The following is a 57671-nucleotide window of genomic DNA, read 5'->3' on the forward strand; positions in this document are numbered from 1 at the left end:
TACGTGGGCAACCGCTTCGCCAACTGGCTCGAGCCCTTCAGCGCCGAGCGCTACGGGGCGGATCCGGGCGGCAGCTACCAGCTCGTGCAGGGCCTCTTCGGCCTCGCGCACGGCGGGCTGCTCGGCACGGGCCTCGGCCAGGGGATGCCGGATCTCACGCCGGTCCCGCAGTCCGACTACATCATCGCCAGCCTCGGCGAGGAGCTGGGCCTCGCCGGGCTCTTCGCGATCTTCGGCCTCTACCTCCTGCTGGTCTCGCGCGGGTTCCGCATCGGCTTCGCCGGGCAGGACGACTTCGGGCGCCTCCTGGGAGTCGGCCTCTCGTTCGTGATCGCCCTGCAGTGCTTCATCGTCATCGGAGGCGTCACCCGCGTCATCCCGCTGACCGGCCTGACCACGCCGTTCCTCGCCGCCGGCGGCTCCTCCCTCGTGGCGAACTGGATGATCGTGGCGGTGCTGCTGCGCCTGTCCGACACAGTCCGCAGTCAGCCTCGTCTGGTGGTGTGATCCGTCGATGAACCGAGAACTCAAACGGGTGAGCCTCGTCGTGCTGACGATGTTCGTGGCCCTCTTCCTCTCCACCACCACCATCCAGGTGATCCAGGCCGACTCCCTCGACGAGGACGGCCGCAACACGCGGACCCTCTACGAGAGCTTCTCGACCGAGCGCGGTGCGATCCTCGCCGGCGGTCAGCCGATCGCCTCATCGACGCCGTCGGACGACCTCTACAAGTTCCAGCGGCAGTACGCGAACGGCCCGCTCTACTCCGCCGTGACCGGCTACTTCACCCTGAACCAGGGCACCACCGGCATCGAGCGCACGCTCAACGACTACCTCTCGGGCACCTCGAACTCGCAGTTCTTCGACGAGATCAACAACCTCGTCACGGGCCAGGACCCGAAGGGCGCGTCGGTCGAGCTCTCGATCGACCCGGTCGCCCAGCAGGCCGCCTTCGACGCGCTCGGCGACTACACGGGGGCCGTCGTCGTGACCGAGCCGGCCACCGGCCGCATCCTCGCGATGGTCTCGAAGCCCACCTTCGACCCCACCGCGCTGGCCTCCCACGACACCGACGACGTCCTCGCCGCCTACCGGGCGCTGAACGACGACTCCTCCGAGCCCCTCGTGAACCGCGCCATCGGCGGCTCGCTCAACCCGCCCGGCTCCGTCTTCAAGCTCGTCGTGGCCTCGGCCGCCCTCGAGTCCGGCCGCTTCACCGCCGACTCGAGCTTCCCCAACGTCGAGTCGTACACGCTGCCCGGCTCCTCGTCGCAGGTGATCAACTCCGGAGGCGGTCTCTGCGGCTCCGGAGAGACGGTCACGCTGGCCACCGCCGTCTCGCTCTCCTGCAACGTCCCGATGGCCGAGATGGGCGTGCAGCTGGGAGCGGACGCGATCCGCTCGCAGGCCGAGAAGTTCGGCTTCGACACCGAGCTCGAGATCCCGATGTCGGTCGAGGCGAGCATCTACCCGACGAAGACGGACGACGCCCAGACGGCCCTCACCGCCTTCGGGCAGTGGGAGGTGCGCGCGACGCCGCTGCAGATCGCCATGGTCTCCGCGGCGATCGCGAACGGCGGCGAGGTGATGCAGCCGAACCTGGTCGACTCGATCCGCTCGCAGGACCTCAGCGTGCTGCAGCAGTTCCAGGAGAAGTCGCTCGGCCGGGCGGTGAGCACGCAGACCGCGGACGCCGTCAAGGCGATGATGGTCGCCAGCGTCCAGGGCGGCGCGGCGACGAATGCAACAATAGGGGGCGTCACTGTGGCCGGTAAGACCGGCACCGCCGAGAACGGCGGGGACGACCCGTACACCCTCTGGTTCACCGGCTTCGCGCCTGCGGACGACCCGCAGTACGCCATCACCGTGCTCGTGGAGAACGGTGGAGGGCTCGGCCAGACCGGGTACGGCAACCTGATCGCCGCACCCATCGGACAACAGGTACTAGAGGCGGTGCTGAACAAATGAGACCCACGACAGGCCTCACCTTCGGAGGACGCTACGAGCTGCAGTCCCGGATCGCCATCGGCGGCATGGGAGAGGTGTGGCAGGCGACCGATCTGGTCATCGGCCGCACCATCGCGATCAAGATCCTGAAGGACGAGTACCTCGGCGACCCCGGCTTCCTCGAGCGCTTCCGCGCCGAGGCCCGCCACGCGGCGCTGGTCAACCACGAGGGCATCGCCAACGTCTACGACTACGGCGAGGAGGACGGCTCGGCCTACCTGGTCATGGAGCTCGTCCCCGGCGAGGCGCTCTCGACCGTCCTCGAGCGCGAGCGCGTCCTCTCGACCGACAAGGTCCTCGACATCGTCGCGCAGACCGCGCTCGCCCTGCACGCCGCGCACGCCGCGGGCCTCGTGCACCGCGATGTGAAGCCGGGCAACCTGCTCATCACGCCGGACGGCCGCGTCAAGATCACCGACTTCGGCATCGCGCGCATCGCCGACCAGGTCCCGCTGACGGCGACCGGGCAGGTCATGGGCACGGTCCAGTACCTGTCCCCGGAGCAGGCGAGCGGCCAGCCCGCCTCCCCCGCCACCGACATCTACTCGCTGGGCATCGTCGCGTACGAGTGCCTGGCCGGGCGCCGCCCCTTCACGGGCGAGTCGCAGGTCGCCATCGCGATGGCGCAGATCAACGACACCCCGCCGGAGCTGCCGGTCACGGTCGCGGAGCCGGTGCGCAACCTCGTCTACTCCTGCATCGCCAAGAAGCCGGCCGACCGCCCCGCCACCGCCGCGCACCTCGCGCGGGCGGCCCAGGCGCTGCGCTCGGGCGACGTGCGCGGAGCGGCGCTGGCCGTCCCCGCGGTCCTCAGCGACCTGCCCGCGACGCAGGCGACCACGGTCCTCCCCTCCAACCAGGGCGCGACGCAGGCGACCACGGTGCTCCCCTCCGGCGCGCCCGCGGCCGCGGCCGCCGCTCCGTTCGTGCCGATCGAGGAGCCGCTCGAGCCGGCCGAGGAGCCGCGTCGCCGCAGCCCCTGGACCTGGCCGCTGATCGCCCTCATCGTGATCCTCGCCGTCGTCATCGCGGGCACGATCTTCGCCCTGACGACCGGCGGGAGCAGCGACCCGGCCGCCTCCCCCACCGCGACGACCAGCACGGCCCCGTCGCCGACGCCGTCCGAGACTCCGAGTCCCACGCCGACGCCGACCTCGAACACGGTTGTCATCGACAAGGCCGACTACGTCGGGCGCTCCTTCGACGACGTCGAGACCGAGCTCGAGGCCCTGGGCATGGGCGTCCGCCGCGCGGACGGCCCGAGCGCCCCCACCGCCGAGCAGGTCGGACTCGTCGAGGACGTGAACCCCACCGCGAACGTGGTGAAGGGCACGACCATCGAGGTCTCCGTCTTCACCGAGGTCGCGACCCCGGACGCACCGACCGCCGTGCCGACCGTCACCCCCGCCGCCTCCAGCGTCGAGGCGGGCGCGACGTTCAACGTCACCTGGAGCAACTACAACCAGTGCCCGAGCGGAACCTCCGTGAGCGGTTACCGGGTGACCGCGACCGGTGAGGGCGCGAGCGTGACGAGCACCAACCCGTCGAACTCGACGACCGCGACGATCCAGGCCGGCACCATGGCGGGCACGATCGACGTCACGTACACCGTGCTCTGCGGCGAGTCGGAGTCGGCGGCCTCGCCCACCCTCTCCGTCACCGTCGAGGAACCGGCTCCGACCCCGGCGCCGACCCCCACCTCGAAGGCCACCTCGACGCCCACCCCCTCCGAGTAGCGGTGGCGCGCCGGGCCGGGGCACCGCTCCGGCCCGGCGCCTCGCGGCCGTCGCGTCGCGCCCCGCCCGGAACACCAGGGGCCCATAGGTACACTTGCCGTGGCTCCTCGGGGCCGCACCACACGGAAGTACAGGGCGGGAGCGTGCGCGTGACGGATGAGGGTCGCCTGATCGCGGGACGGTACCAGGTCGGGCCCCGGCTCGGCCGCGGCGGGATGTCCGAGGTGTACCTCGGCACCGACACCCGGCTCGGCCGCACCGTCGCCATCAAGGAGCTGAAGCTCTCCCTCTCCTCCGACTCCGCCTTCCGCCTGCGGTTCCGCCAGGAGGCGCAGTCCGCGTCGCGCATGTCGCACCCCACGATCGTCCGGGTCTTCGACGCGGGCGAGGAGGTCTCGCTCGACGACAACGGCGCCGAGTCGCGTCGGCCCTTCATCGTCATGGAGCACATCGAGGGCCGCCTCCTCAAGGACCTGATCGCCGAGGGCCCCCTCGACGTGGACGAGGCCGTCCGCATCACGGAGGGCATCCTCACCGCCCTCGAGTACTCGCACCGCGCAGGCGTCGTCCACCGCGACATCAAGCCCGGCAACATCATGCTGACCCCGTCGGGCCAGGTGAAGGTGATGGACTTCGGGATCGCCCGCGCCGTCTCCGACTCCGCCGCCACGGTCGCTCAGACCACGGCGATCCTCGGCACCGCGGCCTACTTCTCCCCCGAGCAGGCGAAGGGCGAGCAGGTCGACGCCCGCAGCGACCTCTACTCCGCCGGCATCGTGCTCTTCGAGCTCCTCACCGGCCGTGCGCCCTTCCGCGGCGACACCCCGGTGGCCGTCGCCTACCAGCACGTCAGCGAGACGCCGCCGGCGCCGAGCTCCATCAACCCGGCCGTCACGCCGGCGCTCGACGCGGTCGTCGCCCGAGCACTCTCCAAGGACCGCTACGAGCGCTTCCAGGGAGCTGCGGAGTTCCGCGACGACCTGCGCGACGCCGCCGCCGGACGCCTCCCCGACCACCGCCCGATCGACGAGCTGACCACCTCGCTCTTCGCGGCCCGCAGCCAGGGCGGAGTCAACGACTCCGAGCTCGCCCTCCGCCAGCTGGCCGAGGACAACTCGATCGTCCGCACCCAGCGCCGCCCGCCGGTCCTCTGGATCTGGTCCTCGATCGTCGTGCTGGCCGTGATCGTCGCCGCACTCGTGATCTGGGTGCTGACGCTCCAGCCCGCGTCGACCCTCCCGTCGCAGTCGCGCGAGGTCCCCACCCTCACCGAGACCACCTACGACAGCGCCCAGTCGACCCTGACCGAGCTCGACCTCGTGCCGAGCCAGGTCGCGGAGTACAGCTCGACCGTCCCCGAGGGCGAGGTGATCCGCACGGATCCGGGCTCGGGCACGATCGTCGCGCCCGAGACGGTCATCCGCATCGTCGTGTCCCAGGGTCCGCAGCCCGTCGCCGTGCCGGACACCGTCGGGCAGAGCCTCGCCGAGGCCATCGACGCGCTCACCGCCGTCGGCTTCGTCGAGGGCTCCCAGACCCGCGAGAACTCGCCGACCGTCCCGGGCGACGTCGTACTCGCCGCCTCTCCCGGAGCGGGCCAGCAGGTCGCCCCGGGCACGCCGGTCGACCTCACGGTCTCCTCCGGCCAGGTCACGCTCCCCGACCTCGTCGGGACATCCCTCAGCAGCGCGCTGGCCACCCTCGCCTCCGAGAAGCTGCAGCTCGTGGGGGTCGAGGTCCCGGACGAGACCTGCGACGCGACCCGGGCGAACCCGCCCATCACGACCCAGTCCCTGGCTCCGGGTGACGTCCCGCAGGGATCGACCGTCCAGCTCGGATACTGCGCGGGCTGACCCGGCCTGCAGCCCGCGGCGGCTGCGGCGTCGGCCGACGCTGCCCGGTGGAGGCCGGGCCGCTGCTCTGCGCGTCGAGAAGGGCTCGTCCGGACGTTGCTCGTCGGGTTCGATGCTCCACGGCGCCGACGGCCCCGAGGTGAACCGCTACGCCCGGCGCGCGTCGGCGAGCGGGGGCTGGAGCCGCACGACCTCGCCGGCTGCCGATCCGTCCGCGGGGCGTGCGATTCTGCCGCGGATGTCGCTCGGGGTGAGCCCCTCGCGGCGCTTGAGCGCACGGCGGAGGTGGTCCGCCGAGGAGAATCCGGACGCGGCGGCGATCGCCTCGAGCGGGACCTCCCGCGGGCGGCGGCGCAGGAGCTCCACGGCGCTGGCGACCCGGGAACGCTCGATCTCGCTCGCGACCGTGGTGCCCGCGTCCTCGAAGAGCCGCTGGAGGGAGCGGGTGGACACGTTGACCGCGTCGGCCACCGCCTCCGGGGTGCAGCGCGGCGTTCGGTGCGTTCGGTCGATGACCGTGCGCGCGCGCCCGAGCGTGGCGGCGCGCACGCTCGTGGTGCCGGGCTGCGAGCTCGCCGCCGCGAGGAACGCGCTGGTGAGGAGCTGCTTGACCACGTGGGCGAAGCCGGTGACCTCGCCCTCGCCGGGCAGCCCCGTCCCGGACTCCGCCGCGAGGGCGAAGGCGGTCGTGAAGGCGTATGCGGCGCGGGTGGACCGGGCGTCGGGATCGAGCGCGTAGACCGGGGCCGACGTGTCGAAGCCGTAGCGGCGCATCTCGTCGGCGCGCAGTGAGAGGTGGAGGATCGTGGCCGGAGTCGTCGACTCGGTCGTGAACGTCGTCGTCCCCTGCTGGTACGAGATCGAGCCCGGACGCAGCAGCACCGTTCGGTCCGGGGCGACCATGCGCACGAAGCCGTCGATGAGGAAGCTGAAGGTGAGGAAGGATGTGTCGTCGGCCGGCCACGTCCCGCGGAGGACGCGCAACGGCGAGACCGTCATCAGCACGACGCTCAGATCGGCGGTGCCGAATCCCGAACCGGTGATGCTCGGAACGGTGCCGGGTTTGACGACGATGCGCGGACCGAGATTCTCGAGTTCTCGGATTCCCGAGAAAGCCCAGGAGATCGATGCGACCATCTGGTCCCCCCGGACTTCTCTTGTGGCGCCGACCCCCTGTCGACGCCCTCTGATTATGCAGGGAAAAGGGGCCGCATCCTCCGCCGGGAGCCCGTCAAATCCCGCCACCTGATCGGGGGGTGCGCAAGGGGGTGGACAAGGTCGCGCTCATACCCTGTCCGGGCGGACTCCTCGGCGCACGACCAGTTAGCCGTCACATGGCGGTTTTCTGCGTGAGAACGCGCTCAGGGCTTCATCCCCGTTCGGGGGACGACCGACACTGATCATTCTCAGCGCTCTCGATTCGATAAGCAGCCCGATAAGCCCGGCGAAATCCGCCTCATCGAGCCGAGATCGAGAGTCCGGGCGTGTCGTCTGCCGATACGGACGACCCGATCGACGTCACCTCGCGCAGCCAGTTCTCGAGAAGGCGCCGCCCGCCCTCGGTGAGGACCGACTCCGGATGGAACTGCACGCCCACGAGCGGAGCACTCCGGTGCCGGACGGCCATGACCACTCCCTCCGGTGTCCGCGCCGTCACCCGCAGCTCCTCGGGAAGGCTCTCGGCGTCGACCGCGAGCGAGTGGTACCGCATCGCGGCGAATCCGGAGGGCAGGCCGTCGAAGAGCGGATCTCCGTCGTGGAGGACCGCGGACGTCCGGCCGTGCAGCAGCTCCGGCGCCTCCGCGACGCGGGCGCCGAGAGCATGGGCGAGCACCTGGTGGCCGAGGCAGACTCCGAGCAGCGGCCGCCCGGTCGCCTCCGCCCGCTGCACGAGCGCCGTCGACGCGGGGACGTCCTCAGGACGGCCCGGCCCGGGAGAGACCAGGACCCCGTCCGCCTCCTCCGCGCGAGCCAGGAGCGCCGTGGTCCCGAGGTCGTCGCCCTCGACCACGTCGACCTCGGCACCGAGCTCGCGGAGATACGAGACGAGCGTGAAGACGAAGCTGTCGTGGTGGTCGACGACCAGGATCCGCGGGGCCGCGCCGCCGGTCACGAGCCGACGGTCACGTTCCGGTCGAGCACGAGCGACTGCACCCAGGGGAACACCCACTCGTCGAGCGCGGCGAGGACCGCCGCGACGAGGACGAGGACGATCAGGAGCCGGACCCACCACGGCCCGGGCAGAAGCCGCCACAGCGCTGCGTACACGGTCAGCCCTCCTGAGCCAGCGAGGCGGCGATCTCGGCGGGGGCGCCCGCGGACCGCGGCTGGAACGAGTCGAAGACGCCGTACGCGATGATCCGCTCGGCCGTCGAGTAGAGCGGGTTGCAGCTCGTCAGCGTGATCAGGCGATCGGTCGGAGCCGCGTCCGGAGTCCACGGAACCGGGTCGATCACCTGGACGTCGGAGGGCTGGACGTACTCGAGATTGCGGAAGCGGTAGGTGTACCAGCCGTCCGCCGTCTCGATGTAGATCGGGTCGCCGAGCTGGAGCTCGTCGATCAGGTGCATGCCTCCGCCGTACGCGCTGCGGTGCGCGGCGAGCGCGAAGTTGCCGGCCTGGCCGGGCATCTGCGTCCCGGGGTAGTGGCCGATGCTCCCCTCGTCGAGCACGTTCTCGGCGTCGATGCCCTCGGCGATCGTGCGCACCCACCCCTCGCCGTAGCGGGGGATGTAGAGGTTGCCGAAGGAGGTGTCGAGGGCGGCGACCGACGCGACGACCGGCTCCGCCGGGGCGGCCTCGGTCGGCTGCGGGGCCGGAGAGGAGTCGCCCCAGGTCTCGCGGAGCTCCGCCGCCTGCGTCGTCTGCCGGCCCGCGATCACCGCGTCGTTCCACCAGAGCTGCCAGGCCAGGAAGAGCAGGACCAGGACGCCGGCGGTCATCAGGAGCTCGCCGACGACTCCGAAGAACGAGAGTCGTCGGACCGGGCGGGCCCTCCGTCGCTTCGCTCGCGGCCGCAGAGCCGCCCCGTCGGGGTTCTGGGCGGTCATGCGACGAGTCTAGGCGCGAGCCGTGACCGGCTGTGGCGCATGATCCGGACCTGTGGAGAGCCCTCCCGAGTCGCCGCCTGAGGAGGGCCGAGGGGACCACTCGAGCGCCTGCACCGGCCGCTCCGCGAGTCCGCACAGCACCCGCGCAGCCCCGGTGCTCCCGGCCCGGAGCCTCCGCCAGGTACAGTGGTCGGCATGGCACGAGCGACGAAGAGCCCGAAGCCCGAGCGCGACGAGGCCCGGACCGGCGAGAACGCACCGAATCCGGTCTGGTTCAAGCCGGTGATGTTCGGCTTCATGCTGCTCGGACTCGCCTGGATCATCGTCTTCTACGTGAGCCAGGGCACCCTGCCGATCCCCGATCTCGGCAACCTCAACATCCTGATCGGCTTCGGCATCGCGTTCATCGGCTTCCTGATGACGACGCGCTGGCGCTGAGCCTCCCCCAGTCGTGAACGACGCCCCGTCCGGTCCGCCGACGGGGCGTTCGTCGTCGGTGGAGCGTCTGCGCACCGCCGGCTGCGTCTTCGCCGAGGAGGAGGCGGGCCTGCTTGAGGAGGCCGCCGACTCCTCCTCCGACCTCGAGCTGCTGCTCCGCCGCCGCGAGACGGGCGAGCCCCTCGAGCAGATCCTCGGCTGGGTCGCCTTCCGCGGCCTGCGCGTCCCCGTCGCACCCGGCGTCTTCGTGCCCCGCGTGCGCACCGAGTGGCTGGTCGACTGCGCCCTGGAGGTCCTCCCGGGCGGCGCCGTGGTGCTCGACCTCTGCTGCGGATCCGGCGCCCTCGCCCGGTCGATCGCGGAGGAGCGGCCGGACGTCCGCCTACTCGCGGCCGACCTCTCTCCCGCCGCCGTCGCCTGCGCGCGCCGCACGCTCGCAGGCCGCGCCGACGTCCACGAGGGCGACCTCTTCGACGCGCTCCCCCGGAGTGAGCGCGGGCGGATCGACGTCGTCGTCGTCAACGCCCCCTACGTCCCCACCGCGGCGATCGCGCTCATGCCGCCGGAGGCCCGGGTGCACGAGCCGATGCTCACGCTCGACGGCGGGTCGGACGGGCTCACCCTCCACCGCCGCATCGCTCAGGAGGCGGGAGCGTGGCTCGCACCCCACGGCGTCGTCGTGATCGAGGTCGGCGCGGATCAGGCGGCGGCGAGTGCCTCCGCGTTCCAGGCGGCCGGGTTCGCCACCTCGCTGCACCGCGACGACGACCGTGAGGCGACGGCCCTGGTGGCCGTCCGCCGGAGAACTACACCGCTGTAATTATCCCCAGCTGTGGAATCTCCTGTGGAGAACTCCGCGGTCCCCGCCGCGCTGGCCTGCTCGAGGCGAGCAGGGCCCGGATCCGCACCAGTCCGCCGGTCCTCGGACGCGCCGCCATCCCCGGATCGTCCTCCCGAGGAGGACACCCGGGACGTTCTCCCCAGTGTTAACAACTCTGTGGATAACTTCCTCCCCACCTGTTGAGAGCACCTGTGGACAGCGGTGGAGACGGTCGCCGCGGGAACGACGAAGCGGCGGGCCCGGGAGTGCGCGAGGCACTGCCGGACCCGCCGCTGCGGGAGGGGGATCAGCCGAGGACGTAGGCGCCCGCGGTGATCGCCACCAGTCCGACTCCGATGAGCCCGACGAGGAGGTTCTGCGTGCGCCGCTGGGCGCGCTGCCGCGTCTTCGTGAAGACCAGCCCGATGAGCGCGCCGGCTACCAGACCGCCGACGTGCGCCTGCCACGCCACGTTCATCCCGGGCAGGAAGCCGATGACGAGGTTCAGTCCGACAAGCACCAGCAGCTGCGACGCCTGACCGCCCAGGTGCCGGAGGATCACCAGGTACGCGCCCATCAGCCCGAAGATCGCACCGGAGGCGCCGATCACCGGGGTCAGCGGGTTCGCGAGGAGCAGGACGCCCACCGACCCGGCGAAACCGCTCAGGAGGAAGAGGGTGAGGTAGCGCCCGCGGCCCAGCATCCGCTCGAGCACCATGCCGAACACCCACAGCGTGTACATGTTCAGCACCAGGTGGAACGGGATGACGATGAAGAGCGACGTGCTGTGGAGGAACACCGAAGTGAGCATCCGCCACGGCTCGAAGCCGGCGCCGAAGCCGGGGAGCGTGTAGGCGGGGGCGTACAGGAGCGCGTTGACCGCCGGCCCGCCGACGAAGGGGAGGATCTCGACGATCCACAGCACGATGCAGAGCGCGATGATCGCGTAGGTCACCGTCGGCTGGTCGGCACGGGTCATGGCCCGCACGCGGGAGAGGAGGGGACCGCGGGTGCGCGGCGCGGTGGCGCGCTGCTGCGCCATGTCGTCCGGGCAGATCACGCCGACCGGAGCCGGCGTCTGGCACTCGCCGCAGATGGTGCGGCCGCACCGCTGGCAGCGCACGAAGCTCTGCCGGTCGGGGTGTCGGTAGCAGGAATAGGTGCTGCTCGGCGGGACCTGGGTCACGGACGTGCCTCCGGGGAGAACGAGGGCCGGGCCCTGACGGACCCGGCCCTCGAATGAGTGGTGGATGAGGCGATCAGACCTCGGTGATCTCGACGCTCTCGATCACGACGTCCTCGAGCGGCTTGTCACGGCCGTCGGTGGGAACAGCCGAGAGCGACTGCACGAGCTTCTTCGACTCCTCGTCGGCGACGGCGCCGAAGATGGTGTGCTTGCCCTGGAGCCAGGTGGTCGGCGCCACGGTGATGAAGAACTGCGAGCCGTTGGTGCCGCGGCCCGCCTGCTTGCCGGCGTTCGCCATCGCGAGGATGTAGGGCTGGGTGAAGTCGAGCTCCGAGTTGATCTCGTCGTCGAACTGGTAGCCCGGGCCGCCGATGCCCTGACCGAGCGGGTCGCCGCCCTGGAGCATGAAGTCGGGGATGATGCGGTGGAAGACGGTGCCGTTGTAGAGCGGCTCCTTCGTCTTCGCACCCGTGGCGGGGTGGGTCCACTCGATGTCGCCGGTCGCGAGACCGACGAAGTTGCGGACCGTCTTGGGAGCGTGGTTCCCGTAGAGGTTGACGACGATGTCGCCCTTGTTGGTGTGGAACGTCGCGACTGCGGTGTGCAAAGGCATGCTCGGATTGTCGCACAGCGCGTCTGTAGGCCCCTGCAACGCCCGGTGTCAATGCGCTGGGTGCGCGATGCGGACGCCGATCGATGAGTGGCAGTATTGAGGCGTTCGCTGCTCGTAGCCGATGGAGGACCAACATGGGTCTGTCACGTAAGCACAAGAAGGACCTCAAGCGTCTTCGCAAGAACGCCGAGGCGGTCTGGGGCGAGCAGCAGGAGGTGCTGGCGCACGCGGCCTCCGTGCTCGAGAAGAGCCGCCGCCACGCGTCGAAGTACGCCAAGAAGGAGCTCGTCCCCTTCGTCAAGGACACGTACGACTCGCGAGTCAAGCCGGTCTACGACAACGGCGTCTCGGCCGTCGAGGGCACGTACTCCTCGGCCCGCCACGCCTACAAGCACAAGGTCGTCCCGACCTTCGCCGCTGTCGGTGGCACGGCCGCCGCCGCCTTCGAGGCCGCCAAGGACTCGAAGAACCGCGCGAAGCTCGCCGAGATCTCGAAGGCGCGCTGGGAGGAGCTCACCACTCCCCCGAAGAAGAAGAGCAAGGTCGGGACGGTCTTCGCGATCGGCGCCGCGCTGGTCGCCGTCGGCGGCATCGGCTACGCCGTCTGGCAGACGTTCCGCGCCGACGACGAGCTGTGGGTCGCCGAGGACGAGCCGCAGAGCGCCGCGCAGAACGCGGCCTCGACCGCTTCCTGACGTTCTCGTCGCTGGAGCCGGGCCCCTCAGAGGGTCCGGCTCCTTCGCATGCCCGGGTTAGGCTTCTGCGGTGGACATCCGGGTCGCCGCGTACGGCGTGATCATCGACGGTGAGCGGATGCTGCTCGCGCACTGGAGCCAAGGCCCCTGGTCGGCCTGGACGCTTCCGGGCGGCGGGATCGACGAGGGCGAGTCGCCCGCCGACGCCGCGGTCCGCGAGATCTTCGAGGAGACGGGCTACCGTGCCGAGCTCGAGGCCCTCATCGGCGTGGACTCGCACGTGATACCCGCGCACCGGCGCAGCGATCCCGAAGCCGGCCCCCTGCACGCCATCCGCGTCGTCTACCGCGCCCGCATCGTGGGCGGCGAGCTCACGCACGAGGTGGACGGCTCCACGGACGCCGCCGCCTGGTTCCCCCTGAGCGACGTCGAGGAGCTGGAGCGCGTCGAGCTCGTCGACGCGGCCCTGACCATGAACGAGGCCTGGCTCCTCCGCTGACGGTGCCCGGGAATCCCCGGCCGCGCCCCGGCGTTCCCTTCGTCGTGATCGTCGAGCTCTACACCTCCGCCTTCTGCGGCGCCTGCCATGCCGCGCGCTCGGTGCTGGAGCGGGCCGCGGAGCTCGTCCCCGCCGCCGAGATCCGCGAGCGCGACGTGGCCTTCCACCCCGTCGAGGCCGAGGCCGCCGGTGTCCGCTCGACCCCCACCGTCGTCGTGCGCGATACGGCCGGAGAGGTGGTCTTCCGAGCGGAGGGCGCTCCCTCCCTTCCGCAGGCTCTCGCCGCTCTGGCCCTCGCCCTGCCCGCGTAGGGTGGCCGCGGGAGGACCCATGCACCGTCGCGCCGCGCTCGCGAGCACCGTCGTTCTGCTCGGCACCCTCGCGCTCTCGGGGTGCGCCTCCGAGGAGCCGGTGACCACGGCCGCGGTCGGGCTCGGACGGGGCGGCGAGCGAGGGGAGGTCCTCGGGGTCGTCGTCGTGTGCTCGGGGTCCGTCGACGGCCTCGACCTCGCCGCCTCCGACTCCGCCCCCCTGACCATCGGCGACGGGCTGCGGAGGGTCACCCGCTGGGTCTCCCCGTCCCCGGTCACGCAGCTGGGCGCGACCGACCTCTCCGGATCCACGGTCTGGCCGGCCGACACGGTGATCGAGCGGTTCCCGCTCGGCGTCGACCTCGCGCTGGGTGCCTACGCGACCGACCGCTCCGTGCTCGCCCGCCCGGTCGTCTTCACGGCCGAGCAGTTCGACACGCTCTCCGTCGGCGAGATCATCGTCGGCGACATCCGCGACGGCACGTCCGAGACCCTCTCGGTCCAGCAGTTCCTCGGCCTCGCCTGCGTGGACCGCTGAGCGGGCGACTCGGTCATCCGAGTGGCGACCTCGATCGCGGGGACCGCACGGTCGGCGACAGGAGGGGCCGCCGAAGACCTCGACACGGTGACCCCGCGACGGCGGAGGACCCGGAGTGCCGTGCGCCGGTGGACCAGAAGGGCCGGCGAAGGGGAAGCACCCGCGAGAGGGAGGAAGTGTGGAGCCTAGGAGATTCGAACTCCTGACATCCTGCTTGCAAAGCAGGCGCTCTACCAACTGAGCTAAGGCCCCGGGTCGGAGACGGGGCGATCCGTCTCCGAGAGTCGAACGGCCCGCCACCGCGAGGTGACGGGCCGTTCGGACCGGGTGGGGGTACCAGGACTTGAACCTGGGACCTCTTCATTATCAGTGAAGCGCTCTAACCGCCTGAGCTATACCCCCGGAATGGCCAGAGGAGACTCTACCCGACATCGAGCAGGAATCCCAATCGGCCGGACCGTGCGCCCTACTGGTTGGTGAAGCCCACCAGGAGGCCGCCGGTGATCTTGACGCTGAGGTTGTACAGCAGCGCCACGATCGCGCCGAGCGCGGTGGTGACGATGGTGTTCAGCACCGCGACGACGATCGCGAAGCCCATGACCTGCGGCAGCGAGATGATCGTGTTGAGGTCGAACGCCTCGGCACCGGCGATGTCCTGCACGAGGCCGTTGACCTCGTCGAACACTCCCGTCTGGGCCAGGACCGTGTAGACCAGGTAGACGACGACGATCGTGATGATCGCGAGCGTCAGGCCCAGCAGGAACGAGAGCTTCACGGCCGACCAGAAGTCGACGTAGACGAGCTTCAGGCGGACCTGCTTCGCCGCCGGGCTCTTCGCGGACTTCCTGGCGAGCTTCTCGGCGACGGTGCTACTCATCTACGGACCCATCCTCCTCCGACACCGGGGCGGACTCGGCCGGCGCCGCGGCGTCGGGATCCTCGTCCTGGGCGTCGAGATTGCGTTCGGTGTTCTTGGCGAGTGCGATGATGCGGTCGTCCTCAGCGAATCGTGCGAAGACGACTCCCATGGTGTCGCGACCCTTGGCCGGTACCTCGGCCACCGCAGAGCGTACCACCTTGCCGCTGGCGAGCACGACGAGCACCTCGTCGTCCTCTCCGGTGATGATGGCGCCCACGAGGTCGCCGCGCTTCTCCTCCAGCTTGGCCACCTTGATGCCCAGCCCGCCTCGTCCCTGGAGGCGGTACTGGTCGACCGCGGTGCGCTTGGCGTAGCCGCCCTCGGTGACCACGAACACGAAGCCCTCGTCGCTGACGACGTTGGCGTCGAGGAGGCGGTCCTCTCCGCGGAACGACATGCCGCGGACTCCGGAGGTGGAGCGGCCCATCGGACGCAGCGCCTCGTCGGACGCGGTGAAGCGGATCGACATGCCCTTGCGGGAGACCAGCAGCACGTCGCTGTCCTCCTCGACCAGGAGCGCCGAGACGAGCTCGTCGCCGTCGCGCAGCTTGATCGCGATGATGCCGCCGGAGCGGTTCGTGTCGTACTCCGAGAGGGCCGTCTTCTTCACGAGGCCGTCGCGCGTGGCGAGCACGAGGTAGCGGGCCGCCTCGTAGTCGCGGATGTCGAGGATCTGCGCGATCTGCTCCCCCGGCTCGAGCGCGAGCAGGTTCGCGATGTGCTGGCCCTTGGCGTCGCGGCCGGCCTCCTGCAGCTCGTAGGTCTTGGCGCGGTACACGCGGCCGGTGTTCGTGAAGAACAGCAGCCAGTGGTGCGTGGTGGTGACGAAGAAGTGCTCGACGATGTCGTCGGCCTTCAGCTGCGCGCCGCGCACGCCGCGGCCGCCGCGGTGCTGGGCCCGGTAGGAGTCGCTCCGGGTGCGCTTGAGGTAGCCGCCGCGGGTGACGGTGACGACCATCTCCTCCTCGGGGATCAGGTCCTCGACGCTCATGTCGCCGTCGAACCCGAAGAGGATCTCGGTGCGGCGGTCGTCGCCGAAGCGGTCGACGATCTCGTCGAGCTCGTCCGAGATGATCGTGCGCTGGCGCTCCGGGCTCGCGAGGATCGACTTGTAGTCCTCGATCTCGGCCTGGATCCGGTCGTGCTCGTCGATGATCTTCTGGCGCTCGAGGGCCGCGAGGCGGCGCAGCTGCATGTCGAGGATGGCGCGGGACTGCACCTCGTCGATGTCGAGCAGCTCCATCAGACCGTCGCGCGCCTCCTCCACGGTGGGGGAGCGGCGGATGAGGGCGATGACCTCGTCGAGCGCGTCGAGCGCCTTGAGGTAGCCGCGCAGGATGTGGATCCGCGCCTCGGCCTCGTCGAGGAGGTACTGGGTGCGGCGCACGATGACCTCGACCTGGTGGTCGACCCACGCGCGGATAAAGCCGTCGAGCGAGAGCGTGCGCGGGATGCCGTCGACGATCGCGAGCATGTTCGCGCCGAAGTTCTCCTGCAGCGGGGTGTGCTTGTAGAGGTTGTTCAGCACCACCTTCGCCACGGCGTCGCGCTTGAGGACGACGACGAGGCGCTGGCCGGTGCGACCGGAGGTCTCGTCGCGGATGTCGGCGATGCCCGAGACGCGCCCGTCCTTGACCAGCTCGGCGATCTTGATCGCCAGGTTGTCCGGGTTCACCTGGTACGGCAGCTCGGTGACGACGAGGCAGGTGCGGCCCTGGATCTCCTCGATGGAAACGACGGCGCGCATCGTGATCGAGCCGCGGCCGGTGCGGTACGCGTCCTGGATGCCGCGGACGCCGAGGATCTGCGCACCGGTGGGGAAGTCGGGTCCCTTGATCCGCTGCAGCAGCGCCTCGAGGAGCTCCTCGCGCGTCGCGTCGGGGTTCTCGAGCGCCCACTTGGCGCTGGCGGCGACCTCGCGCAGGTTGTGCGGCGGGATGTTGGTCGCCATGCCGACCGCGATGCCGACGGAGCCGTTGACGAGCAGGTTCGGGAACCGGGCCGGCAGGATCGCCGGCTCGCGCGTGCGGCCGTCGTAGTTGTCCTGGAAGTCGACGGTGTTCTTGTCGATGTCGCGGACCATCTCGAGCGCGAGCGGCGCCATCTTGGTCTCGGTGTACCGGGGGGCGGCGGCGCCGTCGTTGCCGGGGGAGCCGAAATTGCCCTGCCCGAGCGCGAGCGGGTAGCGGAGGCTCCACGGCTGCACCAGGCGGACCAGCGCGTCGTAGATCGCGGAGTCGCCGTGCGGGTGGAACTGGCCCATCACGTCGCCGACGACGCGCGAGCACTTCGAGAACGCCTTGTCGGGGCGGTAGCCGCCGTCGTACATGGCGTAGATCACGCGCCGGTGCACGGGCTTCAGGCCGTCGCGCACCTCCGGCAGGGCCCGCCCGACGATGACGCTCATCGCGTAGTCGAGGTAGGAGCGCTGCATCTCGAGCTGCAGGTCGACCGGCTCGATCTTGTCGTGACCGTGGATCACCACACCGGTCTCGGTGACGATGTCGTCGCTCTCGTCCGGGCCGGTGGGGGTGGTGGGTTCTTCTGCCATGGTCTCTGGTCTCTCAGGTGGGTCCGTGCCCCGGAGGAGCGGGGGCGGCGGTCGCGCTGGGTGTCAGGTGTGTCGTCGGTGTGCGGGCCGGTGAGGGCCTCTGTTGCGTTCTGGTCGAGGATGCGGCCCATCGAGGGCCGCCGTCACGTGTTCGAGGTGGTCGCGAGGGCGGTCCACTGGACCGCCCGGCCGCCGTCTTTCGAAGGACGTCCGCTTCCTCGACCACTAGATGTCGAGGAAGCGCACGTCCTTCGCATTCTTCTGGATGAAGGAGCGGCGGGACTCGACGTCCTCTCCCATGAGGGTGGAGAAGATCTCGTCGGCCGCGGCCGCGTCGTCGAGCGTGACCTGGAGGAGGGTCCGCGTGGCGGGGTCCATCGTGGTCTCCCACAGCTCCTTGTAGTCCATCTCGCCGAGGCCCTTGTAGCGCTGGATGCCGTTCTCCTTGGGCATGCGCTTGTTGGTCGCCGAGCCGTGCGCGATCAGGGCGTCGCGCTCGCGGTCGCTGTAGACGTACTCGTGCGGGGAGTTCGACCACTTGAGGCGGTACAGCGGCGGCTGTGCGAGGTACACGTAGCCGAGGTCGATCAGCGGGCGCATGTAGCGGAAGAGGAGCGTCAGCAGCAGCGTCGTGATGTGCTGGCCGTCGACGTCGGCGTCGGCCATCAGGATGATCTTGTGGTACCGCGCCTTGTCGGGGTTGAAGTCCTCGCCGATGCCGGCGCCGAACGCCGTGATCATCGCCTGGACCTCGTTGTTGCCGAGAGCGCGGTCGAGCCGGGCCTTCTCGACGTTGAGGATCTTGCCGCGCAGGGGGAGGATCGCCTGCGTCTCGGGGTTGCGGCCCTGCACCGCGGATCCTCCCGCCGAGTCGCCCTCGACGATGAAGATCTCGGAGATCGACGGGTCCTTGGACTGGCAGTCCTTGAGCTTGCCCGGCATGCCGCCGCCCTCGAGCAGGCCCTTGCGGCGGGCGGTCTCGCGCGCCTTGCGCGCCGCCATGCGGGCCGAGGCCGCCTGGATCGCCTTGCGGATGATGTCCTTCGCCTGGCTCGGGTTGCGGTCGAACCAGTCGGCCAGCTGCTCGCCGGCCACGCGCTGCACGAACGCCTTCGCCTCGGTGTTGCCGAGCTTCGTCTTGGTCTGGCCCTCGAACTGCGGCTCGCCGAGCTTGATCGACACGACGGCGGTGAGGCCCTCGCGGATGTCGTCGCCCGAGAGGTTCTCGTCCTTCTCCTTGAGCAGGTTGTTCGCGCGCGCGTAGCGGTTGACCAGAGTGGTCAGCGCGGCGCGGAAGCCCTCCTCGTGGGTGCCGCCCTCGTGGGTGTTGATGGTGTTGGCGTAGGTGTGGACGCTCTCGGTGTAGGCCGTGGTCCACTGCATCGCGACCTCGAGCGAGATGCGGCGCTCGGTGTCCTCGGACTCGAAGTCGATGATCTCGGAGTGCACGAGGTCCGACTTCTTCAGCGAGTTGATGTACTCGACGTAGTCGACGAGGCCCTTCTCGTAGTGGAAGACGTCGGTCCGGTCGCCCTCGGTCTCGTTCTCGCCCTCCCCCTCGAACTCGACCTCGTTCTGGTCGGTCAGCGCGATGCGCAGGCCCTTGTTGAGGAACGCCATCTGCTGGAAGCGCGCGCGCAGGGTCTCGTAGTCGAACTCGACCGTCTCGAAGATGCCGGCGTTGGGCCAGAAGGTGATCGTCGTGCCGGTCTCGTCGCTGGCCTCGTCCTTCTCGAGCGGGGCGTCCGGCACTCCGTCGGTGAAGCTCATCCGGTACACGGCGCCCTGGCGCTTGACCTCGACGTCGAGGCGCGTCGACAGCGCGTTGACCACGGAGGAGCCGACGCCGTGCAGGCCGCCGGAGACCGCGTAGCCGCCGCCGCCGAACTTGCCGCCGGCGTGCAGCACGGTGAGGACCAGCTCGACCGTGGAGATGCCCTCGGTCGGGTGCATGTCGACCGGGATGCCGCGGCCGTTGTCGGAGACGGTGACGCCTCCGTCGGCGCGCATCAGGATCTCGATGTTGTCGCAGTAGCCCGCGAGCGCCTCGTCGACGGCGTTGTCGACGATCTCGTAGACCAGGTGGTGCAGACCGCGCGGACCCGTGGATCCGATGTACATGCCGGGGCGCTTGCGGACCGCCTCGAGGCCCTCGAGGACCTGGATCTGGTTCGCGCCGTAGTCGCCGGACGACTTGGTCGACATGCTCTCGTGCGGAGCGGAGGGGGCTGCTGAGCCGTTCGCGTCCAGGTCGTTCGCTGCGGGTGACGTGGAGTCGTTCGGCTCGTGAGTCATAGCTGTGGAGTTCTCCTCTGACGGTCCGTCGCGACGCGCACGGTGATCTGGAGATCGCCCGCGCGGCGGCGTCACTGCGGTTCGGCGGCCCTCCATTCTACCGCGTGCCGGGTCGATCCGAAGCGCTGGACGGCGATCTGAGGCGCGAAAGATCGGCGGTCGACCGAAAATGCGTCCTCAGCCGTAGGTGTCGCGCGGACCACGCCCTGGAATCGACCTGGGACCCTTTTTCCAGTTCGGGACGTCCGGGCCCTGGAAACGGATCGACGCGATACCCGCGTCGGGGAAGTTCACCGCGATGTGGTTCATGATCTCGATCCGCATCAGCCGGAGCTGCGTCGACCACGCCGTGGACTCGCACGCGACCGTCAGCACGCCGTCGACGACGCCCACCGGAGTCGAGTGCTTCGCGGTCTCCTCGCCGGCGATCGCCGTCCACGACGACATCAGGTCACCCTGCGCCAGCGGCGCCGTCCAGCCGAGCTTCACGGTGAGGGAGTCGAGGACGTCGCCGAGGTCGTGCGGGTCGCGGCCCTTGCCGAACGGGATCGCGTCGCCCTTGGGCTCGGCGCGCTCGACGGTCTTCCGGATGCGGCGCGGGCCGTCGGCGCCGAACACCTCCTTGAGGTGGCGGTAGACGCGGGCGGCCTCGGAGTCGGGTGCGGGGGCTCCGCGGCGGGGGGAGTCAGCCATCGGACGGCTCCGACGGGGCGGGCGGCTCCGGGGACGCGGGATCTGTGGACGCCGGCGCTGGGGACGCGGGCTCCGAGGAGGAGGCCGCGGCGGAGGAGACGGCACCAGGAGAAGGGGAATCGGCCGAGACCGGATCGGGAGGAGCGGAGTCGGAGGACACCGGGTCGGACGAGGCGGAGTCGGGTGCGGTCGGCTCCGGCACGGCGATCGGCGCGGCGGCGGCGCCCGTGCCGACGATCCGGCCGGCCTCGATCCGCACGGTGTGCGCGGCCAGCGCCTCCGGGACGTCGTCGAAGACGGCCGCGGTGATCAGGACCTGCTCGTAGTCGGCGACCACCGAAGCGAGGCGCTCGCGCCGGCGCGCGTCCAGCTCGGCGAAGACGTCGTCGAGCATCAGCACCGGATCGCCCATGGGGGAGTCGCGCCGGAGCAGCTCCGCGGCGCCCAGCTTCAGCGCCAGGGCGAACGACCAGCTCTCGCCGTGGCTGGCGTAGCCCTTGGCCGGCAGCGCGTTCAGCTCGAACTGCACGTCGTCGCGGTGCGGGCCGACGAGGGAGACGCCCCGGTCGAGCTCGCGGCGGCGCACCCCGGCCAGCGCGGACGCGAACGCCTCCGCCAGTCCCTCGCCCGCCGCCGGTGACGCGGCGCCCGGCTGCTCCACGGGCTCGCCGTCGTCGTCGACCGCGCCCTCGATGCTCAGGCGGGAGCGGAGCACCGGACGCTGGTCGGCACCGGCGACCGCCTCGTACGCGGCGCGCACGGGTCCGCTCAGCTCCTCCACCAGGGTGAGGCGCGACTGCATGATCTCGGTCCCGAGCGCGATCAGGCGCTCGTCCCAGATGTCGAGGGTGCCGAGCTTCGACGGGTCGCGGACGCCGCTCGCGCGCGCCGACTTGAGCAGCGAGTTGCGCTGGCGCAGCACCCGCTCGTAGTCGGCCTGGACGGCGCTCATCCGCGGGGAGCGGAGGATCACCAGCTGGTCGAGGAAGCGGCGGCGGGCCGACGGGTCGCCGCGGATGAGGAGGAGGTCCTCCGGGGCGAAGAGGACGCTGGAGAAGAAGCGGGGGAGCTCGCGCGGCTTGATCCCGCCGCGGTTGATCTGCGCGCGGTTGGGGGAGGAGCGGTTGATCTGCACCTCGGCCAGCAGGTCGCGCTCGCCGTTGCGGAGGCGGGCGCGCACCACGGCGCTGTCCCGGCCGGCGCGGATGAGCGCCTGGTCGCTCGACACGCGGTGCGAGCCCAGGGTGGAGAGGTAGCCGAGAGATTCGACGAGGTTCGTCTTGCCCTGGCCGTTGCGGCCGACGAAGAGGTTCGGTCCGGGCACGAGCTCGACATCGACCGACTCGTAGTTCCGGAAGTCGCTGAGCGCCAGCTGCGTCACCTGCACGTCGCGCTCCTCTCCTCCACCCGTCGTCGCGGGCCTTCCCTGCACCCCTGCGGGTCCTCGCCCGTCCCGATCGGCCGGTCCACCCGCCCCGGCGCCTGCGATCCGCTCTCCCCCTGCCGGCCAGGCCTGCGCCCCCGGTCTCGACACACCCCTGCGGGCTACTCGACCGGCACGGCGGCGGAACCGTCCGGGACGCGGATCCCGATACGCCCCTCCGGGGCCACTACTCGCTCACCATGATCGGCGACGCCCCGTCCCCGCCCGTGAAGGCGGCCGAAGGCTCGCCGCCCGACGTCGGTAGCAAGGTGGAGGCGGCCGGAGGCCCGCCGCCCCCGTGAGAGCATCCCTGCCTCACGGGGGCGGCGGGCCGCAGTCCGCCGTCCGTCACCGGCCCTGCGGAACGCGCCCCCCTCCGGAAGCCGACCGCCGTGAGGACTGCCGGAGGCAGTCCTCACCAGCCGACTCAGTCGACGGCCTTGACGGAGTGCCCGCCGAACTGGTTGCGGAGCGCTGCGACGGCCTTCATCGCGGGGGAGTCCTCCTGACGGGAGACGAAGCGGGCGAAGATCGAGGCGCTGATCGTGGGCACCGGGACGGCGTTGTTGATGGCCTCCTCGATGGTCCAGCGGCCCTCGCCCGAGTCCTGCACGTAGCCCTCGATGTTCTTGAAGTCCGGGTCCTGCTCGAGGGCGCGGACGAGGAGCTCGAGCAGCCAGGAGCGCACGACCGTGCCGCGCTGCCAGGCCTTGAAGGTGCCGGTGACGTCCTTGATGATGTCGCTGCGGGTCTCGAGCAGCTCGTAGCCCTCGGCGAACGCCTGCATCAGGGCGTACTCGATGCCGTTGTGGACCATCTTCGCGTAGTGGCCGGCGCCGACCTCGCCGACGTGGACGAAGCCCTCCTCGCGGGGGCCCTCCGGGCGCAGCGCGTCGAAGACGGGCATAGCGTACTCGACGAGCTCCTTCGGGCCGCCGACCATCAGGCCGTAGCCGTTCTGGAGTCCCCAGACGCCGCCGGAGACTCCCGCGTCGATGTAGTGGATGCCCTTGGGCTTCAGCAGCGCGTCGTGCTTGAAGTCCTCGGTGAAGCGGGAGTTGCCGCCGTCGATGACGAGGTCGCCCTCGCTGAGCTTCTCCGACAGGTCCTTGACGACCGCGTCGGTGATCTCGCCGGCCGGCACCATCACCCAGACGATGCGGGGCGAGGGGAGTGCGGCGATCATCTCGTCGAGAGAGGCCGCGTCCGAGACGTCGGGGTTGCGGTCGTAGCCGGTGACCTCGAGCCCCTTGGAGCGGAGGCGGGAGCGCATGTTGTCGCCCATCTTGCCGAGGCCGACGAGTCCGATGTGCATGGTGAACCTTCCTGGATTCGTTGTCCGGCGGGCGGGCGCTCGTCGGGAGCGGGGCGGTCGCGGCTCTGCGATCCGGGGAGTGGTCAGCGCAGCAGCAGGTTGGGCTGGAGCAGGTAGCGGTAGCTGTCGCTGCCGGGCTGCTCCCGCGAGGTCTGCGCGGTGATCAGGACGGGGCCGGGCTTGTTGGGGTTCTCGGTCTTCGTGAACGCGATGCGCACGAACTCCGAGTGGACGGCGGCGAGGCCGTCGAGCAGGAACTGCGGCTTGAGCGAGACGACCACGTCGTCGCCGGTCACGATCGCGTCGATGCTCTCGGACGCCTGCGCCTGCTCGGAGCCGATGGCCTCGAGGGTGAGGCCGTCGCTGCTGAAGCTGAAGCGGAGGGCCGCCTCGCGCTCGAGCACGAGCGAGACGCGGCGGGTGGCCTCGATGAGGTCGCTGGTCGACATGACCGCGTAGTTCTCGACGGAGGCGGGGAAGAGGCGCTTCACGGGCGGGAAGTTGCCCTTGATCAGCAGCGAGGTGACGGTCTTGCGGTCCGCGGTGAAGGCGATCAGCTCGCGCTCGTCGCGGTTGGTGATCGCGACGGAGACGGTGCCGGAGTGGCCGAAGGTCTTGCCAACCTCCTGCAGCGTGCGTGCGGGCACGAGGGCGGTGAGCGGCTGGGTGGGCGCGGGGTTGTCCCCGTTGTCCCAGTCGATCTCGCGGACGGCGACGCGGTAGCGGTCCGTCGCGACGAGGCCGATCGTGTTCTCGGTGATCTCGAGCTGCACGCCGGTGATGACGGGGGTCACGTCGTCGCGGGAGGCGGCGACCGCCACCTGCGAGACGGCGGCTGCGAAGGCGTCGGCCGGGACGAGGCCGGTGGAGGCGTCGATCTCGGGGATGCTCGGGTACTCCTCCACGGGCATCTGCAGGAGCGTGAAGTGCGCCGAGCCGGCCGAGACCGAGACGCGCGACTCCTCCGTGGCGATGCGCACGGGAGCGTTGGGGAGGCGGTTCGCGATGTCGGCGAGCAGACGGCCCGAGACGAGCACGTTCCCCGTCTCCTCCACGTCGGCCGCGATCTGCGTCTGCGCGGACACCTCGTAGTCGAAGGAGGACAGCGTCAGACCCTCGGCGGTCGCCTCGATGAGGACTCCGGAGAGGATCGGCAGGGTCGTGCGCTGCGGAAGCAGCTTGACCGCGAAGGACACCGCCTCGCTGAAGACATCGCGGTTGGCTTGGAACCTCACGAGTACACCCCTGACGAGTCGCGGACGAAGACCGTCGCCCATCGTACCCGCCGGGCTCGACGAGCTCGGAAGGGGGTGGACCGCCGAGCACTCCCGAGCCGCTGTGGAGAGGTTGCCGGTCGAGGCTTCATTAAAGAGAGAACTGCGTTAACAGTGTTAACACGTGTGGAAACTGTGGAAAACGCTTCGGACCCCTACTCCTGGGTGGGATCGGAGGGACCCGCCCCTGTGGAGGGAGTGTGAGCGGGCACGTGGACGCGCTGTGGAGGGATCCGAGCCGACCGGTCGCCCTCCACAGGCGGGCTCTCCCGGCGCACAGTCCCGAGGCGGTTGTCCACAGTTATCCACAGGTTCCTCACACTGTGGAAATCGGCCCTCCGGGGCGCGCGAGGCGGCGTGTCCGAGGTGCGTGCGGCAGGTCCGAGGAGTCCGTCGACGACTTCTCCGGTCACGATGGAGACCGTCGAGGGCAGCTGCCGCCGTCCGAGCGGCCCGAAAGACAGTGCGCGCTCCCTCTCCCCCGCGTTGCCCTCCGGGCCAACGCACGGCGGATCGACACCGTCCGATCGCACGCCGGCCGCTCAGCCGCTCACCCGGACCCCTTGAGCACGTGCGGTTCATGCTGGTCGAGTAGCCGCAGCGCGGCGTATCGAGACCCCCGCCGGCTCCTTCGCCCGATCTCGACGCGCGCCGACACCGACGTCCTGCTGCTCGCGCCGCGATCCCCGTCGCCTCCGCCCCCCTCACACGAGGAGAGGGAAAAGCGACTACGCGACCACGGGGCACGGACGCCGATGGACCTCCGGGTACGCCACCCGAGACAGGTGGTCCCGGGGACCGTACGACTGTCGGCTAGCGGTTCGTCTTGATGCGGGTGGTCAGCTCGGTGACCTGGTTGTAGATGCTGCGGCGCTCCTTCATGAGCTCCGAGATCTTCTTGTTCGCGTACATGACCGTGGTGTGGTCGCGGTTCCCGAACAGCTGGCCGATCTTGGGCAGCGAGAGGTTCGTCAGCTCGCGGCACAGGTACATGGCGATCTGGCGCGCGGTGGCGACGGCCTGCGAGCGCGACGAGCCGTAGAGGTCGTCGACCGTGAGCTTGAAGTAGTCCGCGGTGTGGTTGATGATGTCGACCGGCGAGATGACGTTGTCCTCGTCGAGCGTGATCAGGTCCTTGAGCACGGTCTGCACGAGCGACATGTCGACCGGCGTCCGGTTCAGGCTCGCGAACGCGGTGACGCGGATGAGCGTCCCCTCGAGCTCGCGGATGTTGCTCGACACCTTCGACGCCATGAACTCGAGGATGTCGTCGGGCACGAGCAGCTTCTCGCTGACCGCCTTCTTGCGGAGGATCGCGATGCGGGTCTCGAGGTCGGGAGCCTGCACATCGGTGATGAGGCCCCACTCGAAGCGCGAGCGCATCCGGTCCTCGAAGCCGGTCAGTGCCTTCGGCGGCAGATCGGACGTGATCACGACCTGCTTGTTGTGGTCGTGCAGCTGGTTGAAGGTGTGGAAGAACGCCTCCTGCGTCTCCGCCTTCCCCTGCAGGAACTGGATGTCGTCGATCAGGAGGATGTCGACGTTGCGGTAGCGGCCGTGGAAGGCGTTGCCCCGGTTGTTCGCGATCGAGTTGATGAAGTCGTTCGTGAACTCCTCGCTCGAGACGTACCGCACGCGGATCCCTGGGTAGAGGCTCATCGCGTAGTGGCCGATGGCGTGGAGGAGGTGCGTCTTGCCGAGCCCGGAGTCGCCGTAGACGAAGAGCGGGTTGTAGGCCTTGGCGGGAGCCTCGGCGACGGCGACGGCCGCGGCGTGCGCGAAGCGGTTGGAGCCTCCGATGACGAAGTTGTCGAAGCTGTACTTCGGGTTCAGCCGGGTGTCGGTCGCCGGCACGGTCCGCAGCTCCTCGACCCCGCGGGTCGGCGCGACCGTCGCCGAGGAGGCGGTGATCGGCTCGAACGGGTTCATCGACTCCTGCGACGACGGGGAGCTGAGGGGCTCGTGCTCGATGTCGGGGTTCACCACGAAGGCGAACGTCGTGACGCCGAAGGAGTCGTCGAGCGTCCCGATCGCGCTGAGCAGGGGCACGCGCACGCGCTGCTCGAGCATTCCGCGGGTGAACTCGTTCGGGACCTCCAGGTAGAAGGTGCCCGCCATGATGCCCTTGGGCTCCACGAGCGAGACGAACCCGTAGAGGGGAGCGGTGATCCGCTCGTCCTGGGACAGTGCGCCGAGGATCACGTTCCACGCGTCGACCATCGACGTGTCGTCTGCCATCTGTCTCCGGTCCTGGGTGCTGTCGCTGTGAAGTCGCTGCGGGATCGCCGTCTCCGCCGGCCCCGTCGCCGCCCGCTGCAGGGGCGTCGCGGACCGGGCGCGGAGCCGGGTCTCGAGTGCCGCTCTCTCCACAGGGTTGTCCACCGGCCTCGAGCGATGCCTGTGCGGGCGCGGGAGGACGCGGATCCCACCTGTGGATAACTGCGGCTCAACACCGTAACGAACGGAGCCGACGGGAGACAAATCCACCACAGCGACACCCGCGTGTCAATGCGCGGAACCCCGTGTCCCGTGTGCATGATCGAGGTTTCGCGCCGTCCACATTTGACCGGTGGCGGAACAGGCCGTAGTTTAAATCAGTTGACGCCTGCCCGGTGTCGTCCGTGCGGCCCTCGCAGGCCGAGCGGATTCCGCAGCCGGGCACCCCTTCTTCCCGGAGGATCCGAGTCTCCGCCCGAGCGGGTGGTGCCGGTTCGCGCCGCGGAACACGTACGTGGAGATCTGATTATGAGCAAGCGAACCTTCCAGCCGAACAACCGTCGTCGCGCCAAGGTGCACGGCTTCCGTCTGCGCATGCGCACCCGTGCCGGCCGCGGCATCCTCAGCGCGCGCCGCGCCAAGGGGCGCACCGAGCTCTCCGCCTAGCAGCGAGCGGTACCGACCAGCGGTGCTGGCCAGAGCCAATCGCATCGTCCACGGAGGCGAGTACCGGACAGTCGTCCGTCGCGGTGTGCGGTCCACAGGACCGCACACCGTCACGTATGTCCGCCGGTCCTCCGCGGGCGATCCGGCGCGGTTCGGGTTCATCGTCGCCAAGACGGTCGGCACCGCGGTGACGCGCAACACCGTCCGCCGCCGGCTCAAGGCCGTGGCGTTCGAGCTCGTCCCCGAGATCGACCCCGGCACCCAGGTCGTCGTCCGCGCGCTGCCCGGCAGCGCCGACGCCCCCTGGTCGGAGCTGCGCTCCGAGGTGTGGTCCGCGATGGCGCGAGCCGCGCGGAAGAGCGGGGCGTCCTCGTGACCGCCGTGCTCCCCCGCCGCGAGGCGCCGTTCGCCCGGCTCGGGTGGGCGATCCTCCTGTTGCCGCGGAACATCGGCGTCCTGCTCCTGATCGTCTACCGGGCGGTCCTGTCCCCTCTCTACGGGGACGTCTGCCGCTACTACCCCTCGTGCTCCGCGTACGCGCTCCAGGCGGTCCAGCTTCACGGGCTCGTCCTCGGCTCCGTCCTCGCGGCCCGCCGTCTGCTCCGCTGCCACCCGTGGGCGGCCGGCGGCATCGACGACGTCCCGACCTCGATCCCCCTGCACCGACCGGCTTCCGGCCGGACCCGCTTCGCCGTGACGCGAGCCGGGTTCGTCGTGGGCCCTCGAAAGGACTGACCCCACTCCATGGACCTCCTCGGCACGATCCTCTGGCCCCTCAAGTGGGTGGTCGAGCTGCTCCTCGTCGCCTTCCACCAGCTGCTGACCTTCACCGGCATGGAGGCGGCCGCGGGAATCACCTGGGTCCTCTCGATCGTCGGCCTGGTCATCGTCATCCGCGCCGCGCTCATCCCGATCTTCGTCAAGCAGATCAAGAGCCAGCGCCGGATGCTCGAGGTCGCGCCCCAGCTCAAGAAGATCCAGGACAAGTACAAGGGCAAGCGCGACCAGCTGTCCCGCGAGGCGATGTCCCGCGAGACCATGGAGCTCTACAAGAAGACGGGCACCAACCCGCTCGCCTCCTGCCTGCCCCTACTGATCCAGATGCCGATCTTCTTCAGCCTGTTCTCGGTGCTGAACGCGGCGCAGCACAGCCAGAAGGGCGTGGGCCCGCTCGACGAGACGCTCGCCCGCCAGTTCGGCGAGGCGAACCTCTTCGGCGTCGCACCGCTGCACCAGTCGATCCAGGGCGCACTCGCCGAGGGCGGTCAGGAGCCGGTCATCATCATCGCGGTGATCATGGTCGTCCTGATGACCGCGTCGCAGTTCATCACGCAGCTGCAGATCGTCTCGAAGAACATGTCGCCCGAGGCGAAGGCCTCGCCGACGTTCAAGCAGCAGCGGATCCTGCTCTACATCCTCCCCCTCGTCTTCGCCTTCTCGGGCTTCGCCTTCCCCCTCGGCGTGATGTTCTACTGGCTGACCTCGAACATCTGGACGATGATCCAGCAGTTCATCGTCATCCGGAACATGCCGACCCCGGGCAGCGAGGCCGCCAAGGCCCGCGAGGAGCGCCTGCGCCGCAAGGGCAAGCTGGTCGAGGAGACCACGGCCGCCGGCGACGTCACCCTCGTCGAGAAGAAGGCCGTGCAGCGCACGCAGCCCGTGAGCAAGAACCGCTCCAAGAAGCAAGCCGGAAAGAAGTAGAGCCGCCATGACCGATCCGATGCAGACCATCACCGACGACGCGTCCGCACCCGCGGACGTGGACGCGTCCGCCGTCGACGAGGCGCCCGAGTCCACGCTCTCGCAGCTCGAGGACGAGGGCGACGTCGCCGCCGACTACATCGAGGAGTTCCTCGACATCTGCGACCTCGACGGCGACATCGACATCGAGGTCCGCAACGGCCGCGCCTACCTCTCGGTCACCGCCTCCGGAGACACGAACCTCCGGGTGCTCTCCCGCCCCGACGCCGTCCAGGCACTGCAGGAGCTGACGCGCCTGGCGGTCCAGACGAAGACCGGCGCGTTCTCCCGCCTCATTCTCGACATCGGCGGCTCCCGCGACGCCCGCGAGGCGGAGCTCGCCCAGCTGGTCGACCGCGCGATCGAGCGGATCGAGGACGGCGCCACGTCGGCCTCGCTCCCGCCCATGTCGTCGTACGAGCGCAAGCTGGTCCACGACATGGTGGGCGAGCGCGGCTTCGTGTCGGAGTCGCGCGGCGAGGCGCGCGAGCGCCACACCGTCATCACCCGCGGCTGAGCGGCGTGGAGTCGACCCTCGAGGCCGAGCCCTCAGCCGCTGCGGCGATCGCCGGCGACCGCCTGCCCCTCCTGCGGCTCTTCACAGAGGCTCTCGCCGACCAGGGTGAGGAGCGCGGCCTGATCGGGCCCCTGGAGCTCCCCCGGCTCTGGACGCGGCACGTCCTCAACAGCGCCCTGGTGGCCCCTCTCCTGCGTCCGGGACTGGTGGGTGATGTCGGCAGTGGCGCGGGCCTTCCCGGGCTCGTCCTGGCCATCGTGCGGCCCGACGTCCGCTTCGTGCTCATCGAGCCGATGGAGCGTCGCGTCGTCTGGCTTCAGGAGCAGGTGGACGGACTCGGACTCGAGAATGTCTCAGTTCTTCGCGCCCGTGCCGAAGAGGTACAGCTCGCGGAGCCTCTCGACCAGGTGACCGCTCGGGCGGTCAGCGCTCTCTCGAAGCTGATCCCGCTGACCGCGCCGTTGCTGCGGCCTGGAGGCGAGCTGGTCCTGCTGAAGGGCATCAATGCCGAGAAGGAGATCGAGGCTGCGGCCAAGCAGATCCGTCGCTTCCGACTCTCCCCGCCCAGGGTCGTCGTGCTCGGCGACGGCGTGCTCTCCGAGGTGACGAGGGTCGTCCGGGCTACAGTGGGTTGATCGCCACGACGCCGCAGTGAGCCCCCGACTCCTCGTCCGTCGACTCCTCGGTGCTGCTGTCCGTCCCACTCGCTGAGCGAAGGTTTCACGTGAAACAACCCGATTCCGCCGGTCTGACCGGAGGCTTCGACTCCTCGACTCCCCTGGCCCGGGAGATCGCGGACATGACCCGCCGACGCGCACTGCTGAACGCCCAGCCGCTGCCCAAGCCCGAGTCGACGCGCGTCATCACGATCTCGAACCAGAAGGGCGGCGTCGGCAAGACGACGACGACCGTCAACCTTGCCGCCGGGCTCGCCCGCGGTGAGGCGAAGGTGCTCGTCATCGACCTCGATCCGCAGGGCAACGCGTCGACGGCCCTGGGCATCGAGCACCGTGCCGAGACGGCCAGCGTGTACGACGTGATCGTCAACGACACTCCCCTCGCGGACGTCGTGCAGAAGAGCCCGGAATTCGCCTCGCTCTACGGTGTGCCGGCGACCATCCACCTGGCCGGCGCCGAGATCGAGCTGGTCTCGCTCGTCGCACGCGAGCAGCGTCTCCGCCGTGCGCTCGACCGCATGCTCGACACCATGGACGAGCCGTTCGACTACGTCTTCATCGACTGCCCGCCGTCGCTCGGTCTGCTGACCATCAACGCGTTCGTCGCCGCTCGCGAGGTGCTCATCCCGATCCAGTGCGAGTACTACGCGCTCGAGGGGCTCAGCCAGCTGCTCAAGAACATCGACTTGATCGAGCGGCACCTCAATCCGAACCTCGGTGTCTCGACGATCCTCCTGACGATGTACGACGGCCGCACGAACCTCTCCCAGCAGGTGGCAGCGGATGTCCGAGAGCACTTCCCGAAGGAGGTGCTGCGCGCGGTGATCCCGCGCAACGTGAGGATCTCGGAGGCGCCGAGCTACGGACAGAGCGTGATCAGCTACGACCCGCAGTCGTCCGGTTCGCTGGCGTATCTGGAGGCGGCCGCGGAGATCGCACGACGCGGAGCCCGGAAGACACCCGAGACGGCACACGAAGGAGAGGCACGCTGATGGCGACCAAGCGCACGGGACTCGGCCGGGGGATCGGCTCGCTCATCCCGACCAGCGATGAGTCGCGCTCCCGGCCCGTCGACGTCTTCTTCCCTGATCAGGTCGGCGATTCGGCCCGTGCCGAGGAGCTCCTCGAGGTCCCCGGAGCGCGCTTGGCGCGACTCCCCCTCGCCGACATCACCCCCAACACGGCGCAGCCGCGGTCGGTGTTCGACGAGGACGACCTCGCGGAGCTCGTCCACAGCATCCGCGAGTTCGGAGTGCTGCAGCCGATCGTCGTCCGGCCCGTGACGGCTCGCGGCGGAGCGAAGTACGAGCTCGTCATGGGTGAGCGCCGGTTCCGCGCCTCGAAGGCCGCGGGACTGACCACCATCCCCGCGGTCGTCAAGGACACGGCCGACGAGAACATGCTCCGCGATGCGCTGCTGGAGAACCTCCACCGCGCCGACCTCAACCCGCTCGAGGAGGCGTCCGCCTACCAGCAGCTCCTCAGCGACTTCGGGATCACCCAGGAGGCCCTGGCGACGCGGCTCGGACGTTCGCGGCCGCAGATCTCGAACACGCTCCGTCTTCTGCGGCTCCCGGCCGATGTGCAGGCCCGCGTCGCTGCCGGCGTCCTGACCGCAGGACACGCGCGTGCGGTTCTGTCCCTCGACGACGTCGAGATGATGCGCCGCCTGGCCGACAAGATCGTCAACGAGGACCTGTCCGTCCGCGCCGCCGAGGCCGCCGCGGCGCAGATGAAGGCGCCGCGGACGACCACGCGTCCCGTGGTGGAGGAGCAGGGCGGGCACTCCGGACACCTCTCGTCGATCGCGGATCACCTCGGCGACCGGTTGAACACGCGCGTCAAGGTCACCCTGGGCGCACGTAAGGGCCAGATGGTCATCGACTTCGCCACCATCCAGGACTTGAACCGCATCCTCGCCGAGATCGGGGAGCCGACCGAGGTGTCGCTCGCTCCGTAGAGGGCCGGCCTAGCGGCCGCCACTGATTCGCCGTGCCGCTGGCGTGCGCGCGCTCGCGCTGTGTTCTTGGCCGCAATCGCCGATGTGGCGGTATCCGCTCCCCTCGTCGGCACCGCGATCGCAGATCAGCACGCTTGGGGCGATCTTCGAGATGCCTTGTGAGCTGTGGATTCTCGGTTGTCGTCCTCTCTCTGATTGATAGGCCCTTCTGACCGGTACAGTCCGATGAAGTGGTTCCAGGTTCTGCGGGGCCCTGCTTACTGCGGTTCTGGTCGAGAATACGGCTGGTATTGCCGAACGGTGACGATCGCCGGGTATCTGGGGCATTGATCTCTGGATAGAGCAGCTCACGATGCGCCTACATGGCGGTTGAGTAGGCGTGGAGCGCCGGATCTAGGGTTGGCTGAGTTCAGATGTCGTTGACCTCCGGAGTTCATGTCGCTTGCGGTGACTCGCTGGCGGGCGCTGGACGGGTGCCTGGGCGGGTCGTACTCGGTGGCGCTCTCCGCTGCCCAGGGCGACGTCATGGTCGCCGATATTCGCGTGCGCAATGTTTCACGTGAAACATTCCTACGTTGGCCGCTGAGATGAGGACCCCCTCGGCTGTCCGTGCATCCCAAGTCGCCGGTGAGGAGCGCTTCCTGGGCCTCCAGAAACTGACCGGCGGGGGGGCAAGTTAGACGAGTTACAGTATCGCTTCGTTGTCGCGGATCGACGCGGATGTGATGAGTGGGTTCGCCGAGGTTTGACGGAGGACCCCGTCGGCGGTCGCCCCCAGAGAGCACTGAAAGAGATGATGGAAGGCCCGTTTCACGTGAAACGGTGCGCCCTAGGGCGGCCTAGCCATTGAAGAGCTACGACCTAGTCAGGTAGGAGAGGAGGCCCTCGTTGGCCCGACTCGCTCCAACGGGCTCAACTTCTCTGATCGAAGTTGCTCAACGGCCGCGGAAGCGTTTCACGTGAAACGCCCCTGCCGAGAACACTGGACGCCCATGCGGTTCATCGTGGGACCGACTTCGACCGCAATGCTCGAAAGAGATTTCCCGCCTGACCAGCCGAGATTGAAACACCACCCCCCCCGAGGCGGAGTTGAGGTCGGAGAACCAAGCGATAGGGGTCCCTTCGGGCCGTGGGTCTCGGTACGTCGCGTTGTGGCTACTCGACCAGCATGGCGACGGGTGCCTGGTGTCGATCAGCGTCGATCGACCATGTTGTGTCTCCCCAGAGATGGCGCGGGTGGCGATCGTGGTGAGCCTCGATTCGACGCACTACTGCTCTTCACCGGTATGTCTGCGGATATGGCCAGACAGTGGGCGTGGATACATCGCTCCAGGCAACGCCCGCCAGGGACCCACTGGGGGTGGCCGGTTCTCGATACGCGGCAATGCGTCTACTCGACCAGCATGACGACGAGGACCAGGTGGCGATGGATACCCGCGAGCCTGGTGAAAAGGTGGCGGCGGGGGCGGGATGTACCACGCTGATCTGCGGATAATCGACCGGCGCGGCGACAGATGTCTAACGTTGGTGGGAGTCAATACGCGGCCTCGGGTTCTTCCCCGAGTTGGCACTACTGGTCTGCAGATGAAGACGTGGACCCGTTATTGAGTGGCTACTCGACCCGCATTGTAGGGAGAAGGCGGCGATAGAGGGTCCTGATCGGCTGCGACACAATTACTGTCTGGCAGGGATTCGAGCAGTGTTCAGAACTCAGCAGCCACGTGATCAGGAGCGTACGCGCAGCGGACCGTTTCACGTGAAACGGTAAGGTCAGGAGGCGGCGAGCTTCGCGAGGGTGGAGTAGACGTCGCCGAGGTAGCGGCCGGATGCCTCAATGGCCTGGGGAACGAGTGAGGTCTCGGTCATTCCGGGAAGGACGTTCGCGTCAAAGAACCAGGGGAGTCCGGCGTCGTCGATGATGAAGTCGAGCCGCGACAGGTGGCGGAGTCCCAGCAGTTCGTGGATCGCAACGGCCACGCGGGACACCTCCTCCGTGATCTCCGGCGAGATCCGGGCCGGCGTGTAGAAGTGCGTCTCCCCCGCGTTGTAGCGCGCCTCGAATGTGTACTGGCCCGCGACGGGTGCGATCTCGACAGGCGGCAGGGCGAAAGGACCGTCACCGAGGTCGAGAACACCGACGGAGACCTCGGTCCCCTGGATCTGCTGTTCGATGAGCACGACGTCGCCATAGGTGTACGCCTCGACCATCGCTCGCGGGAGCTGCGACGACTCCGTCACGATGCTGACGCCCTGGGCCGAACCGCCCTGAGCGGGCTTCACCACGAGGGAGCCCGGCAGGTGCGCCTCGACCTGCTCCAGAATCCCGGCGGCTCCGAGCTCGCGGAAGGTCTCGCGGGGGAGGGTGACGGAGCTCGGGGTCGAGAAGCCGGCGCGAGCGACGAGCGTCTTCGCGGTCGGCTTGAACCAGGCCAGGCGCGCCGCGTCCGTCTGCGAGCCGACGTAGGCGAAGCCAGCCGCCTCGAGGAGCCCGAGGAGCGCACCGTCCTCACCGCTCGCCCCGTGCACCGCGGGCCAGACGACGTCCGGACGCTTCTGCAGGAGCGTCAAGAGGAGGCCGGCGTCCGGTTCGTGCAGGGAGACGCGGTGGCCCATCGCGGAGAGACGGTCCGCCACGCGACGGCCCGACCGCAGGGAGACGTCGCGCTCGTGGCTGATGCCACCGCTGATGACGACGATGTCGAGTGTACGGTCGAGCACAGAGAAATCGGTCATGACCAGGGCTTTCTTATCGAAGGAGCGGTGTCAGGAGACGTTCGGCGGCAGGACGGCGTCACGCTTGCTCGCGTCGGCGTTGCTCAGCCGGCCCGTGCCCGCGAAGGTCGACAGCAGATCGAGCTCTCCGTTGATGACCGTGGCGAGGCGGCGGATGCCGTCACCGATGCGCTCCGGCGTCGGGTAGCAGAACGAGAGGCGGATGTTCTGACGTCCGTCTCCGTTGCCGTAGAACGCGGTACCCGGCGTGTACGCGACGAGCTCCTTCACTGCGCGCGGCAGCATCGCCTTGGAGTCGAGCTCCTCGGGCAGCGTGACCCAGACGTAGAAGCCGCCGTTCGGGTTCGTCCAGCTGAGGCCGGGCAGATGGGTCTGCAGGCCCTTCAGCATCGCCTCCTTCCGCTCGCGGTAGACGCCCCGGAAGGTGTCGATCTGTCCGCGCCAGTCGGCTGTCTCGAGGTACTTCGAGATGACCAGCTGGCTGAAGGACGACGGACTGAGGACGGCCGCCTCGTTGGCGAGGATCAGCCGCTCGCGGATCGCGTGCGGAGCGAGAGCCCAGCCCACCCGGAAGCCGGGAGCGAGCGTCTTCGAGAACGTGCCGAGGTAGATCACTCCGTCCTCCTCCAGCGAGCGCATCGCCTTCGGCGGGACGTCCTCGAAGTAGAGGAGGCCGTACGGGTTGTCCTCGAGCACGAGGATTCCCTCGGACTTGCAGATCTCGAGGATCTCGACGCGGCGCTCCCAGCTGAGGGTCACGCCCGCGGGATTGTGGAAGGTGGGGATCGTGTACAGGAACTTGATCGTCTTGCCGGCGGCGCGCACGCGGGCGATGTGCTCGCGGAGGGCGGCGGGGATGAGCCCGTGCTCGTCCATCGGGACGTGCTCGACCTCGGCCTGGTACGACCGGAAGATGACCATCGCCGTGACGTAGCTGGGGCCCTCGGAGAGGACGACGTCCCCCGGGTCCAGGAAGAGCTTGGAGACGAGCTCCAGGGCGTGCTGAGAGCCCGTGGTGACCACGATGTCGTCCGCGCTGGCGGAGATGCCCTCGAGGGCCATGACGTCGAGGATCTGCTCGCGCAGGACGGGGACGCCCTGGCCCGACCCGTACTGCAGCGCGACGGGTCCCTGCTCCCGCATCACGGTGTCGATGGCGCCGGTCACCAGGTCCTGGGGGAGCGCGGACACGAACGGCATACCGCCGGCGAGCGAGACCACTTCGGGGCGTGACGCGACGGCGAACAGGGCTCGGACCTCGCTGGCGGCCAGACCGGCCGTGCGCTCCGCATAGGAGTTGTACCAGGGGTCGAGGTTGGTGCCGCGGTTGGTCACGATGGTTCCGCTTCGCTCGGTGGACAGGGTCTCTTCGGCCGGAGCCGAGTGGATCCACAGTACCGGCCGGTCCTGTGCTGCGGCGGGGCGGTCGGGCGCCACCGCAGGGATCGTGGCCTGCGCCCCGGCTGGGCTGTTTCACGTGAAACAGCCCAGGAACGAGGAGAGCCCCCGTCATGACGTGACAGGGGCTCTCGGAGACCGCACGGGGCGGTCAGGGGTGCGAACTCAGAGGAACGCGGCCAGGTCGGCCTCGAGGGCCGGCTTCGGCTTGGCGCCGATGACGGTCTTCACGACCTCGCCCTTCTGGTAGACCTTCATCGCCGGGATCGACGTGATCTGGTACTTCGCAGCGGTCTGCGGGTTCTCGTCGACGTTCAGCTTGACGATCTCGATCTTGTCGCCGTGCTCGGCCGAGATCTGGTCGAGGATCGGCGCGACCATGCGGCAGGGGCCGCACCACTCGGCCCAGAAGTCGACCAGGACGGTCTTCTCGGAGTCGAGGACGTCGGACTGGAACGATGCGTCGGTGACGCTCTTCGCGGTGGACATGGTGTTCTCTCCTTCACGAGTCGGCGGGCTGCCGGCTCCGATGTGCGATGACCGGACGGTCAGCGGGTGATGAGCTCGGCCCGGGGTGAGCCTTCGGTGTGGGCGGTGCCATCGGCGAGCGAAGCGAGGTAGTGCTCCGCGTCGAGGGCGGCGACCGTTCCGGATGCCGCGGCGGTGACGGCCTGACGGTAGGTCGGGTCGATCACGTCGCCGGCGGCGAAGACGCCGGGAACGGAGGTCTGGGAGGAGCGGCCGACCACCGAGATGGTGCCCTCGGTGGTGAGGTCGAGCTTGCCGTGCACGACGTGCGTGCGCGGGTCGTTGCCGATCGCGATGAACAGGCCGTCGAGGTCGAGGTGGGACTCGGTGCCGTCGACCGTGTCGCGCAGCTTCACGCCGTCGACGTGGTTCTCGCCGGTGATGCCGGTGACCTCGGCGTTCCAGATGAACTCGATCCTGTCGTTGTCGAAGGCGCGCTTCTGCATGACCTTCGAGGCGCGGAGCGAGTCCTTGCGGTGGATCACGTAGACCTTCGCGGCGTGCTTGGTGAGGAAGGTCGCCTCCTCCATGGCGGAGTCGCCACCGCCGACGACGGCGATGGTCTTGCCCTTGAAGAAGAAGCCGTCGCAGGTGGCGCACCACGAGACACCGTGTCCCGACAGGCGGTCCTCGTCATGGAGGCCCAGCTTGCGGTACGCGGATCCGGTCGCGACGACGACGGTCTTCGCCTCGATGCTCTCGCCGGAGCCGAGGTGGACGGTCTTGACCTCGCCCTCGAGATCGAGGGAGGTGACGTCGTCGTAGAAGGTCTCGGCGCCGAACTTCTCGGCCTGCGCCTGCATCGAGGTCATCAGCTCGGGGCCGAGGACGCCGTCGGGGAAGCCGGGGAAGTTCTCGACGTCCGTCGTGTTCATCAGGTCGCCGCCGATCTCGACCGACGAGGCCACGACCACCGGGTGCAGCTCGGCGCGCGCCGCGTAGATGGCGGCGGTCCAGCCGGCGGGGCCGGATCCGATGATGACGATGTCGCGCACGGCAACTCCTCGGGGTCTGTACGAGCGGTGACGGGTGGGGCGGGAGCCGAGCACCCGGAGCCGGTCGCTCGAATCGTTCCGCGGCTCCGTGGGCTACAACACATCCTAGGCGGGCACTATTCCGCGGGCCCGGTAGCGTGGGCAGCGCTACGGTCCGGTCGACTCAGCAGAACCGGAAAGGGCCTCTGACCGGGTATTTACTGGAGCAGTATCAGCGGCCCAGTCGGCGGAGCACCGGAGCGAGGACGGCGCGCAGCTCCGGCACCCGGAGGAACCAGAGGACCGCGAAGTAGACGAGCGCCATCACGGTGCCGATCGCGGCCATCGAGAGCAGCGGCTCCACGTAGTTCGAGACGGCGAAACCGCCCGCGCGCGTGCCGCCGAGGGCGACCAGGACGCCGTAGCCGGCGGCGGCGGAGGGCACCGCGGCGAGGACGAACTGCGCGAGCCTGACGAGGATCCGCCTGCCTCCGCGGCCGCCGAGCCGGCGGCGCAGGAGGAGGGCCGCCACGAGGGCCTGCACGCAGATGCCGAGCGAGGTCGCAGCGGCGATGCCGACAGCGGTGCGGTCGGCGGGGAGCCGGAGCACGATCAGGTACCCGGCGACCGCCACGACGACCTGCACCAGGGTGAACAGGAACGGCCGCGCTCCGTCGCTCAGGGCGTAGAACGCGCGCTGCATGATGGCGATCGAGGAGAACAGCGGCAGGGCGATCACGTAGGCCATGGCGATCGCTCCGATGGCCTGCGCGTCCGCGTACGAGTCGGTGAAGACGGAGCCGAACGGCACTGCGACCACGACGATCGCGGCGGCGGCGAAGACGAGCATCATCAGCACCAGGCGGAGCGAGGTGGAGACGTCCGAGCGGAACTCCTTCATCTCCCCCCGCGCGGTGTGGCCGCTCATCTTGGTGAAGTACGCCATAGCGATCGAGATCGCGATGACCGAGTGGGGCAGCATGAAGATCAGCCACGCCTTCTGCAGCGCCGCGGCCGAGGGCCCCTCGCCGGACGCGGTGGAGGAGACCTGGCTCTCGACGATGCCGGCGACGATGGTCAGCAGCACCGTGGCGAACGACCACAGCGACATCCGCCCGGCCGTGCCGAGGCCGACGCCCCGGAAGCGGAAGTCGGGGCGGTAGCTGAGGCCGACCCTCCGCCAGAAGAGCATCAGGAACAGCGACTGGACGACGATGCCCAGCGTCGCGCTCCCGCCGAGGAGGGTGACCATCGCCGGGGACCACGAGTCGACCGGACGGTTCCCCTCCGGATCGGCGCCGAACAGCACCATGAAGGCGACGAGCCCGGCGATCACCACGACGTTGTTCAGCACGGGCGCCCAGGTGAAGGGGCCGAACGAGCCGCGGGCGTTGAGCACCTCGCCGAGGATCGTGAACAGGCCGTAGAAGAAGACCTGCGGCAGGCACCAGAACGCGAAGGCGACGGCCAGCTGGTACTGCTCCGGTCCGTAGCCGGGCGCGTAGAGGCGCACGAGCAGGGGAGCGAGGACCGTGGCGGCGATCGTGGTCACCAGGAGCAGGCCGAGCGCCAGGGTCAGCAGGCGGTTGATGTAGCCGCGGCCGCCGTCGGCGTCGAGGCCCGCCCGCACGATCTGCGGGACGAGGACGGCGTTCAGAGCGCCGCCCGCGATGATCGAGTAGATCGTGTTGGGCAGCAGGTTCGCCGTCGTGAAGGCGTCCGCGCCCGGCGCGACCGCGGCTCCGATCGTGTTCGCCATGACGATCGACATGACGAAGCCGAGGATCCGCGAGACCATCGTGCCGGAGGCGAGGACGGCGCTCGCGCGTCCGAGGGAGAAGCTAGCCACGCGGGTCCGATCGCTGGTCGTCGAGGTCGGGCTGGACCTCGAGCACGGCGTTCGGGTCCTCCTCGTCCTCTGGGGTGTCGCCTCGACGGCGACGGCGGATGTTGCGGAGGATGCCGGCTCCGAAGACGACGACGAGCGCGATCCCGATGACCAGGGTGCCGACGGTCTCCCAGTCGGCGCGGACGCTGGTCGTCATGCCCGTGGGGGTGCCGATGGGGACGCCCTGCGCCGAGGTCAGCTGCAGGCCGAGGCTCGTCTCGCCGTTGCCGACCCGGGCCTTCACGGGGATGAGGACGCGGCCCTGCGAGCGGGCGTCGATCTCGGTGGTCTCGATCGCCTCCTCGTCGATGTCGAGGACGGCGTTCGAGGGCGAGGCCTGGATGCGGACGGCGATCGGCCAGGGGAGCTCGTTGCGGACGTACACGGGGATGCTCGAGTCGCGGGAGACCTGCAGGATGCTGCCGGTCGCGTCGATCGACACCAGCGAGAGCGTCCGGTCGGCCTCGGTCATGGCCGCGCCGACGGCGTCGCCCCAGCCGCTGCCGTCTCCGCGCCAGGTCACCGAGAGCAGCGCCAGCACGTCGTTGCGGCTCTTGCCCGAGAGCAGCTCCGGCTCCTGCAGCACGGAGGAGAACGCCTCGACCTCGGAGCCGGCGTCGAGCAGGTCGCGCACCCGGTCGAGCCGCGACTCCGACTCCGGCGAGTCGACGACGCTCGCGCCCTCGGTCGCGGGGACGGCGAGGGCGGTGGAGAGGACGACTCCGCGGGCCCAGGGCAGCGACTCGATCGCGTCGAGGGTCTCGGAGAGGCGCGCGGCGCCGATCGCCGAGCCGCGGCCGAGGGTGAGGACGACGTCCGGCGTGGTCCCCTCCTCCTGCACCTCGGCGAGATCGGTGGCGATCTCGGACATGCGGGCGCGCCACTCGGTGTCGTCGGTGGCGGTGGCGGCCGCGTCGAACGCCTCGGTGAGGCGCGAGTCGGCCACGACCAGGTCCGAGTCGCCGACGGTGGCGCGCGAGGTCGTGGTCACCTCCTCCGGCAGCAGGAGACCCGAGGAGGGGACGACCGTGCGGTTCACTCCGCTGGCCGCGTAGACGTCGAGGTCCGACCCCCGGAGGGTGCCCTCGTCGGGCCACGCGACGCTGCCGAGGGAGGTGCTCCAGTCGGAGGCGAGCAGCGACTCGGTGCTCGGACGCGCTGGCAGGTCCTCGGCCGGCTGGTCGGAGTCGACGGCGACCGTGGGCGCCGGGCTGGCGGTGCCGGGGACCGCGGCGAAGCGGGTGTCGTCGATCGCGTACTCGAAGGAGGTGGGAGAGAGGAGTGCGGAGAGCCCGGCCTGCGCCTGGGCCGAGACGTCGGCGTCGGCGTACGGCAGGGCGAAGCGCTCGTTCGGCACGGACTGCAGCCGGTCGAGCCAGTCGAGGGCGGACTCCGGAGCGGCGCTGCCGAGAATGCGGATCGAGGCGAGGATGCGCGGGTCGACCCCGATCGTGACGCCCTTCCCCGCGACCGCGTCGAGCTGCCGGGTGAGGGTCCCCGTGCCGTCGGTGTAGTCGGCGAGGGCCTCGGCCGAGAGCAGGCCGTCGGCCGTGTCCGGGACGGTGAGCGGGACGAGGACGCTGACGCCGGTCTCGGGCTCCGGGGCCGCCGCGTCGTCGGTCAGCTCGACGGCCGTGCGGGCGGTCGAGACGACACCACCTGGGCCGGTGACCGTGACGAGGACGGCGTGGGTGCCGAGCGCGGTCCGGTCGTTGGAGAAGGGGATCTGGTCGACCGGCACGGTGAGGCCGGCCTCGGCGGTGCTGGAGGGCAGCAGGCGCAGCTGGGCGGTCGCACGGACCGGGTCGGTGTCGTTGTCGGCCTCGGCGTCGAGCCAGTCGTGCAGCTCCGCGCGGGTGTCGAGGGTGGCGTAGGAGAGGGCGACCGTCACGTCGGCGCTGTCGATCGCCTCGGTGGTGCCGTTGCGCACGGCGATCGAGAGCTCGAGGTCCTGGCCGGGCCGCAGGACGCCGTCACTGCCGGCCCCGGCGGTCGTGGTGACGGTGCCTCGAACGGGCGTCGAGGTCGCCGTCGCGGCGGAGATCGGGGCCGCCAGGGCGGGGGAGGCCACGCCGGTCAGGCCGAGCAAGAGGGCGGCAGCACCTGCCGAGCGGAGCAGGAGGAGGGCCGCCCGCGAGCGGCGGGAGCGGAGGGAGGGGTCGCGCCGATGCATCGGACTCACTCGGCCTCCATGCGGGTGATTCTACGGGCAGCCCTCCTCGGGGCAGGCGGTGCGTCCGCTGTGCACGCGGTTCTCCCTGTAACCCCCTGGCACGGTCACCCGCTGACGGGACACCCCCCGCCACTAGGATCGTGCGAATGCACAGCGTCCAGACCGCTCTCGAGACCCTCCGCGCGCTCGCGGGGACGCCCACGGTGACGCGGCTGGCGGAGGCCTTCGCGGCCCAGGGCCACGAGCTCGCGCTGGTCGGCGGCCCGGTCCGCGACGCCTTCCTCGGCCACGGCGTGCACGACCTCGACTTCACCACCTCCGCGCGCCCCGACGACATCGTGCGGATCGTCGCTCCGATCGCCGAGGCGCACTGGGACATCGGCCGGGCCTTCGGCACGATCGGCGCTCGCGTGGCCGGCGAGACGGTCGAGATCACGACCTACCGCAGCGACAGCTACGACGGGGTGAGCCGCAAGCCCGAGGTCGAGTTCGGCGACTCGCTCGAGGGCGACCTGGTGCGGCGCGACTTCACGGTCAACGCGATGGCGCTGCGGCTCCCGGAGGTCGTCCTCGTCGATCCCTCGGGAGGAGTGGAGGACCTGCTCGCCGGCCGGCTGCGCACCCCCTCCCCCGCCGACCTCTCCTTCGGCGACGATCCGCTCCGGATGCTCCGCGGCGCGCGCTTCACCTCGCAGCTCGGCTTCCGCACCACCGACGAGGTCGAGTGGGCGATGGCCGAGCTCGCCGGCCGGATCGACGACGTCTCGGCGGAGCGCGTGCAGGAGGAGCTGCGGAAGCTCCTCGCGACCGCCTCGCCCCGTGCCGGCCTGGAGCTGCTCGTCGACACCGGTCTGGCCGGTCGCTTCCTCCCGGAGCTGCCCGCGCTGCGCCTGGAGCAGGACGAGCACCACCACCACAAGGACGTCTACACCCACAGCCTCACCGTGCTGGAGCAGGCGATCGCGCTGGAGGAGTCGCGGCACCCCGGAGCCGCGCCCGACGTGGTGCTGCGGCTCGCCGCCCTCCTGCACGACATCGGGAAGCCGGCCACGCGGCGGCTCGAGCCGGGCGGAGCGGTGAGCTTCCACCACCACGACCTGGTCGGCTCCAAGCTCGCGATCAAGCGGTTGCGCGCGCTCAAGTTCGACAACCAGACGACGAAGGACGTGGCCCGCCTCATCGAGCTGCACCTGCGCTTCTTCGGGTACACGGACGGCGCGTGGACCGACTCCGCGGTGCGCCGCTACGTGACCGACGCCGGGCCCCTGCTCGAGCGGCTGCACATCCTCACCCGCGCCGACGTGACCACGCGCAACCGCCGCAAGGCCGACCGGCTCGCGCACGCCTACGACGACCTCGAGGCGCGCATCGCGGAGCTCGCCGAGAAGGAGGAGCTCGCCTCCAAGCGCCCCGACCTCGACGGCACGCGGATCATGGAGATCCTCGGCCTCGCCCCGGGCCCCGAGGTCGGACAGGCGTACCGGTTCCTGCTGGAGCTGCGGCTCGAGGAGGGGCCGCTCGGCGAGGAGGTCGCGACGCAGCGGCTCCGCGAGTGGTGGGCGTCTCGCTGAGGCGCTGAGCCGGGCCGCGTGCCCGCCCCGCCCTGCACCCGGGTTGGTGCGCCTCGAGCGGATCCGTCCGGCGCGTCGCGGCGGTCCTGTTGTAGTCTGTACAGGTTGTCCACGACCAGACGCACTCGCGTCCGCGGGAGTGGGCAGATGCTACATACCCTCCTGTCACGGAAATACCGTGGCCGTTCAGTCCGAAGGAGGTGGGTTAGTGACGCATCAGTACGAGATCATGGTCATCCTGGACCCCGAGATCGATGAGCGCACCGTCGCTCCGAGTCTCGACAAGTTCCTCAACGTCATCCGCACCGATGGTGGATCCATCGACAAGGTCGACGTCTGGGGCCGCCGTCGTCTGGCGTACGAGATCAACAAGAAGTCCGAGGGCATCTACGCCGTCGTCGACTTCACGTCGACCTCCGCCGCAGCGAACGAGCTCGACCGTCAGCTGAAGCTGTCCGAGGCCGTCATGCGCACCAAGGTGCTGCGGGCCGAAGAGGGCATCGCCCAGGTCGCGGCCGCCGCGAAGCTCGCCGACGAGAAGGCCGCCCGCAAGGCCGCCAAGGCCTCGGCCGCTCCCAAGGCGTAGCGCTCATGGCCGGCGAGACGATCATCACCGTGGTGGGGAACCTCACCGCCGACCCCGAGCTGCGCTATACGCAGGGCGGGCTCGCGGTCGCGAACTTCACCATCGCCTCCACGCCGCGCACCTTCGACCGTCAGGCGAACGACTGGAAGGACGGCGAAGCGCTGTTCCTCCGCGCCTCCGTCTGGCGCGAGTTCGCCGAGAACGTCGCAGGAACGCTGACCAAGGGCAGCCGCGTCATCGCGACCGGCCGCCTGAAGCAGCGCTCCTACGAGACGAAGGAAGGCGAGAAGCGCACCAGCATCGAGCTCGAGATCGACGAGATCGGGCCCTCGCTGCGCTACGCGACCGCGCAGGTCACGCGCGCCTCCGGTGGAGGCGGACGCGGCCAGGCCGGTGGCGGCCAGGGCAACGGCGGTCAGATCGGCGGCGGCCAGGGCGGCTTCGGCGGCGGCGGTCAGGGGGGCTCCGGCAACGCCGGCGGCAACCGTGGCGGTCAGGCCGAGGAGCCGTGGGCGCCGAGCGCTCCCGCCGGTGGCGACGTGTGGAGCACGCCGGGCAGCTACAACGACGAGACGCCGTTCTGAGCCTCGGCTCGGACGCTCTCCTCACCTGAATCACGCCTCCCCCGCACCGCGATCGCTCGCGGCGGGGCAGGGGCGAACCAGAATCTAAGGAAACCACTATGGCTGGAAAGAGCAGCGGCGACCGCCGCAAGCCGATCCGCGGCAAGGGCGCGAAGAACGCGGCCCCCGCGAAGTCGGTCCGCGTGGGTGTCATCGACTACAAGGACGTCGCGACCCTCCGCAAGTTCATCTCGGAGCGCGGGAAGATCCGCGCCCGTCGTATCACCGGCGTCTCCGTTCAGGAGCAGCGCCTCATCGCCCGTGCCGTCAAGAACGCCCGCGAGATGGCGCTCCTGCCCTACGCCGGCAGCGGAAGGTAGGTAACGGTATGTCCAAGGTCATCCTGACCCACGAGGTCGACGGACTCGGCTCGGCCGGCGACGTCGTCGACGTGAAGAACGGGTTCGCCCGCAATTACCTCATCCCGCAGGGCTTCGGCGTCGCGTGGACCCGCGGTGGCGAGAAGCAGGTCGAGCAGATCAAGTCGGCGCGAGCCGCTCGTGAGCACAAGACCATCGAAGAGGCCCAGCACACCAAGCAGGTCCTCGAGGCGAACCGCGTGAAGCTGACGGTCAAGGCCGGCAAGGACGGCCGCCTGTTCGGCTCGGTGAAGACCTCCGACATCGCGAACGCGGTGGCGGCGGCCGGATTCGGCGAGCTCGACAAGCGCAAGATCGTCATCTCGAACGCGATCAAGCACGTCGGCGAGCACGAGGCCGTGGTGCGTCTGCGCGACGACATCCAGGCCACTGTGAAGCTGCAGGTGGTCGCGGCCAAGTAAGGCCGCGAGAACGCCGCGGAGGGCGGTGCGACGGGACTTCCGAGTCCCTCGCACCGCCCTTCGTCGTTCCCGTTCTCCACAGCTCCATCCACATACACCCTTCAGCGGGACCAACCTTCACTGTGGTCTTGAGTCTCTTTTCCCCACACACCTGTGGAAAGCGGTGAATGCCTGGTCAGAGGCCAGAAAAAACTTGCCAAGAGCCGCTGATCCCACAGGGTTGTCCACATGTTGCCCACAGTGGTCCCGGCGTTTCCCCTCGGTTCTGCACAGCTCTCTCCACAGGGCGGTTTGCGTGCCGCGGGCGGCGGTCCGTAGGGTGGCGCAGCGCCCCGCGAGGGGTGCGGGCAGGCGCCCGTGCGCCGCTGTCGGAGGTCGCTGGTAGACCGGATCCCGGCACCGGCTCGACCGGACGCGCAGCACCCGACAGGAGGAGGCGAAGGCATGACGATCGCGCACCTGGCGGTACCCGGCTCGGACGGACGGGACGGTCGCGGAGACCGCGGCGAGTCGCGCGGGAACGAGCGGACCCCTCCGCACGACCTCCTCGCCGAGCAGTCGGCGCTGGGCGGCATGCTGCTCTCGAAGGACGCGGTCGCCGACGTCGTCGAGAGCGTGAAGGGCACCGACTTCTACATCCCCAAGCACGAGATCGTCTTCGACGCGATCCTCGCCCTCTACTCGCACGGCGAGCCGACCGACGTCATCGCGGTCACCGACGAGCTCACGAAGCAGGGCGAGCTGCAGCGGGCCGGCGGCGCCGACTACCTGCACACGCTCACCTCGATGGTCCCCACCGCGGCCAACGCCGGGTACTACGCCTCCATCGTCGCCGAGCGCGCTCTGCTGCGCCGCCTCGTCGAGGCGGGCACCCGCATCGCGCAGATGGGCTACCAGGGCGAGGGCGAGGTGCTCGACCTGGTCAACACGGCGCAGGCCGAGATCTACAACGTCACCGGCTCCGAGACGGCGGAGGACTACGTCCCGCTGACCGACGCGGTGACCGTCGCGATCGACGAGATCGAGGCGGCCGCTCACAAGGACGGCAGCTTCACCGGCGTCCCCACCGGCTTCGCCGACCTCGACGACCTGACCAACGGCTTCCACGCCGGGCAGATGATCATCGTCGCCGCGCGCCCCGCGCTCGGAAAGTCGACGCTGGCGCTCGACTTCGCCCGCGCCGCCGCGATCAAGCACAACATGGCCACGATCTTCTTCTCCCTCGAGATGGGGCGCAGCGAGATCGCGATGCGCCTCCTCTCGGCCGAGGCGTCCGTGCCGCTGCAGCACATGCGCAAGGGCACGGTCGACCAGCGCGACTGGACGACCATCGCCTCCACCCGTGGCCGGATCAACGACGCGCCGCTCTACATCGACGACTCGCCCAACATGACCCTCGTCGAGATCCGGGCGAAGTGCCGCCGGCTCAAGCAGCGGGTCGGGCTCAAGATGGTCGTCATCGACTACCTGCAGCTGATGACCTCCGGCAAGAAGGTCGAGAGCCGCCAGCAGGAGGTCTCGGAGTTCTCGCGTGCCCTCAAGCTCCTCGCGAAGGAGCTGCAGGTGCCGGTCATCGCGCTCTCGCAGCTGAACCGAGGCCCCGAGCAGCGCGCCGACAAGCTCCCCGCCATCTCGGACCTCCGCGAGTCCGGCTCGATCGAGCAGGACGCCGACATGGTGATCCTCCTGCACCGCGAGAGCGCCTACGAGAAGGACAACCCGCGCGCGGGCGAGGCCGACCTCATCGTCGCCAAGCACCGCAACGGCCCGACCCGCACGGTGACCGTGGGCTTCCACGGCCACTTCTCGCGCTTCGCCGACATCCCGGCGGTCTGACGTGACACGTGCTGCTGCCGTCCCCGAGCCCGTCGACGTCCCGCTGGGCGGCGGGTCGATCCGCCTGGGCCAGTTCCTCAAGTTCGCGGGGATCCTCTCGGGCGGCGAGGCCAAGGAGGCGGTCGCCGAGGGGATGGTGACCGTCAACGGCGAAGTCGATCTGCGCCGCGGGCGCCAGCTCGTCGTCGGCGACGTCGTCGGGTTCGGCCGGAACCGCTTCCGCGTCTGCGAGTGAGCGCGGCCGCGCCTCGACGGGCGCGATCGGCCGAGACGCCGCGGAACGGATGAGACGCCGCTCAGAGGCGGGCGCGTCGGCGTGTTGAGCGGTGGCTCGGCGCACACTGGCTCCTGGACATCCCGGGACGACAGGAGACGCGCGTGCAGCTCGGCATTCACTTCATGAACTTCACCCTTCCGGGCGGAAGCGCGGGGATCGCGCCGATCCTCGGAGCGACCGCGCGGACGGCCGAGGACGTCGGCTGCGCGTGGTTCACGCTGATGGACCACTACTTCCAGATGGAGCACTTCGCGACGAGCGAGGATCCGATGCTCGAGGGCTACACCTCGCTCGGCTTCGTCGCCGGCCGGACGGAGCGGATGCGGCTGGGGCTCCTCGTCACCGGCGTGACGTACCGCCATCCGGGACTGCTCGCGAAGATCGTCACCACCCTCGACGTGCTCTCCGGCGGGCGCGCGATGCTCGGCATCGGCGCCGCCTGGTACGAGCGCGAGCACCTCGGGCTCGGCGTGCCGTACCCGCCGCTGAAGGAGCGGTTCGAGCGGTTGGAGGAGACGCTGCGGATCTGCCGTCAGATGTGGAGCGACGACGACGGGCCGTTCGAGGGGATGCACTACCGGCTCGCCGAGACGCTGAACCACCCGGCGCCGATCCAGCAGCCCGGCCCGCCCATCCTCATCGGCGGCGGCGGAGAGAGGAAGACGCTGCGGCTGGTCGCGCAGTACGGAGACGCCTGCAACCTGTTCGGCACCGGCGCGGACGACGTGGCGCACAAGCTGGACGTGCTGAAGCGGCACTGCGACGATCTCGGGCGCGACTACGCGACGATCACGAAGACCATCACCGGGGGCGGCGATCCGATCGGCGACCCCGACGGCTTCGTCCGCGCGATGGAGGAGTACGCGGCGCTGGGGATCGACCACGTGCAGCTGGCGCCGGCCGGGCCGGATCCGGAGGGGTACGTCGCCCGGCTGGGCGAGGGCGTGATCGAGCGGGTGGCGGCTCTCGGCTGAGGGCTTCGGGACGCACAGCACTCCGACCGGTTCGGGTGCCGCGGGCGTCACCGCTGATCCGCTCCGCCGGCCGGGTCCGCCGTCACCGGCGCGAGGACTCCTGTGGCGGCCATGTCCCGGGTCGTGGGACGCCGTCGGCGGATCCTGCCCCCCGTCAGGGTCGCGGCGTAGACGCGGGCGAGGAGCGCGACCCACGGTTCGAGCCTCCCACCTCGGGTTATTGAGCTCACGCTGACGTGGGCAGATCGCTGGCCTCATGCCGCACGTGTCCTCTCGTACCTCGCTCCGCCGTCATCGGCAGAACCGCAGAAGAGGGGCGATCGGGACGGGTGTCGTCCTCGCCGTCGTCGGCGCCGCGCTCTTCGCCGGCGTCTCGGCGCAGGCGGCCACTGCTTCCGACCTCGGCACGGCGGAGGACTACTCGGTCCTGGCCGCGTCGACCGTGACGAACACGGGGTCGAGCGTCCTGGACCAGAGCGTCGGGCTCAGCCCGCTGACCGCCGTCACCGGGTTCCCGCCCGGACGGACGGACGGAGTGATCCACCGCGGAGACGCGGAGGCGGCTCAGGCCCAGGCCGACGTGGGCACCGCCTACGGACAGCTCGCCTCGCAGGCGACGACCGCGCAGGTCGACGCCGAGATCGGCGGCAGCACGCTGAAGCCCGGGGTGTACACCGCGGCCGGACCGGTCGGAGCGACGGGGACGCTCACGCTCGACGCCGAGGGCGTCAACGAGGCGGTCTTCGTGATCCGCGCCGCGTCGACGCTGACGACGGCGTCGTCGAGCACTGTGGCCCTGATCAACGGAGCGCAGGCCTGCAACGTCTACTGGCAGATCGGCAGCTCCGCGACTCTCGGCACCGACTCGGACTTCGTGGGCTCCGTGCTCGCCTCGGTCTCGATCACGGTGACGACGGGCGTCTCCGTCGAGGGCCGCGCACTGGCCCGCACGGGAGCGGTCACGCTCGATTCCAACGACTTCACCGAGCCGGGCTGCGAGCCCTCCGACGGCGGATCGTCGCCGACGGCGACTCCGACGGTCACGCCGACCGTGACGCCGACGGTCACGCCGACCGTGACGCCGACGGTCACGCCGACCGTGACGCCGACGGTCACGCCGACCGTGACGCCGACGTTCACGCCGACCGTGACGCCGACCGTGACCCCGACAGTCACGCCGACCGTGACGCCCACGGTCACTCCGACGGTGACGCCCACGGTCACTCCGACGGTGACCCCGACCATCACGCCGACCGTGACGCCGACCGTCGTGCCCACCGTGGCTCCGACGGTCACGCCCACTGTCACGCCGACCGTGACTCCCACCGTCACCCCGACGGTGACCCCCACCATTACTCCGACGGTGACGCCGACGATCGCGCCCACCGTGGCCCCGACGGTCACGCCGACGACCACGCCGACGGTGACGCCGACCGTGGCTCCGACGGCGACTCCCACCACCACGCCGACCGCGACGCCCACGGCCTCGCCCACTCCGACCGCGACCACAGCGCCGCGACCGGCGCCCTCCCACGCCGCGGTCGTTCCCGTGTCCGGGTCGAACGGTCCCCGCGGTCCGGCTCTCGCCTCGACCGGAGTGGACGCCGCAGCGACGGCGACCGCCGGAGTGCTGGGCCTGCTCGCCCTGGTCGGCGGCGGTCTGATGCTCCTCACCCTCCGACGCCGCGGTGAGCGCACCGGCAGCTGATTCCGGCTGATCATCGGCAGCTGATCACCGCCAGGCCGTGCGCCGGACTCCCGAGGGGTCCGGCGCACGTCTGCGCCCACGATCCCGCTCCGCCCGTCTCTCGGGTGTCCTCGCCGATGCGCGCAGGCCCGCTCGTGCGTCGAGACGCCGCTCCGAGCGTCGGGGCACCGCTGAGCAGGCGGTGTCCTCCGCGTTCTCGCGGAGGGCGGGGGCGTCAGCCGGAGGACTCCCGCGGCACGAAGCGGACGGGCATGGCCTGCACGCCTGCGGTCGGACGTCCGTGGATCGCGTTCGAGAGCTCCTCCGCGGCGGCGCGGCCGAGCGTGTCGAGCATCATGTCGATGCTCGAGAGCGGCGGGCGGGCGGCCTCGACGAGGAGGTCCCAGTTGTCGAAGCCGACGACGGCCACGTCCTGCGGCACCCGCCGGCCGGTCTCGCGCAGGTGGTCGAGCGTGCCGCGGGCGATCTGGTCGCTCGCGCAGATGATCGCGTCGAGGTCCGGATGCGCGCGCAGCAGCGTCTCGGCGCACTGGCGGCCCCAGCTCTCGGACCACTGCCCGAAGAGGACGCCGCCGCCGACCAGCGGCAGCCCCGCCTCCGTCAGCGCCTGCTCGACGCCCCGGGCGCGGTCGTGCGCGGCGGTGTAGCTCGGCTCGCCGTTGACGAGGGCGATCCTCGTCCGTCCGCGCTCGATCAGGTGGCGGGCGGCGAGGACGCCGGCCTGCACGTTGTCGGGCGTGAAGGAGGAGTCGCGCGGATCCTCCGAGGGCGCGTAGGCATAGACGACCGGCACCGGGATGGTGCGCGTGATCGAAGGGCGCGGGTTGGTCGTCCGGCCGAGCACCACGATCCCGTCGACGCGCTTGGCGAGCAGATTCTTGATGTGGTGCTGCTCGCGGATCGAGTCGCCGCGGGCGTCGCAGAGGAGCACTGACGTCGATCCGGCGCCGAACGCGTCCTCGGCGCCGAGCAGCACGGGGAGCACGAAGCGGTTGTCGAGGTCGTTCGTGAGCATCCCGATGGTGCCCGTGCGCCGGGAGTTGAGGGCCTGCGCGAACGGGTTCGGGGTGAAGGAGAGGGCCTCGGCGGCGTCCAGCACGCGCTGGCGGGTCTCGGCGCGCACCTGGTCGCGGCCGTTGAGCGCTTTGGAGGCGGTGGCGATCGAGACGCCGGCGGCGGCCGCCACGTCGGTGAGCGTGATGGTGCCGGTGGGCTTGCGTGGTGGCACCGCGCCTCCGTTCCGGGCCCGGCGGGCCGCCGCGTCGATCCTCGCACGACTCCGGCGAAAAACCGAAAAGACCGAAAAGGTCGCATCTCTTGACGCGCTGACCGCCCCTGCCTAGGTTTACCCGACAGAAAGTAGTTTCGGCCCGGCGCAGACATTCGGGACGACTGCCGAGGAATCCGTCAACGACGAAGGGATCATCCGTGAAGACGAGGAAGCACGCTCGGGGCCTCGCCGCCGCCGTCCTGCTGGGGACGGCCGCCGCCGCACTGACCGGCTGCGCGAGCGGCTCCGGGGGAGACTCCGGCTCCGCCGCGGGAGGCAGCTACACGTTCTGGGACCCGTACCCCCAGTTCGACGAGTCGTCCGACTGGGCGAAGCTCATCGACTCCTGCGGGACCGAGGCCGGCGTCACCGTCGAGCGCACCGGCTACGACACCACCGACCTGACCAACAAGGCGCTGCTCGCCGGTCAGCAGGGCAACTCGCCCGACCTCCTGCTCGTCGACAACCCCGTGGTCTCGACGCTCGCGGAGTCGGGCATCCTGACCACGACCGCCGAGTCCGGGCTCTCCACCGAGGGGATCGACGCGAACATCCTCGCGGCCGGCCGGACCGGCAGCGACACCTTCGGCGTGCCGATCGGCGCCAACACGCTCGCGCTGTACTACAACAAGGCCGTGCTCGAGAAGGCCGGCGTGGACGCCGCCTCCATCACGGACTGGGCCGGGCTGACCGACGCGCTCGAGAAGGTCACCGCCTCCGGCGGCAAGGGCATCACGTTCTCCGGCATCGGCACGGAGGAGGGGACCTTCCAGTTCCTGCCGTGGTTCTGGGGCTCCGGCGCCGAGCTGACCGACCTCGACTCGCCCGCCGCGGTCGACGCCGTCTCGCTCTGGAGCGACTGGCTCGAGAAGGGCTACGCGCCCAACTCCGTGATCGGCAACACGCAGACCACGAGCTGGCAGGAGTTCGAGACCGGCGAGTACGCGTTCGGCGAGAACGGCACCTGGCAGCTGGCCAACGCGAAGGCCTCGGGCATCGACTACGGCGTCCTGACCATCCCGTCGAAGGACGGCGGAGCGGCCCCCGCACCGACCGGAGGCGAGTTCCTCACCCTCCCGGTGCAGTCGGACACGGCGCGCTACGAGACCTCGAAGAAGATCGCCGAGTGCCTGACCTCGACGGAGAGCCTGGTCACGACCGACAACACGCTCTCGTACATCGCGCCGACGGCCGAGGCGCAGCAGGAGCAGGTCGCCGGCAACGCCGACCTCGAGCCGTGGGTCACCGCCGTGCAGGCCGCGAAGGGCCGCACCTCGGACGACCTCGGCACGAAGTACCCGAAGATCTCGGAGCAGCTGTGGGGCGCGGTGCAGACCGTGCTCAGCGGCTCGCAGTCTCCCGAGGACGCCCTGAAGGCCGCCCAGTCGGCCGCCGAATCCGCCACGAAGTAGGACGACCGGGGGCTCCCGCTCCCCGAACGAGGTCCCTCCGGCCGGTGCTCCGCGCACCGGCCGGAGGGACGGGAGAGACCATGACCACTGCCACCGAGACCGCCCGCCTCCTGCGGCGCGGCACCGAGCCGCCGGCCACGCCCGCCCCGGCCGCCGAGAGCCGTCGGCGCCGCCGGCGCCCCGAGGGCGGCCGTCTGGTCGCGTGGGCGTTCCTCGCCCCGCTCGTCGCCTACCTGCTCGTCTTCTACGCGTTCCCGCTCTACCGCAACCTCGAGCTGAGCCTGAAGGACTACACGGTCCGCTCGTTCGTGCAGGGGAACGCACCCTTCGTCTGGTTCGACAACTACGTCCAGGTGTTCCAGGACGCGACCTTCGGCCCGGCGCTGCTGCACACGGCGGTCTTCACCGGCGTCTCGCTCCTCTTCCAGTTCACGCTGGGGCTGGCGCTCGCCGTGTTCTTCTACCGCCGCTTCCCGCTGGCGAGCACGCTCCGGGCGCTGTTCCTGGTGCCGTGGCTCCTGCCGCTGATCGTCTCGGCGTCGACCTGGTCGTGGATGCTCAACAGCGACTCCGGCATCGTGAACGCGTTCCTGGAGTCGTTCGGGATCGGCCAGATCAACTGGCTCACCTCGCCGACCACCTCGCTGATCGCGGTCCTGATCGCGAACATCTGGATCGGCATCCCGTTCAACCTGGTGATCCTCTACTCCGGCCTGCAGAACATCTCGCAGGACCTCTACGAGGCGGCCTCGCTCGACGGCGCGACCGGCGCCCAGCAGTTCTGGCGGATCACGCTGCCGCTGCTGCGGCCGGTGTCGGCGATCACGATCCTGCTCGGCCTCGTCTACACGCTGAAGGTGTTCGACATCATCTGGATCATGACGAAGGGCGGCCCCGCCGACTCCTCGACCACGCTCGCCACCTGGACGTACCAGCTCGGCTTCGGCTCGATGCTGCCCGACTTCGGACCGGCCGCGGCCGTCGGCAACCTGCTGATCATCCTGGCCCTCGTCTTCGGCCTCGTGTACATCCGGGTCCAGCGGAAGCAGGCCGACTCGTGACCGCCCGCCGCCCCTGGTACCTGACGGTGGTCGGGATCGCCCTCACGGCGGTCATGCTGTTCCCCGTCTACTGGATGATCAACGTCTCCCTCACTCCGACCGGCTCGATGCGGAAGGATCCGCCGGACTGGTTCCCGTTCTCTCCCACGTTCACCGGCTACCAGGCGGTGCTGAGCGAGCAGCTGCCCTACCTGGGCACCAGCCTCGTCGTCGGCCTGGGCACGGTGCTGCTGACCGTGGCGATCGCCGCTCCCGCCGCCTACTCGCTGGCGAAGCTGCGGCCCCGCGGCGGTCAGGCCCTCTCGTTCGTGCTGCTGATCGCGCAGATGATCCCGGCGATCATCATGGCGATGGGCTTCTACGCCATCTACCTCAACCTGGGGCTGCTCAACTCGATCCCGGGCCTGATCGTGGCCGACTCCACCATCGCGGTGCCGTTCGGCGTGCTGATCTTCACGGCCTTCATGTCGGGGATCCCCGACGAGCTCACCCAGGCGGCCCGGATGGACGGAGCGAGCGCCTGGCGCACCTTCACCTCGGTGATCATGCCGATCAGCCGCAACTCCGTCGTCACCGTCTCGCTGTTCGCGTTCCTCTGGGCCTGGTCGGACTTCATCTTCGCCTCGACGCTCGACAGCGGCGGGAAGCTCCAGCCGATCACCCTCGGCATCTACAAGTACATCGGCAACAACAACCAGGAGTGGAACTCGATCATGGCGACCGCCGTGGTCGCCTCGCTCCCGGCCGCCGTCCTCCTCGTCGTCGCCCAGCGGTACGTCTCGGCGGGAGTCACCGCCGGCGCCGTCAAGGACTGACCCGTCCCTCCAAGGAGACACCGTGACCCTCACCGCCCCCACCGCCACCGCCCTCGGCGGCCCGGTCGCCCCCTCGCGGAGCGTGCTCCGGCCGCTCCGCCAGGACGAGATCCGCCTCACCGGCGGCTTCTGGAAGCACTACCAGGACCTCAACTCCTCCGCCGTCATCGAGCACTGCCGCTCGTGGATCGAGCGCGTCGGCTGGGCCGGCAACTTCGACCGCGCGGCCGACGGCTCGATCTCGTCCGCGGAGAGCGGCGACGCGCACGCGGGCATCGAGTTCGTGGACTCCGAGGTCTACAAGCTCCTCGAGGCCATGGCCTGGGAGCTCGGCCGGAGCGACGACGCCGGGCTGCAGGAGCGGTACGACGACCTCGTCGCGCGGGTCGCCTCCGCCCAGGACCCGGACGGCTACCTGCACACGAGCTTCGGCCGGCCCGGCCAGCGTGCGCGCTACTCCGACCTGGAGTGGGGCCACGAGCTGTACAGCTTCGGGCACCTGATCCAGGCCGCCGTGGCGCGGCTCCGCACCGGGCACGACGACCTCCTGCCGCAGGTCGCCCGACGGCTCGCCGACCACGTGCACCGCGAGTTCGGGCCCGAGGGGAGGGTCGCCGTGTGCGGCCACCCCGAGATCGAGCCGGCGCTCGCCGAGCTGGCGCGGGCGACGGGGGAGGAGCGCTACCTCGAGCTGGCCCGCCTGTTCGTGGAGCGGCGCGGGACGGGGACGCTGAAGCCGATCGCGTTCGGCGCCGAGTACTTCCAGGACGACGTGCCCGTGCGCGACGCGGAGGTGCTGCGCGGCCACGCGGTGCGGGCCCTCTACCTCGCCTCCGGGGCTCTCGATGTCGCGGTCGAGACCGGCGACGCCGAGCTGGAGGAGGCGGTCCGCCGCCAGTGGGAGGCGACCGTCGAGCGGCGCACCTACGTCACGGGCGGGATGGGCTCGCACCACCAGGACGAGGCGTTCGGCGCCGACTACGAGCTGCCGCCGGACCGCGCCTACGCCGAGACCTGCGCGGCGATCGGCTCCACGATGCTCAGCTGGCGGCTCCTGCTCGGCTCGAACGAGCCCCGCTACGCGGACCTGATGGAGCGGACGCTGCTGAACGCGGTGCTCCCCGCGACCCGCGAGGACGGCCGCGCCTTCTTCTACACGAACACGCTGCAGCAGCGCGTCGACGGAGTGGCACCGGACGAGTCGCGCGAAACCGACCGCGCGCAGTCCAGCCTCCGCGCGCCCTGGTTCTGGGTCTCGTGCTGCCCGACCAACACCGCCCGCACCATGGCGAGCGTGGAGCTCGGCTTCGCGACCGCCACCGACGACGGGGTGCAACTCCACCAGTACGGCGCGTACGAGGTGCGCACCGGAGGCGTCGCGCTGCGCGTCGAGACGGAGTACCCGGCCGACGGCGAGATCGTCGTGCGGATCCTCGAGGACGCGGAGTTCGCGCTGACGCTGCGGGTCCCTCCGTTCGCGCGGGGCTCGGCGCTGCTCGACGGCGAGCCGGTCTCGACGCCGACCGTCACCGTCCGCCGGGCGTTCTCCGCCGGCGACACCGTGCGGCTCTCGCTGCCGATGACGGCCCGCTTCGTCGCCCCGCACCCCCGGATCGACGCGGTGCGCGGCCAGGTCGCCCTCGAGCGCGGGCCGTTCGTGCTGGCGATCGAGTCGCTCGACCTGCCAGAGGGCCTGGACACCGAGCACATCGCGGTCGACGCCTCGGTGCCGCCCGTCGTGACGGCGGAGGGAGCGCGCGTGTCCCTCGTGGCGCGGGAGGCGGCTCCCGGCTGGCCCTACGGTTCCGTGCCGGTGGAGGAGGGGCGCCGCTTCGAGGCGGAGTTCCGGCCGTACCACCGCTGGGCGAACCGCGGACCGTCGACGATGCGGATCTGGACGCCGACGGCCTGACAGGCACCGCTCGCGAGAACGCAGGAGTCGTCGCACTCGAGCGCGAGTGCGACGACTCCTGCGGAGTGGCTGCCGTTGCGGCGCCTCGCTCAGATCCAGCCGCGCTCGCGGGCCTCGATCACCGCGCGCTGGCGGGTGTCGACGTCGAGCTTGCGGAGGATCGACGAGACGTGGTTGCGGACGGTGCCGGAGGAGAGGTGCAGCGCCGCGCCGATCTCGCCGATCGTCTCGCCGCGGGAGCCGGCGCTGAGCACGTCGAGCTCGCGGTCGGTCAGCGGGCTGCGCGTGCTCGCCAGGGCGTCGGCGGCGATCTCCGGATCGACGTAGCGGCGTCCGCTCGCGACCTGGCGGATCACCTCGGCGACGTCCTCGACCCGGCGCGACTTCGGCAGGAAACCGCTGACGCCCGCTCCGAGCGCTCGCCGCAGGACCCCCGGCCGCGCGTGCCGGGTGACGACCACGACGCGCGTCGCCGAGACCCGGCGCAGCCGCTCCGCCGCCTCGATCCCGTCGAGCCCGGGCATCTCGACGTCGAAGAGGCACACGTCGGGCTGCAGGCGCAGGGCCTCCGCGACCGCCTGCTCGCCGTCGCGGCACTCGCCCACGATCTCGAGGTCCTCCTCGAGGCGGAGGAGCGCGGCCAGCGCCGTGCGGATCATGTCCTCGTCGTCGGCGATCAGCACCCGGATCACGAGTCGCTCCCCACCGGCAGGCGCGCGTCCAGCTCGAAGGAGCGGCGGACCGCCCCGGCGCGCAGCGTCCCGCCCGCCCGCTCGACCCGCTCCGCCATGCCGAGGACGCCCGAGCCGGTCCCGTCCGCCTCCTCCGCGTCCGGTGCCAGGTCGTTCACCGCCTCGAACCGCCACTCGTCCTGCTCCCGCGCGAGCCGCAGCCGCGCGCTGGAGCCGCCGCCGTGCTTGAGGATGTTCGTCGTCGTCTCGCGGACCACCGGCCCGAGCGTCTCCGCCGGCGCGTGGGACGCCGCCGGGTCGACCTCGAGCTCGACGCGGAGCCCGGCCGAGCGGAGCAGGTCGGCGGCGTTGGCCAGCTCGTCGACGAGCGGGACGCTGCGGAAGCGCGTCGCGAGCTCGCGGGTGCCGGTGCGGGCGCCGTCGACCGAGCGCTGGGCGGCGCGCAGCTGCTCGAGAGCGGCC

54 protein-coding genes and 2 tRNA genes (2 of these 56 cut by a window edge) are annotated in these 57671 nt (G+C 70.2%); 31 read left to right on the forward strand and 25 right to left on the reverse strand.

What is annotated here, in order from left to right; all coding sequences use genetic code 11:
* The 4 genes from C5B95_RS03930 to pknB all read left to right on the forward strand — a co-directional run.
* A protein-coding gene (locus C5B95_RS03930; protein ID WP_104225777.1) for an FtsW/RodA/SpoVE family cell cycle protein crosses the window boundary here: on the forward strand, positions 1-507 show its 3' portion. Its footprint begins 876 nt before the window's first position; the window shows 507 of its 1383 coding nt (coding positions 877-1383); its start codon lies off the left edge, out of view; the stop codon is at positions 505-507.
* Between the two features lie 7 nt (positions 508-514).
* On the forward strand, positions 515-1969 hold the full coding sequence (locus C5B95_RS03935; protein WP_104266570.1) for a penicillin-binding protein 2: 1455 nt from the start codon (positions 515-517) through the stop codon (positions 1967-1969).
* Positions 1966-3744, forward strand: coding sequence for a protein kinase (locus C5B95_RS03940; RefSeq protein WP_104348531.1), 1779 nt, complete (start codon positions 1966-1968; stop codon positions 3742-3744). Before C5B95_RS03935 ends, C5B95_RS03940 begins: the two co-directional genes overlap by 4 nt.
* A 149-nt stretch (positions 3745-3893) precedes the next feature.
* Positions 3894-5597, forward strand: a complete 1704-nt coding sequence (gene pknB / locus C5B95_RS03945) for a Stk1 family PASTA domain-containing Ser/Thr kinase (protein ID WP_104225780.1) — start codon at positions 3894-3896, stop codon at positions 5595-5597.
* 147 nt (positions 5598-5744) lie between these two features.
* On the opposite strand, the gene C5B95_RS03950 is transcribed toward pknB, so the two are convergent.
* The 4 genes from C5B95_RS03950 to C5B95_RS03960 all read right to left on the reverse strand — a co-directional run bounded on the left by C5B95_RS03950 (position 5745) and on the right by C5B95_RS03960 (position 8647).
* Positions 5745-6734 (reverse strand): helix-turn-helix domain-containing protein, encoded by a 990-nt coding sequence (locus C5B95_RS03950; RefSeq protein ID WP_104222664.1) that lies wholly within the window; start codon positions 6732-6734, stop codon positions 5745-5747.
* 319 nt (positions 6735-7053) lie between these two features.
* Positions 7054-7710 carry an aminodeoxychorismate/anthranilate synthase component II gene (locus C5B95_RS03955; protein ID WP_104348532.1) on the reverse strand — a complete coding sequence of 219 codons (657 nt, stop codon included), beginning with the start codon at positions 7708-7710 and terminating at the stop codon, positions 7054-7056.
* On the reverse strand, positions 7707-7865 hold the full coding sequence (locus C5B95_RS17380) for a hypothetical protein (protein WP_181067991.1): 159 nt from the start codon (positions 7863-7865) through the stop codon (positions 7707-7709). Before C5B95_RS17380 ends, C5B95_RS03955 begins: the two co-directional genes overlap by 4 nt.
* Before the next feature lie 2 nt (positions 7866-7867).
* Positions 7868-8647, reverse strand: coding sequence for a class E sortase (locus C5B95_RS03960; protein ID WP_104232997.1), 780 nt, complete (start codon positions 8645-8647; stop codon positions 7868-7870).
* 195 nt (positions 8648-8842) lie between these two features.
* Between C5B95_RS03960 and C5B95_RS03965 the strand changes: the two genes are divergently transcribed.
* Positions 8843-9085: a cell division protein CrgA gene (locus C5B95_RS03965; protein WP_104222667.1), complete on the forward strand. Its 243-nt coding sequence runs from the start codon at positions 8843-8845 to the stop codon at positions 9083-9085.
* Positions 9086-9098: 13 nt separating this feature from the next.
* Positions 9099-9905: a putative protein N(5)-glutamine methyltransferase gene (locus C5B95_RS03970; protein WP_181067992.1), complete on the forward strand. Its 807-nt coding sequence runs from the start codon at positions 9099-9101 to the stop codon at positions 9903-9905.
* Positions 9906-10212: 307 nt separating this feature from the next.
* On the opposite strand, the gene C5B95_RS03975 is transcribed toward C5B95_RS03970, so the two are convergent.
* Positions 10213-11091: a rhomboid family intramembrane serine protease gene (locus C5B95_RS03975; RefSeq protein ID WP_104222668.1), complete on the reverse strand. Its 879-nt coding sequence runs from the start codon at positions 11089-11091 to the stop codon at positions 10213-10215.
* A 73-nt stretch (positions 11092-11164) separates the two neighbouring features.
* Positions 11165-11704: a peptidylprolyl isomerase gene (locus C5B95_RS03980; protein WP_104222669.1), complete on the reverse strand. Its 540-nt coding sequence runs from the start codon at positions 11702-11704 to the stop codon at positions 11165-11167.
* A gap of 134 nt (positions 11705-11838) precedes the next feature.
* On the opposite strand from C5B95_RS03980, the gene C5B95_RS03985 reads away from it, so the two are divergent.
* The 4 genes from C5B95_RS03985 (at position 11839) to C5B95_RS04000 (ending at position 13747) form a co-directional block, all read left to right on the forward strand.
* A complete protein-coding gene (locus C5B95_RS03985; RefSeq protein WP_104247539.1) occupies positions 11839-12399 on the forward strand; it encodes a hypothetical protein in 561 nt (186 codons plus the stop codon).
* 70 nt (positions 12400-12469) lie between these two features.
* Entirely contained in the window at positions 12470-12898 is a 429-nt protein-coding gene (locus tag C5B95_RS03990) for an NUDIX hydrolase (protein WP_104222671.1), read from the forward strand.
* Positions 12899-12900: 2 nt separating this feature from the next.
* A complete protein-coding gene (locus C5B95_RS03995; RefSeq protein WP_258059787.1) occupies positions 12901-13209 on the forward strand; it encodes a thioredoxin family protein in 309 nt (102 codons plus the stop codon).
* Positions 13210-13228: 19 nt separating this feature from the next.
* On the forward strand, positions 13229-13747 hold the full coding sequence (locus tag C5B95_RS04000) for a hypothetical protein (RefSeq protein ID WP_104348533.1): 519 nt from the start codon (positions 13229-13231) through the stop codon (positions 13745-13747).
* 179 nt (positions 13748-13926) lie between these two features.
* Here the strand turns inward: C5B95_RS04000 and C5B95_RS04005 are convergent.
* The 10 genes from C5B95_RS04005 to dnaA all read right to left on the reverse strand — a co-directional run bounded on the left by C5B95_RS04005 (position 13927) and on the right by dnaA (position 26455).
* Positions 13927-13999, reverse strand: a tRNA-Ala gene (locus C5B95_RS04005).
* Between the two features lie 76 nt (positions 14000-14075).
* Positions 14076-14149: transfer RNA gene (locus C5B95_RS04010), tRNA-Ile, on the reverse strand.
* A 64-nt stretch (positions 14150-14213) separates the two neighbouring features.
* Complete coding sequence (locus tag C5B95_RS04015) at positions 14214-14624, reverse strand: DUF3566 domain-containing protein (RefSeq protein WP_104222673.1); 411 nt, start codon at positions 14622-14624, stop codon at positions 14214-14216.
* Positions 14617-17217, reverse strand: a complete 2601-nt coding sequence (gyrA, locus tag C5B95_RS04020) for a DNA gyrase subunit A (protein ID WP_104348534.1) — start codon at positions 17215-17217, stop codon at positions 14617-14619. The genes C5B95_RS04015 and gyrA overlap by 8 nt, the downstream gene beginning before the upstream one ends.
* A 225-nt stretch (positions 17218-17442) precedes the next feature.
* Positions 17443-19422: a DNA topoisomerase (ATP-hydrolyzing) subunit B gene (gene gyrB / locus C5B95_RS04025; protein WP_219813818.1), complete on the reverse strand. Its 1980-nt coding sequence runs from the start codon at positions 19420-19422 to the stop codon at positions 17443-17445.
* A 267-nt stretch (positions 19423-19689) separates the two neighbouring features.
* On the reverse strand, positions 19690-20205 hold the full coding sequence (locus C5B95_RS04030; RefSeq protein ID WP_104237766.1) for a DUF721 domain-containing protein: 516 nt from the start codon (positions 20203-20205) through the stop codon (positions 19690-19692).
* Entirely contained in the window at positions 20198-21592 is a 1395-nt protein-coding gene (gene recF / locus C5B95_RS04035) for a DNA replication/repair protein RecF (RefSeq protein ID WP_104348536.1), read from the reverse strand. The genes C5B95_RS04030 and recF overlap by 8 nt, the downstream gene beginning before the upstream one ends.
* Positions 21593-22055: 463 nt before the next feature.
* The gene (gnd, locus tag C5B95_RS04040) at positions 22056-22943 is read right to left on the reverse strand and encodes a phosphogluconate dehydrogenase (NAD(+)-dependent, decarboxylating) (RefSeq protein ID WP_104222677.1); all 888 of its coding nucleotides are present in this window, start codon (positions 22941-22943) and stop codon (positions 22056-22058) included.
* Positions 22944-23026: 83 nt separating this feature from the next.
* The gene (dnaN, locus tag C5B95_RS04045) at positions 23027-24178 is read right to left on the reverse strand and encodes a DNA polymerase III subunit beta (protein ID WP_104348537.1); all 1152 of its coding nucleotides are present in this window, start codon (positions 24176-24178) and stop codon (positions 23027-23029) included.
* 852 nt (positions 24179-25030) lie between these two features.
* Entirely contained in the window at positions 25031-26455 is a 1425-nt protein-coding gene (dnaA, locus tag C5B95_RS04050) for a chromosomal replication initiator protein DnaA (protein WP_104225789.1), read from the reverse strand.
* A 507-nt stretch (positions 26456-26962) separates the two neighbouring features.
* Here dnaA and rpmH point away from each other — a divergent pair.
* The 8 genes from rpmH (at position 26963) to C5B95_RS04090 (ending at position 31997) form a co-directional block, all read left to right on the forward strand.
* A complete protein-coding gene (gene rpmH, locus C5B95_RS04055) occupies positions 26963-27100 on the forward strand; it encodes a 50S ribosomal protein L34 (protein WP_055784512.1) in 138 nt (45 codons plus the stop codon).
* Positions 27101-27122: 22 nt separating this feature from the next.
* Positions 27123-27476: a ribonuclease P protein component gene (gene rnpA / locus C5B95_RS04060; protein ID WP_104222680.1), complete on the forward strand. Its 354-nt coding sequence runs from the start codon at positions 27123-27125 to the stop codon at positions 27474-27476.
* Between the two features lie 5 nt (positions 27477-27481).
* Positions 27482-27835 (forward strand): membrane protein insertion efficiency factor YidD, encoded by a 354-nt coding sequence (gene yidD, locus C5B95_RS04065; RefSeq protein ID WP_258059815.1) that lies wholly within the window; start codon positions 27482-27484, stop codon positions 27833-27835.
* 9 nt (positions 27836-27844) lie between these two features.
* On the forward strand, positions 27845-28804 hold the full coding sequence (yidC, locus tag C5B95_RS04070) for a membrane protein insertase YidC (protein WP_104222681.1): 960 nt from the start codon (positions 27845-27847) through the stop codon (positions 28802-28804).
* A gap of 7 nt (positions 28805-28811) precedes the next feature.
* Complete coding sequence (locus C5B95_RS04075; RefSeq protein WP_244229531.1) at positions 28812-29360, forward strand: R3H domain-containing nucleic acid-binding protein; 549 nt, start codon at positions 28812-28814, stop codon at positions 29358-29360.
* A 5-nt stretch (positions 29361-29365) separates the two neighbouring features.
* Positions 29366-29995, forward strand: coding sequence for a 16S rRNA (guanine(527)-N(7))-methyltransferase RsmG (gene rsmG, locus C5B95_RS04080; RefSeq protein ID WP_104346709.1), 630 nt, complete (start codon positions 29366-29368; stop codon positions 29993-29995).
* 89 nt (positions 29996-30084) lie between these two features.
* A complete protein-coding gene (locus C5B95_RS04085; protein WP_374952917.1) occupies positions 30085-31029 on the forward strand; it encodes a ParA family protein in 945 nt (314 codons plus the stop codon).
* Complete coding sequence (locus C5B95_RS04090) at positions 31029-31997, forward strand: ParB/RepB/Spo0J family partition protein (protein ID WP_104222684.1); 969 nt, start codon at positions 31029-31031, stop codon at positions 31995-31997. The genes C5B95_RS04085 and C5B95_RS04090 overlap by 1 nt, the downstream gene beginning before the upstream one ends.
* Positions 31998-33767: 1770 nt before the next feature.
* On the opposite strand, the gene C5B95_RS04095 is transcribed toward C5B95_RS04090, so the two are convergent.
* From C5B95_RS04095 to C5B95_RS04120, 6 genes are all read right to left on the reverse strand, one after another.
* Positions 33768-34730: an ATP-grasp domain-containing protein gene (locus C5B95_RS04095; protein ID WP_104348538.1), complete on the reverse strand. Its 963-nt coding sequence runs from the start codon at positions 34728-34730 to the stop codon at positions 33768-33770.
* A gap of 30 nt (positions 34731-34760) precedes the next feature.
* Positions 34761-36065 (reverse strand): PLP-dependent aminotransferase family protein, encoded by a 1305-nt coding sequence (locus tag C5B95_RS04100; protein ID WP_104233029.1) that lies wholly within the window; start codon positions 36063-36065, stop codon positions 34761-34763.
* Between the two features lie 228 nt (positions 36066-36293).
* Entirely contained in the window at positions 36294-36617 is a 324-nt protein-coding gene (gene trxA / locus C5B95_RS04105; RefSeq protein WP_104222687.1) for a thioredoxin, read from the reverse strand.
* Positions 36618-36676: 59 nt separating this feature from the next.
* The gene (trxB, locus tag C5B95_RS04110; RefSeq protein ID WP_104222688.1) at positions 36677-37651 is read right to left on the reverse strand and encodes a thioredoxin-disulfide reductase; all 975 of its coding nucleotides are present in this window, start codon (positions 37649-37651) and stop codon (positions 36677-36679) included.
* Between the two features lie 211 nt (positions 37652-37862).
* On the reverse strand, positions 37863-39479 hold the full coding sequence (gene murJ / locus C5B95_RS04115; protein ID WP_258059789.1) for a murein biosynthesis integral membrane protein MurJ: 1617 nt from the start codon (positions 39477-39479) through the stop codon (positions 37863-37865).
* Positions 39472-41691 carry a DUF6049 family protein gene (locus C5B95_RS04120; RefSeq protein WP_104348539.1) on the reverse strand — a complete coding sequence of 740 codons (2220 nt, stop codon included), beginning with the start codon at positions 41689-41691 and terminating at the stop codon, positions 39472-39474. The genes murJ and C5B95_RS04120 overlap by 8 nt, the downstream gene beginning before the upstream one ends.
* Before the next feature lie 146 nt (positions 41692-41837).
* Here C5B95_RS04120 and C5B95_RS04125 point away from each other — a divergent pair, with 146 nt between their 5' ends.
* The 9 genes from C5B95_RS04125 (at position 41838) to C5B95_RS17810 (ending at position 50047) form a co-directional block, all read left to right on the forward strand.
* Positions 41838-43262, forward strand: a complete 1425-nt coding sequence (locus C5B95_RS04125; protein WP_104348540.1) for a CCA tRNA nucleotidyltransferase — start codon at positions 41838-41840, stop codon at positions 43260-43262.
* 208 nt (positions 43263-43470) lie between these two features.
* Positions 43471-43848, forward strand: a complete 378-nt coding sequence (gene rpsF / locus C5B95_RS04130; protein ID WP_068207796.1) for a 30S ribosomal protein S6 — start codon at positions 43471-43473, stop codon at positions 43846-43848.
* 5 nt (positions 43849-43853) lie between these two features.
* Positions 43854-44432, forward strand: a complete 579-nt coding sequence (locus tag C5B95_RS04135) for a single-stranded DNA-binding protein (RefSeq protein WP_104222691.1) — start codon at positions 43854-43856, stop codon at positions 44430-44432.
* Positions 44433-44530: 98 nt separating this feature from the next.
* Complete coding sequence (rpsR, locus tag C5B95_RS04140) at positions 44531-44791, forward strand: 30S ribosomal protein S18 (protein WP_055784551.1); 261 nt, start codon at positions 44531-44533, stop codon at positions 44789-44791.
* A gap of 8 nt (positions 44792-44799) precedes the next feature.
* Complete coding sequence (gene rplI / locus C5B95_RS04145; protein WP_104222692.1) at positions 44800-45252, forward strand: 50S ribosomal protein L9; 453 nt, start codon at positions 44800-44802, stop codon at positions 45250-45252.
* A 444-nt stretch (positions 45253-45696) separates the two neighbouring features.
* Positions 45697-47088 (forward strand): replicative DNA helicase, encoded by a 1392-nt coding sequence (gene dnaB, locus C5B95_RS04150; RefSeq protein ID WP_104225797.1) that lies wholly within the window; start codon positions 45697-45699, stop codon positions 47086-47088.
* Position 47089: 1 nt separating this feature from the next.
* Positions 47090-47323 carry an RNA-binding S4 domain-containing protein gene (locus C5B95_RS04155; RefSeq protein WP_104348541.1) on the forward strand — a complete coding sequence of 78 codons (234 nt, stop codon included), beginning with the start codon at positions 47090-47092 and terminating at the stop codon, positions 47321-47323.
* A gap of 143 nt (positions 47324-47466) precedes the next feature.
* Positions 47467-48339, forward strand: a complete 873-nt coding sequence (locus tag C5B95_RS04160) for an LLM class F420-dependent oxidoreductase (protein WP_181067993.1) — start codon at positions 47467-47469, stop codon at positions 48337-48339.
* A 265-nt stretch (positions 48340-48604) separates the two neighbouring features.
* Positions 48605-50047, forward strand: coding sequence for an ice-binding family protein (locus C5B95_RS17810; RefSeq protein WP_258059790.1), 1443 nt, complete (start codon positions 48605-48607; stop codon positions 50045-50047).
* Between the two features lie 214 nt (positions 50048-50261).
* Here the strand turns inward: C5B95_RS17810 and C5B95_RS04170 are convergent, their stop codons facing one another.
* The gene (locus tag C5B95_RS04170; protein WP_104237753.1) at positions 50262-51275 is read right to left on the reverse strand and encodes a LacI family DNA-binding transcriptional regulator; all 1014 of its coding nucleotides are present in this window, start codon (positions 51273-51275) and stop codon (positions 50262-50264) included.
* 200 nt (positions 51276-51475) lie between these two features.
* Between C5B95_RS04170 and C5B95_RS04175 the strand changes: the two genes are divergently transcribed.
* The 4 genes from C5B95_RS04175 to C5B95_RS04190 all read left to right on the forward strand — a co-directional run bounded on the left by C5B95_RS04175 (position 51476) and on the right by C5B95_RS04190 (position 56517).
* The gene (locus C5B95_RS04175; protein ID WP_104348543.1) at positions 51476-52729 is read left to right on the forward strand and encodes an extracellular solute-binding protein; all 1254 of its coding nucleotides are present in this window, start codon (positions 51476-51478) and stop codon (positions 52727-52729) included.
* Positions 52730-52809: 80 nt separating this feature from the next.
* Positions 52810-53790: a carbohydrate ABC transporter permease gene (locus C5B95_RS04180; protein ID WP_104348544.1), complete on the forward strand. Its 981-nt coding sequence runs from the start codon at positions 52810-52812 to the stop codon at positions 53788-53790.
* Positions 53787-54605 (forward strand): carbohydrate ABC transporter permease, encoded by an 819-nt coding sequence (locus tag C5B95_RS04185; RefSeq protein WP_104222699.1) that lies wholly within the window; start codon positions 53787-53789, stop codon positions 54603-54605. Before C5B95_RS04180 ends, C5B95_RS04185 begins: the two co-directional genes overlap by 4 nt.
* Positions 54606-54627: 22 nt before the next feature.
* Positions 54628-56517, forward strand: a complete 1890-nt coding sequence (locus C5B95_RS04190) for a glycoside hydrolase family 127 protein (protein WP_104348545.1) — start codon at positions 54628-54630, stop codon at positions 56515-56517.
* An 89-nt stretch (positions 56518-56606) separates the two neighbouring features.
* Here the strand turns inward: C5B95_RS04190 and C5B95_RS04195 are convergent, their stop codons facing one another.
* Both C5B95_RS04195 and C5B95_RS04200 read right to left on the reverse strand, forming a co-directional pair.
* Positions 56607-57209, reverse strand: coding sequence for a response regulator transcription factor (locus tag C5B95_RS04195; RefSeq protein ID WP_104222701.1), 603 nt, complete (start codon positions 57207-57209; stop codon positions 56607-56609).
* Positions 57206-57671 carry the 3' portion of a sensor histidine kinase gene (locus C5B95_RS04200; protein ID WP_104348546.1) on the reverse strand. The gene runs 713 nt beyond the window's last position, so only the last 466 of its 1179 coding nucleotides appear in the window; its start codon lies off the right edge, out of view — the gene reads right to left on this strand; the stop codon is at positions 57206-57208. The genes C5B95_RS04195 and C5B95_RS04200 overlap by 4 nt, the downstream gene beginning before the upstream one ends.

It is taken from the genome of Rathayibacter sp. AY1A7, from assembly GCF_002930845.1.
In the GTDB taxonomy this organism is placed as follows: Bacteria; Actinomycetota; Actinomycetes; order Actinomycetales; family Microbacteriaceae; genus Rathayibacter.

Excerpts from the sequence above, each read along its gene's own strand:
- C5B95_RS03935 (WP_104266570.1), top strand. The coding sequence starts at position 515 with ATGAACCGAGAACTCAAACGGGTGAGCCTCGTCGTGCTGACGATGTTC.
- C5B95_RS03940 (WP_104348531.1), top strand. The coding sequence starts at position 1,966 with ATGAGACCCACGACAGGCCTCACCTTCGGAGGACGCTACGAGCTGCAG.
- C5B95_RS03950 (WP_104222664.1), bottom strand. The coding sequence starts at position 6,734 with ATGGTCGCATCGATCTCCTGGGCTTTCTCGGGAATCCGAGAACTCGAG.
- C5B95_RS03960 (WP_104232997.1), bottom strand. The coding sequence starts at position 8,647 with ATGACCGCCCAGAACCCCGACGGGGCGGCTCTGCGGCCGCGAGCGAAG.
- C5B95_RS03965 (WP_104222667.1), top strand. The coding sequence starts at position 8,843 with ATGGCACGAGCGACGAAGAGCCCGAAGCCCGAGCGCGACGAGGCCCGG.
- C5B95_RS03980 (WP_104222669.1), bottom strand. The coding sequence starts at position 11,704 with ATGCCTTTGCACACCGCAGTCGCGACGTTCCACACCAACAAGGGCGAC.
- C5B95_RS03985 (WP_104247539.1), top strand. The coding sequence starts at position 11,839 with ATGGGTCTGTCACGTAAGCACAAGAAGGACCTCAAGCGTCTTCGCAAG.
- C5B95_RS04000 (WP_104348533.1), top strand. The coding sequence starts at position 13,229 with ATGCACCGTCGCGCCGCGCTCGCGAGCACCGTCGTTCTGCTCGGCACC.
- C5B95_RS04015 (WP_104222673.1), bottom strand. The coding sequence starts at position 14,624 with ATGAGTAGCACCGTCGCCGAGAAGCTCGCCAGGAAGTCCGCGAAGAGC.
- gyrA (WP_104348534.1), bottom strand. The coding sequence starts at position 17,217 with ATGGCAGAAGAACCCACCACCCCCACCGGCCCGGACGAGAGCGACGAC.
- gyrB (WP_219813818.1), bottom strand. The coding sequence starts at position 19,422 with ATGTCGACCAAGTCGTCCGGCGACTACGGCGCGAACCAGATCCAGGTC.
- C5B95_RS04030 (WP_104237766.1), bottom strand. The coding sequence starts at position 20,205 with ATGGCTGACTCCCCCCGCCGCGGAGCCCCCGCACCCGACTCCGAGGCC.
- gnd (WP_104222677.1), bottom strand. The coding sequence starts at position 22,943 with ATGCACATCGGACTCGTCGGCCTCGGCAAGATGGGCGACAACATGCGC.
- dnaA (WP_104225789.1), bottom strand. The coding sequence starts at position 26,455 with ATGGCAGACGACACGTCGATGGTCGACGCGTGGAACGTGATCCTCGGC.
- rpmH (WP_055784512.1), top strand. The coding sequence starts at position 26,963 with ATGAGCAAGCGAACCTTCCAGCCGAACAACCGTCGTCGCGCCAAGGTG.
- yidC (WP_104222681.1), top strand. The coding sequence starts at position 27,845 with ATGGACCTCCTCGGCACGATCCTCTGGCCCCTCAAGTGGGTGGTCGAG.
- C5B95_RS04075 (WP_244229531.1), top strand. The coding sequence starts at position 28,812 with ATGACCGATCCGATGCAGACCATCACCGACGACGCGTCCGCACCCGCG.
- C5B95_RS04090 (WP_104222684.1), top strand. The coding sequence starts at position 31,029 with ATGGCGACCAAGCGCACGGGACTCGGCCGGGGGATCGGCTCGCTCATC.
- C5B95_RS04095 (WP_104348538.1), bottom strand. The coding sequence starts at position 34,730 with ATGACCGATTTCTCTGTGCTCGACCGTACACTCGACATCGTCGTCATC.
- trxA (WP_104222687.1), bottom strand. The coding sequence starts at position 36,617 with ATGTCCACCGCGAAGAGCGTCACCGACGCATCGTTCCAGTCCGACGTC.
- C5B95_RS04120 (WP_104348539.1), bottom strand. The coding sequence starts at position 41,691 with ATGCATCGGCGCGACCCCTCCCTCCGCTCCCGCCGCTCGCGGGCGGCC.
- C5B95_RS04125 (WP_104348540.1), top strand. The coding sequence starts at position 41,838 with ATGCACAGCGTCCAGACCGCTCTCGAGACCCTCCGCGCGCTCGCGGGG.
- C5B95_RS04135 (WP_104222691.1), top strand. The coding sequence starts at position 43,854 with ATGGCCGGCGAGACGATCATCACCGTGGTGGGGAACCTCACCGCCGAC.
- rpsR (WP_055784551.1), top strand. The coding sequence starts at position 44,531 with ATGGCTGGAAAGAGCAGCGGCGACCGCCGCAAGCCGATCCGCGGCAAG.
- rplI (WP_104222692.1), top strand. The coding sequence starts at position 44,800 with ATGTCCAAGGTCATCCTGACCCACGAGGTCGACGGACTCGGCTCGGCC.
- dnaB (WP_104225797.1), top strand. The coding sequence starts at position 45,697 with ATGACGATCGCGCACCTGGCGGTACCCGGCTCGGACGGACGGGACGGT.
- C5B95_RS04180 (WP_104348544.1), top strand. The coding sequence starts at position 52,810 with ATGACCACTGCCACCGAGACCGCCCGCCTCCTGCGGCGCGGCACCGAG.